The organism is Curtobacterium sp. 320 (genome assembly GCF_031455235.1).
Classification (GTDB): domain Bacteria; phylum Actinomycetota; class Actinomycetes; order Actinomycetales; family Microbacteriaceae; genus Curtobacterium.
The window spans coordinates 1-46,198 of sequence record NZ_JAVDSI010000020.1 but is presented as its reverse complement, the minus strand read 5'-3'; the positions used below and the strand labels follow the sequence as shown (position 1 = coordinate 46,198).

Here is a 46,198-nt window from a genome sequence, read left to right as displayed (position 1 = left end):
CCCCTCCCCCACCCCACTCTACGCGGCGAAGTCGCCCCCACCGCCGCGCGCGCTCACCGGACTGGTGGCGCGGTGCCAGCGGCCCCCGCGCCTCCTGTCTGTCTGCGGGTCGCGTCAGGCGATCCGCTTGAACGCCTTGTCGACGTAGCGGTCGACGGTTGCCCGCGCTTCACGCGCGTAGCGGTCGATCGACGCGGTGCGCTCCGGGTCCGGTGCGTACTCGCGGCCGAGCCGAGCGGTGACCGCGGCGAGGACGCCGTCGGTCAGCTGCGGGTTGAGCGGCAGGATCGGCCCCTGCGTGTGCGTGCCGAAGGAGTTGCCGACGATCGCGCCCTCGACCGGGGCGCCCGCCTGGTTGCCGCCGCCGGAGACGACGTCGGCGAACGGCCGGACACCGGCACCGAGTTCGATCCGCGTCGCGTGGTCCTCGAAGCCGGCGAGGCGCGTCGGGGCTCCGGGGAGCAGCGGGTACGCGGTCTCGAGCACGAAGTAGTTCACCCGACGCTCGGCGCCGCGGACGGCACGTGCGTCGAAGACCCCGAAGCCGGACACGGGAGCACCGTCCGTCGGCACGACCTCGGTCGTGGCGAGGTCGAACCCGCCGCCGACGGCCACCACGGGCACCCCGGTAGCGGCGAACTCGCGGAGCGGCGCACCGATGCGTGCGATGTCGTCACCGAGCGACCGCATCGCGCTGAGCGGTCCGTTGCCGATCACGACGACGTCAGCCGTGGTGGGGAGCTCGTCACCCGGCGCGTACTCGAGCACCTCGGTGGCGATGTCCGCGGCTGCGGCCCGACGGACCAGAGCCGCCACGTTGCCGCGGTCGCCCGAGACGCCCATCTGGCGGGGGTAGACGTGCAGGATGGTCAGCCGGTCGGCCGTCATGCGGTCTTCTCCATGTCCGGGTGGCCGAGGGCCTTGCGGGCGATCATCATGATCTCGTAGTTGACGATGAAGTTCTTCGTCCCGGAGGTCGTCGAACCGAGCTGCTCCATCTGCTTGATCGCGGCCTCGACGTCGGGCTCGACCCGGCCGATGCGAACACCGGCGTGCTCGAGGGCGATCGCGATCTGCCAGGCCTTGTCGCCGGAGACGACGTCGACGTGGTCGAGCTTCGAGAAGTCGATGTCGTAGATCCAGGAGATGTCCGGCGTGCCCTCGTCGATCGCCATGAGCACCTGTTCCGGGTGGTCCGGCAGGGCGTCGAGGTTGAGCTGGAGGCTCGCGGCGTTCTTGAACATCGTGAACTCGGCGGACTCGCCCGCGATGGGGAGTCGCTCACCGCGTCCGTACGCCGGCTTCATCGTGCCGAAGGCCGACGTCACGGCGTCGGCGCGGAACTGCGCACCGAGTGCGGCACTCGCCGTCGCGGTGGCCGCTGCCGCGTCGACGGCGTAGTGCAGCCCGCGAGCCGGCAGGCGGACGGAGATCTCGGCGCCGTCGAAGCGGATGGTCGCACTGTCGCCGGTGTTCACCACGACCTCGGCGTCGGCCACGTTCGGCACGGCGTCCTGCCGGTCGAAGTCGTCGGCGTTCTGCAGGCCGTTCGGTGCAGCGGCGACGACCTCGGCGCTGGCACCGAAGCGCAGCACGCGCTGGCCGTCCGTGCCGACGTACGCGTCGAGGAACTGGTCGTCACGGTTGGTGATGACGTTCGCGGTCGACAGCGCCGCGGTGTCGAGCATCATCGTCGCGACGCGCTCGGTCTCGAAGAACCGGTAGAGCTGGTCGACCTGGACGTTGAGCATCGTCACGGTGGACGGCGACAGGATCCCGGCGAGCTCGACCGCGAAGGCCTCGTCCACCTCGAGGATGCCGATGTCCGCCTTGAGCTTGCCGGTCAGCGACACCTCGGACAGCAGCGCCGAGGCGATGCCCTGCGGCAGGTTCGCCCCGGACGGGTTCGTGAAGACCCGCAGCCCGTGCGCCCGCACGATGTCGGAGATCATGTGGGTCGTCGTCGACTTGCCGTTCGAACCGAGCACGAAGACGACGCCGTTCGGGAACTGCGCGGTGACGTGCTGGAGGAAGTTCGGCACCAGCTTGAGCACGATGTACCCGGGGTAGGCGGATCCCCCGCCCCGCGCACGTGCGAGGGCGCGGAGGATCCGCCCGACGAGGATCGGGATGACGAAGCGCATCGGCCTACTCGAGGTAGTCGCGCAGCGACTGCGACCGCGACGGGTGGCGGAGCTTCGCCATCGTCTTGGACTCGATCTGACGGATGCGCTCACGCGTCACGCCGAACGTGTCACCGATCTGGTCGAGGGTCTTCGGCTGGCCGTCCCCGAGACCGAAGCGCATGCGGATGACGCCCGCCTCACGCTCGGACAGCGAGTCGAGCAGGCTCTCGAGCTGCTTCTGCAGCATCGTGAACCCGACGGCGTCGGCCGGGACGACTGCCTCGGTGTCCTCGATCAGGTCGCCGAACTCTGAGTCGCCGTCCTCACCCAGCGGGGTGTGGAGCGAGATGGGCTCGCGGCCGTACTTCTGCACCTCGACGACCTTCTCCGGGGTCATGTCGAGCTCGCGGGCGAGCTCTTCCGGGGTGGGTTCGCGACCGAGGTCCTGCAGCATCTGGCGCTGGACGCGGGCCAGCTTGTTGATGACCTCGACCATGTGGACCGGGATGCGGATCGTGCGGGCCTGGTCGGCCATGGCACGGGTGATCGCCTGACGGATCCACCAGGTGGCGTAGGTCGAGAACTTGAAGCCCTTGGTGTAGTCGAACTTCTCGACCGCACGGATCAGGCCCAGGTTGCCTTCCTGGATGAGGTCGAGGAACTGCATGCCGCGGCCGGTGTAGCGCTTGGCGAGCGACACGACCAGGCGGAGGTTCGCGCCGAGCAGGTGCGACTTCGCGCGCTGACCGTCACGGGCGACCCAGCGCAGCTCGCGCTCTTCCGGCTTCGAGAGCCCGGTCGAGTGCTGCAGCTTGTCCTCGGCAAACAGGCCGGCCTCGATGCGCATCGCGAGCTCGACCTCCTGCTCGGCGTTGAGGAGGGCGACCTTGCCGATCTGCTTGAGGTAGTCCTTCACCGGGTCGGCGGTGGCACCGGTGATCGTCGTGGAGTAGACCGGCGCCTCGTCGTCGTCGGACTGCGAGATGACCAGCGCACCCGCGGCGACAGCTGCTGCGGCGTCCGGCTTGGTGTCCTTCTCGTCGGTCTCGGTGTCGGCGTCGTCGGTCGCGTCGGCCTCGGCGACCGGGGTCTCCTCGTCGATGTCCTCGTCGTCGTCGGCCTTCTTCTTCGCCTTCGGGGTGGCCTTCTTCGGGGCGGCCTTCTTGGCGGTGGTCTTGGTGGCGCGCTTCTTCGGCGCGGCCGTCCCCTCGGCTTCCGCAGCGCTCTCTGCTGCGGTGCCCTCGGGCTCGGTGTCCTTCGTGGGATCGATCGTCGTGCTCCGGGCAGCCATGCGATCACCTCTCTCGTCGTGCCACGTTCGTGGGGTCGTGGCCTCCCTCGCCGCCCAGGGCCTGCGCCGCGGTCTCCCGCGTCATCAGGTCCTACCGTTCCGGGCAGCACTAGGACCCATGTCAAGTCCCCCGGTTTCTGCGGCGCACTGGAGTGCTCCGAGACACAGGAGGCCCGAACGGGTCCGCGTTCATTATTGCACGCTCCGCTTCCGCAGGCGCGCAACGAGTGCAACCCAGAGCGGCCCCACCCGTATTCCGTCCTGGGCGTGCAGCACCCGGCGCGTGCGACGACGGGCGTGCAGCAGCATCACGACACCGATCCCGACCACGACGTACTGCACGGTGAGGGCCAGCCGGAAGTTCGTCCACGCGAACACGGTCTGCCCCGACGCCGACGACGCGAGGTCGAGGATCGTGCCGATCAGGAACATCATCACGAACGCGGCGAGGAACCCGCCGACGTTGACCACGCCGTTCGCCGACCCGAGGGAGCCGACGGGGTTGAAGGACCGCGCGAAGTCGAACCCGATGAGCGACCCCGGCCCGCCGATCCCCATCACGACGACGAGCACGACGAGCAACCACGTGGGCGGCTGTCCGGGCCACACGAGCACGGCGGTCCACACCACGGCGAGGGCGACGACGATCCCGAGCACCAGGTTCGACCGCCGCAGCGGGAACCGGGCGCAGAGCACGCCGAGCACCGGCCCGGCGACGAACCCGGTGACGACGATCACGGTGAGGAAGCCGGCCGCCTCGGACGGGGAGTACCCCAGCCCGCGCAGCATCGGGACGCCCCAGAGCAGCGAGAAGACCGTTCCGGAGGACTGCGTGACGTAGTGGGACCAGAAGCCGAGCTGGGTACCGGGACGCCGCAGCGCGTGCCCGAAGGTGTGGAACGCGCCCCGCCAGGTGTGCGGCAGCGGGATCGTGTCGGTACGCACCGGCACGGGGCCGTTCCGGACGAAGACGAACGCCAGCACGAGCCCGACGGCACTCGCGGCCGCGGCGACGCCGAACGCCGGCGACCACCCCGCGGTGTGCAGCAGCACGGCGAAGGGGAACGCCGACAGGATCTGCCCGACCTGTCCGAGGTTGCCGGTCCACTGCGAGATCTGCGGCAGGATCGGCCCGCTGAACCACATCGGCACGAGGCGGATCACGGAGATGAAGGTCATCGCGTCCCCGGCGCCGACGAGCACACGCCCCGCGATCGCCGGCCCGATGGTGGGCGACACCGCCACCACGGCCTGGCCGGCGACGAGCAGCGCGGCCCCCAGCAGCACGAGTCGGCGCGGCCCGACGCGGTCGAGGGCGATCCCCACCGGGATCTGGAGTCCGGCGTAGACGGCGATCTGCACGACCGCGAGCGTCGACAGCACCGCCGCCGACACCGCGAAGCGGTCCTGCGCGTCGACCCCGGAGACCCCGAGCGAGGACCGCTGCACGACCGCGAGGACGTACGCGAGCACCGCGACGCCCCACACGAGGAAGGCGCGGCGGGAGTTCACGTCACCAGGCTAGCGGGGGCGGCACCGCCGCCGGGACGGGCTGTGGAGAACGTGACGAGCGGGGCGGACGTGTGTCGCGCCTCCCGTCCGACGGCCCAGGAGGCGCGACCCGCCTCCGCCATGTCGGTGCGGCTGGTCGGTACGGCTAGTCGCCGCTCGCGTCGCCGTCGGTTCGGCGGTCCGCCAGGAAGCGTTCCAGCTCGGCGGCGATCGCGTCTGCAGTGGGGACCTGCCCGTCGACGCCGGTGAGCGGCGACGCGATCGGGTTGCCCTCCATGTAGGTGTCGTGCCGTTCCTCGAGCACCCCGACCAGACGCTGCAGCTCCTCGTTGCCGGCGACCTGCTCGTCGACGCGGGTGCGGAACTCGCGTCCTTCTTCGCGCAGCTCGTCGGAGGGGAAGATGAGGCCGGTGGCAGCGGAGATGCCGGAGAGCGCCGCGACGGCGGCGTCCGGGAACTCGGTGTCGGACAGGTAGTGCGGGACGAGCAGGACGAGTCCGGTGACCTGTTCGCCGAGCTCGGACAGCCGGTGCTCGACGAGGTGCAGGACGTTCGCGGGCGCCTGGGTCTCGGGCTTCCAGACGCTCATCTGCTCGACGAGGTCGGCGCGCGTGCCGGAGACGGTGAGGCTGATCGGGCGCGTGTGCGGGACAGGCATCGGGATCGACTGGACCCACGTGGTGTCGGCGACCCGGAGCTGGGCGGCGAGGTCGGTGACCGCGCGGACGAACCGGTTCCACTGGAAGTCCGGCTCGTACCCGGAGAGGAAGAGGAACGGCTGGCCGATCTCGTCACGCACGAGGTGCAGCCGGAGCCGCGGGGGCTCGACGGCGGCGATGTGGTCGTGCTCGAAGGTGATCACCGGGCGGCGTGCACGCCAGTCGAGCAGGACGTCCGGGTCGAACTCGGCGACGAGCTCCGTCTCGAGGTCGTCCAGGACGGCGGTCGTCACCTGCGCCACGGCCGAGCCGGCGTCGGCGAACCCGGTGAGTCCGGCGACCAGGTGCAGCCCCTCGGGGACGGACGGCGCGTCCTCGGCGAAGGTGTAGAGCTCCTCGGGGTGGTTCACCGTCCCCATGCTAGGCGGGGAGCCGGTGTCCCCCGGTGCCGGGCGACCACGCCGACAGCGAACACCTGCTGGATAGGGTTGGGGCATGGTCCGACCGACGCTCTCCACTGACTCCTCCGCTCCCGCCTCCATCTCCGCCGACGTCCTCGTGCTCGGTGTCCGGCCCGGGTCCGACGGCGCTCCCGCGACCATCGCGCCGCCCGCCACGACGCCGTTCTCCGCGCTGGACGGCATCGACCTCGCCGCCATCGGTGCGACCGGTGCGAAGGACCAGCTCGTGCGTATCCCCGCCGTCGGTGTCGACGCGCATGGCATCGCGCTCATCGGGCTCGGCTCCGGCACCGACGCAGCGGCACTCCGCTCGGCCGCCGGCAGCGCGGTCCGCCAGCTCCCCCTCGCGTCGTCGATCGTCCTCGCGCTGCCGACCGACACGACCGAGCTCATCGACGCCGCACTGGAGGGCGCCGCGCTCGGTGCCTACTCGTTCACCCGGCACAAGGGCGCCGGCACGACCGGTCCCGCCCGCGGGGACCAGCAGGTGACCGTGCTGGCACCCTCCGCCGCGGCCGACGCCACCGTCCGCCCGGCGATCGTCGGCGACGCCGCCACGCTCGTGCGCGACCTCGTCAACACCGCTGCCGGTGACCTCGGCCCGGCGGACGTCGCCGACGTCGCCCGTGCGCAGGCCGAGGGGCTCCCCCTCACCGTCGAGGTCCTCGACGAGACCGCGCTCGAGGAACAGGGCTTCGGCGGCATCCTCGGTGTCGGTCGCGGCTCGGAGCGCCCACCGCGGCTCGTCGTCGTCCGGTACGCGCCGGAGTCCGCGACGAAGCACCTCGCACTCGTCGGCAAGGGCATCACGTTCGACTCGGGTGGTCTCTCGCTCAAGCCGGCCGCCTCCATGCTCGGCATGAAGACCGACATGACGGGTGCCGCCACCGTCCTCGCCGCGACCGTCGCCGCCGCGCATCTCGGACTCGACGTCCGCGTCACCGCGTGGCTGTGCCTGGCGGAGAACATGCCCTCCGGCTCGGCGACGCGCCCCGGCGACGTCCTCACGCTGAAGAACGGCAAGACCGTCGAGGTCACGAACACCGACGCCGAGGGCCGACTCGTGCTGGGTGACGGCATGGCTGCCGCGTCGCTCGAGCAGCCCGACGCCATCGTCGACGTCGCGACGCTGACCGGGGCGCAGGTCGTCGCGCTCGGCGACCGCACCACCGGCCTCATGGGCAGCGACGACCTCGTCGCGCAGGTCCGCGCGGTCGCCGGGGCCGTGGCGGAGCCGATCTGGCCGATGCCGCTCCCCGAGGAGCTCGACGCCCGACTCGCGAGCGAGGTCGCCGACATGGTCAACGCCACCGTCGGCAACCCGGCGGGCGGCATGCTCCTCGCGGGCAAGTTCCTCGAGCGCTTCGTCGGCGAGGGCATCCCGTGGGCGCACCTCGACATCGCCGGTCCGTCGGAGAACAAGGGCGGCGGCTACGGGTGGCTCGGCAAGGGCGCGACCGGCGCCATGGTCCGGACGCTCATCTCGCTCGCAGAAGAGCTCCAGGCCAAGTAGTAGGTTTGACTCCGGCGGGACGGCGCGCTCGACGCGCCCCCGCCGGAAACCAACGGGACGGGACCGGAACCATGCGGTCCGACCGTCGGACGCCGCCGCCGCGGTGTCCAGTGGGGCCCGATCGGTCCCGACACGCACGAGGGAGTTGCACCAGGTGACGGAACAGACTTACGACGTCGTGGTCCTCGGTGGCGGCAGTGGTGGCTACGCCGCTGCGCTCCGGGCCGCCGAGCTCGGCATGAGCGTCGCGCTCATCGAGGGAGACAAGCTCGGGGGGACGTGTCTGCACCGCGGCTGCATCCCGACGAAGGCGCTGCTGCACGCGGCCGAGGTCGCCGACGCGACGCGCGACGCCGAGAAGTACGGCGTCATCGCCGAGTTCGCCGGTGTCGAGGTCCCGAAGGTCATCGAGTACCAGCAGGGCGTCATCTCGTCGAAGTACAAGGGCCTCCAGGGGCTCATCAAGGCACGCGGGATCACCGTCGTCGAGGGCTGGGGCCGCCTCACCTCGCAGAACACCGTGCAGGTCGGCGACCAGACCGTGACCGGCAAGAACATCGTGCTCGCGACCGGCTCCTACTCGAAGTCGCTCCCCGGCCTCGAGATCGGTGGTCGCGTGATCACCTCCGAGACCGCCCTGCGCATGGACTACGTGCCGAACAAGGTCGTCATCCTCGGTGGTGGCGTCATCGGCGTCGAGTTCGCCAGCGTCTGGAAGTCCTTCGGTGCCGAGGTGACGATCGTCGAGGCGCTCCCCCACCTCGTCCCGGCCGAGGACGAGTCGATGTCGAAGCAGCTCGAGCGTGCGTTCCGCAAGCGCGGCATCGAGTTCTCGCTCGGTGTCCGGTTCCAGGGCGTCGAGCAGCACGAGAACGGCGTGGTCGTCACGCTCGAGGACGGCAAGACCTTCGACGGCGACATCCTGCTCGTCGCGGTCGGCCGTGGCCCCGTGACGCAGAACGTCGGCTACGACGAGGTCGGCGTCGCGATGGACCGCGGGTTCGTCACCACGAACGAGCGCCTCGCCACGAACATCCCGAACGTGTACGCCGTCGGCGACATCGTTCCGGGCCTGCAGCTCGCGCACCGCGGCTTCCAGCAGGGCATCTTCGTCGCCGAGGAGATCGCCGGGCTCAACCCGGTCATCATCGAGGACAAGAACATCCCGAAGATCACGTACTCCGACCCCGAGGTCGCATCGGTCGGTCTCTCGCAGGCCAAGGCCGAAGAGCAGTTCGGCGCCGACAAGGTGGACTCGTACGAGTACAACCTCGCCGGCAACGGCAAGAGCCACATCATCGGCACGTCCGGTTCGGTCAAGGTCGTCCGTGTGGTCGACGGCCCCGTCGTCGGCGTCAGCATGATCGGCGCCCGGGTCGGCGAGCTCATCGGCGAGGCACAGCTCGCCGTGAACTGGGAGGCCTACCCCGAGGACGTCGCGCCGCTCGTCCACGCGCACCCGACGCAGAACGAGGCACTCGGCGAGGCGTTCCTGCACCTCGCGGGCAAGCCGCTGCACGCACTGTGAACACCATGACCACCACCACGAACCACCCCTGCGAAGAGGAGTCCACCCGATGAGCGAATCCGTCAACCTCCCGGCGCTCGGCGAGAGCGTCACCGAGGGCACGGTGACCCGATGGCTGAAGAACGTCGGTGACCGGGTCGAGGTCGACGAGCCGCTGCTCGAGGTCTCGACCGACAAGGTCGACACCGAGATCCCGTCGCCGATCGCCGGCGTCGTGGAGGAGATCCTCGTGCAGGAGGACGAGACCGTCGAGGTCGGCACCGCGCTGGTGAAGATCGGCGACGGGTCGTCCGACGGTGGTTCCTCCGACGGCGGCTCCACCGAGTCGGACGAGTCCTCGAACGAGGCCGCCGCCGACGCCGAGGAGCCCGAGGCGGCACCGAGCACCGAGCAGGAGTCCGAGACCCCTGCCCCGGAGCCGACCGAGCCCGAGCCGGCGCCCGCCGGTCAGACGCAGCCCGCTGCGCCGCAGGCCCCGGCAGCACCGCCCGCCGCCGCCCCGGTGCCGCAGGCCGCTCCGGTCCCGCCGCCCGCCGCTGCCCCGCCGGCAGCGGTCCCGGCTCCGGCTGCCGCTCCGGCTCCGGCTGCCGCCTCGGGTGGCTCGGCCGCCAGTGCCTCGGTGCCGAACCCGACGCAGGACGCCTCGGCCTCCGGCTACGTCACCCCGCTCGTGCGCAAGCTCGCGAACGAGCAGGGTGTCGACCTCTCGACCGTCACCGGCTCCGGCGTCGGCGGTCGCATCCGCAAGGAAGACGTCCTCGCCGCCGCCGAAGCCGCTGCCAAGGCCCCGGCCGCCGGTGGTTCCGCCGCTGCGGCTCCGTCCGGGCCGTTCGTCGCCGAGGTGTCGCCGCTGCGTGGCACCCGCGAGAAGATGACCCGCCTCCGCAAGGTCGTCGCCGAGCGCGCCGTGCAGTCGATGACCTCGACCGCGCAGCTCACCAGCGTCGTCGAGGTGGACGTGACGAAGGTCGCGCAGTTCCGTGACGCGCACAAGGCCGAGTTCCTCGAGAAGACCGGTTCGAAGCTCTCCTTCATGCCGTTCTTCGCCCTCGCGGCGTCCGAGGCGCTCAAGGCGCACCCGAAGATCAACTCGACCGTCGAGGGCGAGGAGATCGTCTACCCGGAGACCGAGAACGTCTCCATCGCGGTGGACACCGAGCGCGGCCTGCTCACCCCGGTGATCAAGGACGCGGCGTCGCTCAACCTGGCGCAGTTCTCGCAGTCGATCGCGGACCTCGCCGAGCGCACCCGCAACAACCAGCTCAAGCCGGACGAGCTCGCGGGTGGCACGTTCACGCTGACGAACACCGGTTCGCGTGGCGCGCTGTTCGACACCCCCGTGGTGTTCCTGCCGCAGTCGGCGATCCTCGGCACGGGCATCGTGACGAAGCGTCCGGCGGTCGTGAAGGTCGACGGGCAAGAGGCCATCGCGATCCGTTCGTTCGTCTACCTCGCGCTGTCGTACGACCACCGGATCATCGACGGCGCCGACGCGTCGCGCTACCTCGTCGCGGTGAAGAACCGCCTCGAGGAGGGCAACTTCGGCCCGAACCTCGGGTACTGAGCCCAGCGCTCGTCGTACTCCGGACGGCCCCGATCCCTCCGTGGATCGGGGCCGTTCCCCGTTGCCGGCGTGTTCAGCCGATCGTGAAGACCACCGCCGCGGTCAGGCCCGCCGCGACCACGACCCCCACCAGCGCGCGTCGGAGCGGCAGCCGTCTCCCACCGCCGATGAGGAGGCCGTGCTGGACGACCCCGCGCAGCGCCGTCTCGAGGGAACCAGCCGGCCGCGGTGGCATCGCCGTGCGCTCGGGCAGCCCGACGAGCAGGTCGTCCGACGGCCGTTCCCATCGGACCGGGCGCGGCGCCGCGGCCGCTCGGACCACCGCCAACGCCGCACGCACCGCCGTCGTGTCGCCGTCGAGGGCCTCGGCGAGGGCGCCATCGACGGCCGGACGGTCCGGCGCGCGTGCGTCGATCCGCTCCCACACCAGCCGGGCCGCGAGGACCAGGACCCTCGCGCCGCTCTGGTCGGACCGACGGACGCCGTCCGACCCGGGTGGCCGGTCGCACAGCACGACCGCACCGGCATCGTCCACCAGGACGTCGTCGAGCCCCGCGGAGCCGATCTGCACCGCGCCGGAGCGTTCGGTCACCGCGAGCTCGAGCATCGGGACGGTGAGCGTCACGGCGACACCGGTGGTCGGCGTGCCGAGGGTGTCGAGTGCCGCGGACAGCACCGTCCCCGCGGGACGGAGGACGTCGACGGCGAGCCGTCCGTCCGCCAGCCGGCCGACGTCGACGACCGGGACGAGGTGCCGTGCCGAGGGATCCGGGGCGATGGCGGCGCGGTCGGCGACCCAGGCGAGGAACGGCTGCTCGTCGTCCACCGCGTGCCACCGGACGTGATCGGAGAGCGTCTGCATCCGGACAGCCTGGCCGGGCCCGCCCAGCCTCCGGCGGACGGGACGCCGTCCTGTGGAGAACGCTGTTCGCCCACAGCCAGAGCATCGACGGTCCTCGGAAGTCGGGACAGGCCGTATCCTGGTCGCATGGCACGCAGCAGTTCTCAAGGTACGACGGCGAAGGAGCCGGGTCGTCTCAAGCAGATGTACCAGGTCTTCACGATGACCCGTCGGGCGGACCCGAGCTCCGTCTGGTGGTTCGCCCTGGCGTTCGTCGTCCCGGTGGTGCTGGGCGTTCTGCTCGCCCTGCTGCTGCCCGGGCAGAACTGGCTCGCGGTCATCCTCTGGATCGTGGCCGGCGTGCTGCTGGGTGTGCTGCTCTTCCTGATCGTCCTCGGTCGGCTGGCCGAACGTGCCGCCTACTCGCAGATCGAGGGGCAGCCCGGTGCCGTCGGTGCCGTGCTGTCGAACTCGCTCCGCCGCCAGTGGCGCTCGAGCGAGATGCCGGTCGCGGTGCACGGTCGTTCGCAGGCCGCTGTCTACCGGGCCGTCGGCACCCCGGGCGTCGTGCTCATCACCGAGGGTCAGCGCGGCAACCTCAACCGCCAGGTCGACGAGGAGCGCCGCAAGGTCCAGCGCATCGTCCCGAACGTCCCGGTGCACGTCGTGCACGTGGCCAGCGGCAAGGACGGCGACGGTGACGACTCCGTGACGCTGCACAAGCTCCCCCGTGCCATGAACAAGTTCAAGAAGGCGCTCAACCGCAACGAGGTCCTGGCGGTCGCGAACCGGCTCGACTCCCTCACGCAGAGCCCGGCCGCGGCGATCCCGAAGGGGATGGACCCGATGCGGGCCCGCGCGGGACGTCCGCGCTGACGGACTCCCCAACAGCCGACGAACGCCCCCGACCGTGCCAGGTCGGGGGCGTTCTGCGTCCGCGCGCCGCCTGGCAGGGCGGGCGCTGGCGCGGTGGGGTCGGCGGCGTCGCGCAGTGCGGCGGCGCGCAGTACGGCGTCCGCGCGGCGTCATGCGACGTCGGCGGCCTCGCACGGTGCGGCTCTCGCCAGTCGGTGCGAGGTCGACCAGGCGGTGCGGGCTCGTCGTGCGGCGCCGAGTGGGCAACTCCACGCCCGGCGAAGCACTTCGCACCGTGCAGCGCGGGTCCCGTGCGCTGGCGGTCCGAACGTCGGCGATGGGTCGATCGCGCACCGTGCGAGGTTCGGCGCACCGTGGGACCGGTGCCTGCTCGCACTGACGACGGAACCTCGCACCGTGCTGCGCCGCGCTCTCGCGCCGCCCGCGCCACGCGCTCCGCACGGCCGCGCTCTCGCCCCTCCGCGCCACAGCCCCCTCAGCGCCGCACCAACACCGTCCCCGCGATCCGGTCGTGCGCCCCACGGCTGTCGCGGTCGATGATCAGCGCCGGCACGACGAGGCACAGCAGCACCGTCCGCACCACCGGCCGCCAGACCCCGACGTATCCGCCGCGCATCGGCACCACCCGGAGCCCGACGCACACGTGCCCGAACGACCCCGACAGCAGGCAGATGAACAGGATCTGCAGCACGGCGAAGATCGCGATCTGGATCCACGAGTGTGCGATGTCCCCCGAGCCGTTCACCGGCGACCACACACCGGTCACGTACGCCACAAGGTCGGCCAGCGCGCCGTCGATCAGCAGGGCCACGATCCGGCGGCCGATCCGCCCGACGCTGCGGGGCCCCTCTTCCGGCAGACCGAGGTCCTTGCCCGGCCAGCCGTCGGGATGCCCCGATCCCCCGGAGGACGACGCGGACGACGAACTGGTGCTGCGGGCCATGGTCCCAGCGTAGGCGAACGGGTCGACGTAACACGCACGAAACAATCCAGTCATGTCCGGGAAACTCGGTGTCAATAGCCTCGTCGGAGGGTGCCGAGATGGACCCTCCGACATCACCCAACCCATTGGAGATCGGCCCACATGTTCAGCGATTCCTCCGAGGTCCTGGCCTTCATCAAGGACACCGACGTCAAGTTCCTCGACATCCGGTTCACGGACCTGCCGGGTGTGCAGCAGCACTTCAACATCCCGGCCTCCACCGTCGACGAGGACTTCTTCTCGGTCGGCCAGCTCTTCGACGGCTCCTCGATCCGCGGCTTCGCGTCGATCCACGAGTCCGACATGCAGCTCATCCCCGACGTGACGACGGCGTACATCGACCAGTTCCGCGCCGAGCGCACGCTGATCATGATCTTCGACATCTACAACCCGCGGAACGGCGAGATCTACGGCCGTGACCCGCGTCAGGTCGCCAAGAAGGCGGAGAAGTACCTCGCGTCGACGGGCATCGCGGACACCGCGTTCTTCGCCCCCGAGGCCGAGTTCTACATCTTCGACGACGTCCGCTACTCGGTCACCCAGAACAAGTCGTTCTACTCGGTTGACTCCGAAGAGGGCGCCTGGAACACCGGTCGCGAGGAAGAGGGCGGCAACCTCGCCAACAAGACCCCCTACAAGGGCGGCTACTTCCCCGTGTCGCCGGTCGACAAGACGGCCGACCTCCGCGACGACATCACCCTCAAGCTGATCGAGGCGGGCTTCGAGCTCGAGCGCTCGCACCACGAGGTGGGCACCGGCGGCCAGCAGGAGATCAACTACAAGTTCGACACGATGGTCCACGCCGCGGACGACATCCTGAAGTTCAAGTACATCGTCAAGAACACCGCCGACCAGTGGGGCAAGGTCGCCACGTTCATGCCGAAGCCGCTCTTCGGTGACAACGGTTCGGGCATGCACACCCACCAGTCGCTCTGGAGCGACGGCAAGCCGCTGTTCTACGACGAGAACGGCTACGGCGGCCTGTCCGACCTCGCCCGCTGGTACATCGGTGGCATCCTCAAGCACGCCCCGGCGCTGCTCGCCTTCACGAACCCGTCGATCAACTCGTACCACCGTCTGGTGAAGGGCTTCGAGGCCCCGGTCAACCTGGTCTACTCGGCCGGCAACCGCTCCGCCGCGATCCGCATCCCGATCACGGGCACGAACCCCAAGGCCAAGCGCATCGAGTTCCGCGCGCCGGACGCCTCGGGCAACCCGTACCTCGCGTTCGCCGCGCAGCTGATGGCGGGCCTCGACGGCATCCAGAACCGCATCGAGCCGCACGAGCCGGTCGACAAGGACCTCTACGAGCTCCCGCCGGAAGAGGCGAAGGGCATCCCCCAGGTCCCCGGCTCCCTCGACGAGGCGCTCGAGGCGCTCGAGGCGGACCACGAGTTCCTCACGAAGGGCAACGTCTTCACCGAGGACCTCATCCAGACCTGGATCGACTACAAGCGCGAGAACGAGATCCTCCCGCTCGCGCAGCGCCCGCACCCGTTCGAGTACGAGCTCTACTTCGGCGTCTGACGCGCACCGCACACGAACGCCCCCGCACCGCTTCTCCGGTGCGGGGGCGTTCTCGCTGTGCCGACACTCGCCTGCGGGCCCGGCTACCGGGTGAGAACGTGCCTGCCTGGAGGCGCGGCGCACGCCCGGCGGGCCGGCACCGCGCCTCCAGGCGGTCCCCTCGCACGTTCCTTCCCATCACACGCGCGCTGCCATGACGAATCGGGCGTACCTGGTCGGAAGTTCCGACCAGGTACGCCCGATTCGACCAGGTGCGCCCGAACGCGCCGGGCACACGAGAACGGGGCCCGTGCCGCCCCGGCACAGACCCCGCTTCGCGTCCGGGTGACTACCGCGCGGTGGCCACCGCGTCGTTCGTCCCCGCAGCGACGCTCACGGGTGCACCCGTGACCGGAGTGGGCCGTCCCAGGGAACGGACGGTCCAACCCGCCTTGACCCAGTCGGCGACCGGGAGGCAGTTGCGGGCGTCGATCACCGTGCGACGCCCGACGATCGAGGCGAGCGCCGCGGGGTCGGCAGCGATGACCTCGTCCCACTCGGTGAGGACGAGCACGACGTCGGCGTCCTCGATCGCACCCTCCATCGACGACGAGTAGGTGAGCGTCGGGAAGGAGCGGCGGGCGGTCTCCATCGCCTCCGGGTCCCACAGGGTGACCTGGGCGCCGCGGAGGTGCAGCGCAGCGGCGACGTTGAGTGCCGGCGAGTCGCGGACGTCGTCGGTGAGGGGCTTGAACGCCGCCCCGACGACGGCGACGCGACGGTTCAGCACGGAGCCGCCGAGCGCGTCGATCGTCATGTCGATGACGCGCTCACGCTGGCCCATGTTGATCTCGTCGACCTGCTGCATGAGGCCGACGACACGACCGGCACCGAGCTCGTTCGCGCGGTGCATGAGCGCCCGGATGTCCTTCGGCAGGCAGCCACCGCCGAATCCGAGGCCGGCGTTCAGGAACTTGCGGCCGATGCGGGCGTCGTGCCCGAGAGCGTCGGCCAGGGTCGACACGTCCGCACCGGTGATCGCGCACATCTCGGAGATCGCGTTGATGAACGAGATCTTCGTGGCGAGGAACGCGTTCGCGCTGACCTTGACGAGCTCCGCCGTGGCGAGGTCGGTCGTGATGACCGGGGTGCCCTCGGCGATGGGTGCGGCGTAGACCTCGCGGATCACGGCGTCGGCCGATGCGGAGGCACCGCCCCAGACGAGCCGGTCCGGGTGCAGCGTGTCGTCGACGGCCTTGCCCTCGCGCAGGAACTCCGGGTTCCAGATGAGCTCGGCGTCGATGCCCGACGGGGTGAACTCGCGGACGATGCCGCGGAGCCGCTCGGCCGTACCCACCGGGACCGTCGACTTGCCGACGATGAGGCCGGGGTGCGTGAGGTTCTCGGCGACACCGCGGGTGGCGTTCTCGACGTAGGTGAGGTTCGCGGCGTGCGACCCGGCGCGCTGCGGCGTCCCGACGCAGACGAAGTGGACGTCGGCCGCGGCCACGGCCTCGGGCAGCGACGCCGTGAAGCGGAGCTTGCCGCTGGCGACGTGCTTCGTGATGAGCTCCGGCAGGCCGGGCTCGTAGAACGGGACCTCGCCGGCCGACAGGGCCGCGAGCTTGGCGGGATCGACGTCCACGCCGATGGTCTCGAAGCCCATCTCGGCCATGGCGGCCGCGTGGGTGGCACCGAGGTAGCCGGTGCCGATGACGCTGATGACGGGTGCCGGACGGGAGTCTGCGGTCTTCTTCTGAGCGGTCACTGCTTGACCTCCTGCAGGTCGTAGTCGGTGTCGGTGCGCGAGATGCCGGCCACGAAGGCCTGGAGGCTGTCGGCGCGGGAGTTGAGTCGCCAGTCGTTCGTGGTGCGGACGCCGTCCACGACCGTGGTCGCGGTCTCGCTGAAGTACGAGAAGCCGATGACGTCGTCGTTGGCCGGTTCCGCGAGGCCGTCGAAGAGCGAGGTGATCCACTTCGCCTTCTGCCCGTTGGTCACGCTCGTCCCGGTCTCGGTCGCACCGATCTCGCTGAGGAGGATCTTCTTGTCCGGCGCGATCTGGCGGAGCTGGGCGAGGGTCTTGCCGAACGTGTTGTCGAAGGTCGGCGATTCCGAGGCGGTGCGGTAGTACCCGCTCATCCCGACCCAGTCGACGTACTTCGACTCCGGGTAGTACTCACGCAGGTAGTCGAGCTGCATGTACTTGTCGTTGCCGAGCTTGTCGATGCGGCTCGGTGCCCAGTTCCAGATGACGTACTTGTTCGCGCCGCTGGCCTGGAAGACGTCGTGCACGTGCTGCCACATCGCGACGTAGGACCCGGCTGCGTTCTGCTGTGCCGTCCCCTCGGACCAGTTGTACCAAGAGCCGTTCATCTCGTGGTCGAGCCGGATGACCATCGGCTGCCCGTTCGCCGCGAGGGCCTTCGCGTACTTCGTGAGGTAGGCGTCGAACTTGCCCGAGACGATGTCCTCGTTCGTGTACCCGGGGACGTACTTCGCGTCGTTGCCCGTCTTGGCGGGTGCGGACTCCCAGGTCATGAGCGGCAGGCGGCCGTTCGCCCACGCGCGCTGGACGGCGGTGGCGTTGAAGTCCTGGTCGAAGCCCTGGAAGAAGCCGACCATGTTCGTGGCCTTGCCGACCTGCTGCGAGACCTCGTCGTACTCCGCCCAGTTGAAGGGCGACTGCGCGGTGTAGAGGCCGTACCAGCGAGCCGGCTGCGCCATGATCTGCGCCTTGGTGGGGACGGCGATCGGGGTCGTGCCGGGGTCCTTCGAGGGGCCGCCGTTCGGGTTCGTGACGCCGTGGTTGCCGGAGCCGGAGCCGGAGCCGGAACCGTTGCCGGCGCCGCCGGAACCACCCGAGCCACTGCCCGAACCGTCGCCCGACCCGGAGCCGCCGGAGCCGCCGGAACCGTCGCCCGACCCTCCCGAACCCGACGCGCCGTCACCGGACCGTGCCCCGGCGGCCTTGGCAGCACCGAGGTCCGACTGCAGCGACGCGATCTGCGCCTTGAGCTCGGCGATCTGGTCGGCACGCGAGCCGGACTGCGCGGTCGAGGAGTCGAGCTTGCCCTCGAGCGCCCAGATCTTCTCCTGGGCGGCCGTGAGCTTCGTCTGGAGCTCGGCCGCCGAGATCTTCTTCTTCGGCGGCGTCACACCGAGCGCCTGGTGGACCGCGGTGGACACCGAGCCCGCCGGGGACACCCAGACGTTCCAGGTGATGAGTCCGAGGACGAGGACGATGGCGGTGGTCCCGACCGCGGTGAGTCGTGCGTGCTTGCTGGACTGGGCCCACCAGGCACCTGAGGAGCGGATGAGGTCAGACAATGAGGAAGGCCTCCAGGGCGAAGATCGCGAAGCCGATGCAGTACGGGATCGCGGCGTACGGGTTGTACCGACGGACGCGTGCCGGGGCGGGGGCCGCCGCGGTCGCCGACTGCGACTGCGCTGCAGTGGCTGCCGAGCGGCGGGTCGCGAGCACCGTCGCGGTGGAGTTGGTGGTGGCGTCCGGGCCGAACAGGTCGTCGAACGCCCGGTCCACGGCGCGCTGGTCGTCGCCGTAGCCGGCTCCACCGGCCGGGGCCGGGGCAGCCGCGTCGATCGGGCTCACCGGGGTCTGGGTGGCGACGGCCGAGGGCTGCACCGCGTCCGCGGGGTCCTCCTCCATCGGTCCACCGGCGTACGCACCGGCACGGGTCCCCCAGCCGGACGCGTGCGCCAGGCGGAAGAAACCGATGAGTCGGATCGGCATGAGGAAGAACGTCGACACGATGATGAACATCGGCAGGCGGAAGAAGTCGCTCGGCTTCTCGGCGAGGTGCCGCATCTGCCGGATCGCCATGCTGAGCACCGACGAGACCACCATGAGGGCGGCGACGTAGACGAAGCCGGTCGAGAAGCCGTACTGCTGCAGGATCCCCTGGTAGAGGTTCTCGCCCTGGCCGGTGAAGGCGCGGTAGATCCAGCCGGCGATCACGCCGAACAGCATGAACGGCAGGATGATGTCGGTGAGGAAGAACACCGCGAGGATCGGCGCGTGGCCGAGCATCCACGGGAGCATCCGGAGCGTGTTGTACTGCGAACCACGGGCCCAGCGGAGCTGCTGCTTGAACAGCTTCTTCACCTGCAGCGGAGCGTCCGTGTAGACCAGCGAGGTGTACTGGTAGACGGTCCGGTACCCCTCCTTGAGCGTGAGGTTCGTCAGGGTCCGGTCGTCGGACACCTCGAGGAACACGCCCATGAACTTCTCGTGCATGAAGCGGTCCATGACGCGCACGAGGATGTCGCGGCGGAAGGCGATCGTGCGCCCGGGCAGGCAACCGATCTGGCCGAGGACGCTCTGCGCGGGCATCGAGTACAGCGCGCGGGAGTTCTCCAGCCAGTCCGCCCAGCGGGTGATCCAGCTGCGGGTCGGCTCGAGGATGCGCTGGCGCGTCGTCACGCCACCGACCGAGGCGTCCGCGAACGGCTTGAGCAGCTCGTCGAGGGTGCCGGGCGTCCACACCGTGTCCGAGTCGACGAGCACGGTGATGTCGCCGTTGGACATCTCGGTGCCGACCTTGACGGCGTTGCGCTTGCCCGGGATGGGCGTGTGCGTCCAGCGGACGAGTGGGGCGAACTCGTCACAGACCGCTTCGAGGGCCTCGTTGCGGGCGCCGTTGATGACGACGATGATCTCGCCGGGACGCTGCTCGACCATGCGGCCGATGACGTCGCGGAAGAGGTCGAGCGGTTCGTCCACGACGGGGACGATGACGCTCGTGGTGCCGGTGTAGGTGCCGGTGTAGGGGCGGTAGCGGGCGGACAGGATGACCTTGAGCAACCAGAGCAACCAGATCACCGCGGAGTACACGGCGAACAGGTAGAACTCGGGGTGCCCTTCGACCATCTGCCTGATCTGCAGAATGAAGGTGAACATCGATCCCTGCTTCAACGTTCGAGGTGGAGATTCCGCTTCGTTGGGGAATCAGGGCCGGTTCGGGTGACCCCATTGATGCAGAACCGTGACCCGGTGCGCAACGCGACCCCCGACCGGGGGCGTTACGGGCACGTTACGGGGTACACCACGGTCCCCCTCCGCGTGTGGTCATCGTGTCCGCACTGGTGCTGACAGCACTCCGGTGGACCACGTTCACTGCGCAACGCGCGTTCTGCAGACCTCCCGGGCCCGGGAGGCGCGACTCACCTCTGCAGGAAACCCCCGGTCAGCGGATGGTCACCTCGGACCGCGTTGCCTCGCCTGCCGGGCACGTTCCAGTCACCCCGGATGCTCGGTAACGACCAGGTAACGAGCGCTCATCAGTGCGCTGCCGGGGTACAGGCAGATGTCGAACGGGGGACGCTGCACGTTACGGGGAATTCACTTCCGAGGACGTGTCAACTCGCTGCGAAACACGTCGGTCCGGGCGTGTCGCGACGGGCGTCAGGCGCCGTAGAACTCGCGCTCGAAGACCTGACGTGCCCGGCGGGTGACCCCGAGGTAGTCCTCCTCGAGCTCCGAGGCGGACCCTGGCGGGTACTCCATCAGACGTGCGATGCCCTCGAGCTGCACCCGGTCGACGGGCAGCACGTCCGTGGTCTTGCCCGACCAGAGCACGAGCGCGCTCCGGGTCCGCGAGGCGAAGCGCCAGGCGGCACCGAGACGCTCGGCGTCGTCGGGGGCGACGAGGCCGGCGTCGCGGGCGGCGTCGAGCGCCTCGAGCGTGGACGTCGTCCGGAGGCCCGGGATCGTCAGCGCGTGCTGCAGCTGGAGGAGCTGGACGAACCACTCGACGTCGCTCAGGGAACCGCGGCCGAGCTTGAGGTGCCGGGCGGGGTCCGCACCGCGCGGGAGGCGTTCGGACTCGACACGGGCCTTGATGCGTCGGACCTCGCGCACCTGCTGGTCGTCGATGTGCTCCGGGTAGCGCGTGCGGTCGGCGAGGTGCTCGAAGTCACGCAGGAGCTGCGCGTCCCCGACCGCCCCGCGGGCCCGGAGCAGCGCCTGGGCCTCCCACGTGAGCGACCAGCGGGCGTAGTACGCCCCGTAGGAGTCGAGCGTGCGCACCACGGGGCCGTTCTTGCCCTCGGGGCGGAGGTCGATGTCGAGGTCGAACGGGTGGATCGCGTCGTCGGTCAACCGGGCGAGCTCCCGCACGATGGTCTGCGCCGCGCGCGAAGCCTGTTCGGACGGGACGTCCTCGGTCGCCCGGTACACGTAGAGGACGTCGGCGTCCGAGCCGAAGCCGAGCTCGCGGCCGCCGTACCGCCCCATCGCGATGACGCCGAACTCCAGGCCGGCCGGGGCGTCCCGTCGCGCGAGCGTGAGGGCACCGGCCAGGGTTGACTCCGTGACGTCGCTCAACGCCGGGCCGAGGGCATCGACGTCGAGGTGTCCGAGCACGGCGGCCATGCCGAGCCGGAGCGTCTCACGCCGTCGGGCGGACCGGACCAGGGCGGCCGCGCCGTCCACGTCGTCCCCGTGCCGTGCCGTCGTCGCCGTGACCTCGGCGAGCAGCGACTCGATCGGCCGGGGGCGCAGCAGCGCCTCCGGTTCGTCGAGCCAGGCCACGGCCTCGGGGAATCGTTCGAGCAGCCCGGACAGGAACGCCGACTCGGAGAGCACGGTGGTGAGCGAATGTGCTGCGCCGGAGGAGTCCCGGAGCATGCGGAGGAACCAGCTCGACTCCCCCAGGGTGTCGCTCAGCCGACGGAAGGCCAGGAGCGCCCGGTCCGGTGCCGGTCCCTCGGCCATCCAGCGCAGGAGTACCGGCAGGAGGTTCCGCTGGATCGCCGCACGGCGGCTCGTGCCCTGCGTCAGTGCCCGGATGTGGCCGAGTGCCCCGGCGGGGTCCGCGAAGCCGATCGCGCCGAGCCGGTCGACCGCCTGGTCGCTGGTGAGCACGATGTCGCCGTCGCTCGCGGCCACCGCGGACAGGAGCGGTCGGTAGAACAGGCGCTCGTGCAGGCCGCGGACCTCGAGCTTCACGGCACGCCACCGTGTCTCGAGCGCGGCAGCGGACCGTGCGAGACCGCTCGACCGCGCGAGGACCCGGAGCTCGTCCTCGTCGGAGGGCATGAGGTGGGTGCGCTGCAGGCGGCGGAGCTGGATGCGGTGTTCGAGCAGGCGGAGCAGGGCGTAGTCCGGACCGAAGCGGGCGGCCTCGGCACGGCCGACGTAGCCGGCGTCGGTGAGCGCGTCCATCGCCTCGAGCGTGGACCGGACCCGGACGGTCTCGTCGTCGCGGCCGTGCACGAGCTGCAGCAGCTGCACGGTGAACTCGACGTCGCGCAGACCGCCCGGCCCGAGCTTGAGCTGCCGGTCGACCTCGTCGTCGGGGATGTTGTCGGTGACCCGCTGCCGCATGCGCTGCACGGACTCGACGAACCCCGGTCGCTGCGCGGACGTCCACACGAAGCCGGCGACCGCGGTGGCGTAGCGCTCCCCCAGGTCGACCGAACCCGCGATCGGCCGCGCCTTGAGCAGGGCCTGGAACTCCCACTCCTTCGCCCAGCGCTCGTAGTACGCCACGTGGGAGTCGAGCGTCCGGACGAGTGCGCCGTCCTTGCCCTCCGGCCGGAGGTTCGCATCGACCTCCCACAGCGCCGGTTCGGCCGCGAGGTCGGTGATGGCGTGCGTGGCCGCGATCGCCAGCCGCGTGGCGATGAGCACGGCACGGTCGGTCCCCACGCCCGTGCCCGCCTCGTCGTCGTGGGTCGGTTCGGTGACGAAGATGACGTCGACGTCGCTGACGTAGTTGAGTTCGCGGGCCCCGGCCTTGCCCATCGCGATGACGGCGAGCGGCGTCGCCTCGACGTCGGCCGCGGGGAACGGGACCTCGCGCCGGGCGACGTCCACCGCGGCCTCGAGCGCGGCACCGGCGAGGTCGGCCAGCCCGGCCGCGACGGCGGGGAACGCCTCGGTCGGCGCGGCGTTCAGGACGTCGAACAGCGCGATCTGGGCCAGGTGCCGGCGGTAGCGCACCCGGAGCCGGAGCCGGGCGTCCTCGCCCGTGGCACCATCGATCGCGGCGAGCAACGAGTCGGTGTACTCCTGCTGCGACCACGGCGCCGTCACGGGCGCCAGGAGCAGGTCGATCTCCGCCGGACGGCGGTGCAGGAACTCGCCGAGCCCGACCGACGCCCCGAGGAGCCGCACGAGCCGTTCGGTGGCGGCGTCGTCCGCGAGGACCGGACGCAGTTCGTCCGGCGCGCGCTCGAGCAGCCGCTCGAGCGCGCGGAGTGCGCCGTCGGGATCGGCCGTGGACTCCCACAGTGCCGGGGACCCGCTCACCGGCACCTGCAGGTCGGGGCCGAACCGCGCCTCCAGGTCGGCGATGCGTTCCAGGCTCTCCGACAGCTCCGCGAAGCCCAGGCGGGCCAACTCGGAACGCGACGTCGTCGTCCGACCGGTCATGTGGTGCGTGCCCCCGGTGCCGTCAGAGCGCGCCGAGGTTCGTGTCGAGCTCGAACGGCGTGACCTGGTCGCGGTAGGCCTTCCACTCCTGGCGCTTGTTCAGCAGCACGAAGTTGAAGACCTGCTCGCCGAGCGTCTCCGCCACGAGCTCCGAGTCCTCCATGAGGCTCAGCGCGTGGTCGAGGCTCGCCGGCAGCTGGCTGTACCCGAGGGCACGGCGCTCGGAGTCGGACAGGCTCCAGACGTTGTCCTCGGCCTCCGGCGGGAGCTCGTAGCCCTCGTCGATGCCCTTGAGCCCCGCGGCCAGCAGCAGCGAGTACGCGAGGTAGGGGTTCGCCGCCGAGTCGATGCCGCGGTACTCGATACGGGCGGACTGGCCCTTGTTCGGCTTGTACAGCGGGACGCGCACGAGGGCCGAGCGGTTGTTGTGGCCCCAGGTCACGAACGACGGGGCCTCGTCACCGCCCCAGAGGCGCTTGTACGAGTTCACGAACTGGTTCGTGACGGCGGTGATCTCCGGCGCGTGCTTGAGGACGCCGGCGATGAAGTGCTTCGCGGTGTCGGACAGCTGGTACTGACCGCCCGCCTCGTAGAAGGCGTTCTGGTCGCCCTCGAACAGCGACACGTGCGTGTGCATGCCCGAGCCCGGCTGGCCGGAGATCGGCTTCGGCATGAACGTCGCGTAGACGCCCTGCTCGATCGCGACCTCCTTCACGACGGTGCGGAACGTCATGATGTTGTCCGCCATCGTCAGTGCGTCGGCGTAGCGGAGGTCGATCTCGTTCTGGCCGGGGCCGGCCTCGTGGTGGGAGAACTCCACCGAGATGCCGAGGTCCTCGAGCATCCGGACGGACCGGCGACGGAAGTCGTGCGCGCTGCCGCCGGGGACGTTGTCGAAGTAGCCGGCGCGGTCGACGGGCTGCGGGCCGCCGTCCTTCCAGTCGCGGCTCTTCAGCAGGTAGAACTCGATCTCGGGGTGCGTGTAGAACGTGAAGCCGCGTTCGCTCGCCTTCGCCAGCGTGCGCTTGAGCACGTTGCGCGGGTCGGCGACGGCGGGCTGGCCGTCCGGCGTCGTGATGTCGCAGAACATCCGCGCGGTCGGGTCGATCTCGCCGCGCCACGGGAGGATCTGGAACGTCGACGGGTCCGGGTGGGCCAGGACGTCCGCCTCGTACGAGCGCGTGAGTCCCTCGATCGCGGAGCCGTCGAACCCGATGCCCTCGGCGAACGCGCCCTCGACCTCGGCCGGGGCGATCGCCACGGACTTCAGGGTCCCGATGACGTCCGTGAACCAGAGTCGGATGAACTTGATGCCCCGCTCCTCGATGGTGCGGAGCACGAAGTCCGTCTGCTTGTCCATTGACGCCCTTTCCGTGGTGCAGCTGGTCCAGCTGGGAATCTCAGCCTATTGGTCTTCGTCGTCCCAACGCTCGTTGTTCGCCTTGATCCGGTCCAGGGCGTGTTGCGCTTCCTCACGCGAGGCGAACGGGCCGATCCGGTCGCGCTGCGGCGACTGCGGGCCCTGCTCGACGGTGTGCGTCTTCTCGTTGAACCACCACTGGGACTCGATGCGTTCGTCACTCATGCCGCCACCGTACCCAGGTGGGGCGGCGGCGGTGCGGGCGGGCCGCGCCCCGCGCGCTGGGTGACCGCCTGGAGGCGCAGCTGGCGTCCGTCGGGCCGGCACCGCGCCTCCAGGCGGCCGCGTCCGCGCGACACGCGGCCCCGGCTAGAGTGGTCCGCATGCCCCGGGACGAACACGGACACCTGACCGCCGGCCGCATCTCCCCGTTGCGGTCCGTCCCGAAGGAGATCGAGCGCCCGGAGTACGTCGGCAAGGCCGAGCCGCACGAGCACGGACTCGGCGACACGTACACCCCGGACGAGGTCGAGCGGATCCGGACCGCCGGGCGCATCGCCTCCCAGGCCGTCGACGCCGTGGGCGCGGCGATCCGCCCCGGTGTCACGACGGACGAGCTCGACCGGATCGGCCACGAGTTCGTCGTCGCGCACGGCGCCTACCCCTCGACGCTCGGCTACCGCGGCTACCCGAAGTCGCTCTGCTCGAGCCTCAACGAGGTCATCTGCCACGGCATCCCCGACGACACCGTCCTGCAGGAGGGCGACCTCGTCAACATCGACATCACCGCCTACAAGGACGGGATGCACGGCGACACGAACCGCACCTTCATCGTCGGGCAGGCGTCGCAGGAGGTCGAGGACCTCGTGACCCGCACGCGACTCGCCCTCGAGCGCGGGATCAAGGCCGTCGCCCCTGGTCGGCAGGTGAACGTCATCGGCCGTGCCATCGAGGCGTACGCGAAGCGCTTCGGCTACGGCGTCGTCCGCGACTACACCGGCCACGGCGTCGGGCGGGCGTTCCACTCCGGGCTGATCATCCCCCACTACGACGCCCCGCGCTTCGACGACGTCATGGTGCCCGGCATGGTCTTCACGATCGAGCCGATGCTCACGCTCGGCGGCATCGACGCCGACATCTGGGCCGACGACTGGACCGTCTCCACCCGGGACAAGTCGTGGACCGCACAGTTCGAACACACCCTCGTCGTCACCGAGCGCGGCGCGGAACTCCTCACGGTCTCCTGACCTCCACACCGAAAGGCTCCTCATGACCACCCTCGCAGTCGGCGTCGACATCGGCGGTACGGGCATCAAGGGCGCGATCGTCGACGTCTCCACCGGCGAACTCACCACCGACCGGATCAAGAAGGCGACGCCGGAGGGCGGGAAGCCGCACGACATCGTCGCCGTGGCCGCGTCCATCCTCGACGAGCTCGCTCCGGCGTCGGACGTGCCCGTCGGGGTCTGCTTCCCGGCGATCGTGCGCGACGGCAAGACCATGTCCGCGGCGAACGTGTCGAAGAAGTGGATCGGCTTCGAGGCCGAGGCGCTCTTCGAGAAGGAGCTCGGCCGCTCCATCCACTTCGTCAACGACGCCGACGCCGCCGGGTACGCCGAGCAGCAGTTCGGTGCGGCGAAGGGCAAGGACGGCCTGGTCGTCGTCACGACGCTCGGCACCGGCATCGGCACGGCGCTCATCAACGACGGCGTGCTCATCGTGAACTCGGAGCTCGGGCACCTCGAGATCGACGGGCACGACGCCGAGTCCCGCGCCTCGTTCGCCGCGAAGGAGCGCGACGACCTGTCGTGGAAGCACTGGGCGAAGCGGCTGCAGAAGTACTACTCCACGCTCGAGGCCCTGCTCTCCCCGGAGCTCTTCGTCGTCGGCGGCGGGGTGTCGAAGCAGTACGAGGAGTTCCTGCCGCTGCTCGACCTGCAGGCGGACATCATCCCGGCGACGCTCCGGAACAACGCGGGCATCATCGGCGCCGCGACCCTGGCCGCGCGGAGCGCCTGACGCGTCGGACGCGCCTGCGTGGGCTCGCCCGGACGCCGAGGTCGCACAACACGCCGCGCGCGTCCTGCCGAGGTCGCACAAGGTGCCGCGCGCGTCTCGTCGGGACGGCACTTCGCGCGACCTCGGCGTCCGCGCCCGGTAGACTCGTGCTCGCGAATGGGTCGGTGAGACGGTCGCGTCACTCCCCCGGGAGTGCCGAGGAACGTCCGGGCTCCACAGAGCAGGGCGGTGGGTAACACCCACCCGGAGCAATCCGCGAGACAGTGCCACAGAAAGCAGACCGCCGGCGGCGACGTCGGTAAGGGTGAAACGGTGGTGTAAGAGACCACCAGGGGTCCGGGTGACCGGATCCGCTCGGTAAACCTCGCCCGGAGCAAGGTCAGACAGAGGACGCTGAGGCTGCTCGCCGAGTCCTCGGGTAGACCGCTGGAGGCCGACGGCAACGTCGGTCCGAGAGAGATGGCCGTCACCGCCGCGCGAGCGGCGGGACAGAACCCGGCGTACGGCCGGCCCATTCGCACCCCACGCTCCGTGCGCAAGCGCGGCGCGGGCGCCGACCGCGGCACTGTGCGAGGGCGCACGGTGCGCGGAGCGCGAACCCGTGCCGGGTTGCGCACTCGGTGCGCCGCTTCAGCGCGCCACGGCGTGACCGACACCGCACCAGGTCGTGTGCGCCGCACCGTGCGCCCGGCCCGCGCCGGGTCGCGCGGTGCGGCCGGCCCGCCCCCGTTAGCGCGCGCACACGACGGACGGGAGGCGCGGTGCCAGCCGGCACCGCGCCTCCCGTTCGTCGTCTGGTCGCGTCTAGAGCCCGGACTCCGCCGTCCGCACCAGGATCGCGTCGCTGTCGGGGCAGAGCACGACGTCGTCGGGCGCTGCCCGCCGGATGGTCTGCAGGTCAGAGTTCGTGAGCGTCACGCCGGACGCCGTGGACACCCCGCCCTGCAGCAGCGAGGCACCGAAGCCGTACCGCGCCCGCTGCCGGTCGTACAGCGCGAGGAGGTCCGCCGGCACCTTCGCGGCGACGGCGGCACGGCTCTGCGTGGCCGATTCACGGTCGGACTCGAGCCGGGCGATCTCGGCGTCGCGCTCGGCCACGAGCCCGGCACGTGCGGCTTCGACGTCGGCGAGCTGCGCCTCGATGTCGCCGACGCGGGCGCGGAAGCCGTCAAGGTTCTCCATGACCTCGAGTTCGGCCGTCTCGAGGTCCCCGATGCGGCGCTGCAGCGACTCGAGCTCGTTCTGGAGACCGGCGGCGTCCTTCGCGCTGGACACGTTCTGGAGCATCGTGGTGTCACGCTCCACACGGGCCTGCGCCGTGGCGGTGTCGGACTCGAGGCGGGCGAGTTCGCGCTCGGCGTCCTCGACCTCGCCGGTGGCCGCCGCGAGCTGGGCGCGCAGCCCCGCCGCCGTGGTGCCGAGCTCGGTGAGCCGGTCCCCCTTCTGCAGCGACGTGATGCGGTGCGCGATCCGGGTGACGTCGTTGTCGAGACGCTGGACGTCGAGGAGGATGACCTGGTCCTCGGGTGCTGCCTTCATGGTCAGACTCCTTGTGTGTCGGTGGTGGGTTCGGCGGCCGGCAGGACGGCGAAGTCCCACGGGTCGGTGCGGAGGTCGCTCACGGTGACGCGGACGCCCGCGGCGCGGCGGAGTTGCTCGGCGGCGACGTCGAGCCAGAGCCACTCGGTGGCCCAGTGCGAGGTGTCGATGAGGGCGGGCCCGCCGACGAGCATCGCCTGCTCGCGGAACTCGGACGCCGGGTGGTGCCGGAGGTCGCTCGTGAGGTAGACGTCGGCCCCGAGCACGTCGGGGTGCCCGAGGTACGCGTCGCCGGCTCCGGCGCAGAGTGCGACGGAGCGGACGGGCCGGTCGAACTCCCCCGAGACCCGGACGCCGGTCGCGGTGCCGGGCAGGAGGTCCACCAGCGCCCGGGCGAGCGCGCCGAGCGTGGTCGGTTCGGCGAGCACCCCGACGCGGCCGATGCCCGTCGACGGGTCCGCACCGGGTTCGAGCGGGCGCTGGTCGGTCAGGCCGAGCCGGTCGGCGAGCACGGCCGAGGTACCCGTCGTCACGACGTCGGCGTTGGTGTGCGCTGCGACGAGGGCTGCCCCGCCGCGCACCAGGTTGGCGAGCACGCTGCCCTTGTAGGTCGACTCGGCGATCGTGGTGACGCCGCGGAGCAGCAGCGGGTGGTGGGTGAGCAGCAGGTCAGCGCCGAGCTCGACCGTCTCGCGGGCGGTGGCCGGGACGGCGTCGACTGCGAGGTGCACGTGCTCGATCGTCTGGTCGGGGTCCCCCACCACGAGCCCGACGGAGTCCCAGGACTCGGCGCCGGCGGCGGGCCACAGGTCTTCGATCACGGCCTGGAGTTCGCGGAGCGTCGGCATCCCGTCAGTCTACCGAGCCGCCCGGGTCGGTCCGGGCGCCCTGTGGACGACGACGGCACCGAGCAGCACTGTGGACGACGGGTGATGCGCCGCTGCCCGGTGGATCAGCGGCGACCGAACGCGCGCAGGACGACGGCGACGAAGCGCGTCCACCACCCGGCGGAGGCACGGTCCTCGGACGCGACGTCGGCTGCGTGGGCCGGGTGCCCGGCGGGCGTGTGCGCGGCGGGCGCGTGGGCGGCGGTTTCGGCGGTCGTCGGGACGACGGCCTCCGGGAGCACGACGGGCGTGCTCGCGGTCGCGCCGGCGTGCGCCGTCAGCGCGGCGGCGAACGCGGCACGGTCGATCACGGTCGGCCCGGTCGCGGGCTGGACGAGCGGCGTGGGTCGCGTGTTCGCGGACACCGGTGAGACGACCGGGAGGGACAGCACCGGACGAGCGGGCTCGTCGCGTCCCGGCGTGGTCGCCTCGGGGGCGTCGATCGCGTCCACGACCTCGGTCGCGTCCACGAGCGCGGGAGCGGGCGCGGAGCCCGTCGGGGCGACGACAGCGGTGACGACGGCGGGTGCCGGGACGGCGGCCGACGCGGGCACGCCGGCGACCGGCACGCTGCCCGTCGCCGCACGCCGCGCCGCGGCACGGTCACGACGATCGGCCTCGAGCGCGGCATCGGCCAGCAGGTCCGCGAACACGGAGTGGGCGAACGCCCGAGCGGCCTCGACCTCGGGGTCGCGCTGTCCGGCGACGGTGGCCTCCCACGCGGCGAGGCGAGCGAGGTCCTCGTCACGACGACGGACCTCGTCCTCGAGGATCACGATGCGCTCGATCGTGCTGCGGCCGCTGGACGAGGACACCTCGACGGCGAGGTCCTCGATGCGGAGGGCGAGGCGCTCCGGCGGTTCAGGGAAGGACGGCGCGCAGACCGCGGCGTGCCGAGCACGGTCGCGGGGGCGACGGAAGGCGGAGTCGTCGGCCGGCACACCGGCGTCGACGACGGCCGCGGCGCCGCTGGTCGTGGCGGGCTCGACGGGGGCGTCCGACGCTGCGTCCGGACGCTGCACGGGCCCGGTGACCGGCGGGACCACGAGGTCCGACAGGTACGGGGCGCGCGTCGCCGGGGCGTCACGGAGCCACTCCTCGAGCTCGCGACCGAACGGGTCGACGAGGGGGGTGCGTGCACCGGACTGCGTTTCCATGATCGAAGGATAAATATCGCAACGCTCATCTCGGCGGACATCCCCGGTGTGTCGCCGGAGTCCCTGCCATATCGCCTCGAAGGTGAACGGCGTGTCGCGGGCGGGGGTCAGAGCGTGCGCTCGAGGTCGTCCACGAGTGCACGGCCGGCCGACCAGGCACCGAGACCACTGGCGACGTTCACGTGGCCGAGTGCGCCGACCCGGACGGCTCCGGCACCGAGGACGTCCGCGAACGCCAGGGCCCGGTCGAGCGTGCAGTACGGGTCGTCGTCGCTGACCACCAGACGCGTCGGGACCGCAGGGGCCGCCTGGGCCACCGGCTCGACGAACCCGGCCGCTGCGGCGGGGAACCCCGGCGCGAGGGGGTCCGGCGGCGCCACGAGGAAGGCACCCGCGACCTCGGCGTGTCCGCGCTGCCCGAGCCACGCGGCGACGGCGAGGACGCCCAGGCTGTGCGCGATGAGCACCGGCGGTTCGTCGACGGCGGCCACGGCGCTGGTGATCGCGCGGGACCAGTCGTCCGGGTCGGGCTCGCTCCACGACGCCGGTGCGATCCGGACGACCGCGCCCGGGTCGTCGGCCGACCGGTCGTCCTGCCACAGCGACTGCCAGTGGTCGGGGTCGGAGTTCCAGATCCCGGGGACGATCACCCACGGTCGAGGTCTGCGCACCCTCGAAGCGTAGTGGGGGTCCGATCAGCCGTGCAGCGAGTCGCGCGGGTACTCGCCGAACCGGGCGGCGTACGCCCCCGAGAACCGTCCGAGGTGGGCGAAGCCCCACCGCACGGCGATCGCGGCGACCGTGACGTCACCCGGCGACGAGCGGCGGAGTTCCTCGCGGACGCGGTCGAGTCGGATGCCGCGCAGCATCGCGTTGGGCGCCGTACCGACCTGCCGCTGGAACGCCTGCTGGAGCCCGCGCACGCTGAGCCCGACGTGCTCGGCCACGTCGGTCGTGCTGATCGGTGTGTGGGCGAACGCGTGCATGTACTCGACGGCCTCGCGGACCCGGCCGGTGGCGCCCTGCGGCAGGGTGATGTCCGGCGCGAGCACGGTGTGCGGGAAGGTGCGGAGGAGCGCGAGGGCGGTGTCCCGGGCGGTCTCCGCGAGAACCAACCGTGACACCGGTGCCTCACCGAGCACGGTCTCGGCGGCCCGGCGGACCTGGGCGTTCCACCCGCGGAGGTCCTCGCGCCGCGGCGGCTGGGTGTGGTCGAACACGAGCGGGGCCGGCTGCGTGCCGTGCTCCTCGGCCGCCACGCCCTCGAGGAACGTGCGATCGAACTGCACGAGGCTCTGCCGGACGTCCTGCAGGTCGAAGGCGAACGGTCGACCGGTCGGGAACATCATCGGCGTGCCGGGCGTGAAGGCGACCTCCTGCCGCCCGACGTCGACGGTGCCCCCACCGTCGGCGAGCCACATCACGACGTACTCGTCACCGGACTCGAGCTCGCCCTGCATCCGGGCGTCGAACCGGGTGGAGCGGAAGGACATCGTCTCGTCACCGGTGACCCGGAAGCGGTAGCTGAACGGGCGTTCCGTGCGCTCCGCCTGGAAGCCCACGCTCTCGTACGCGTCCTCGTACATCTGGATCGCCGCCTCGAGGTCGGCCCCGGACGTCTCGAAGCTGATCCTGGGGTCGGGCTCGACGTTCATCGACTGGATCGTGACACGGCGGCACGGAACCCACGGGATGTATGCGCACGCATTGCGGATACCGGCCCACGGGCTGCGCGAAGCGGACGAACCGTTCCGTCAGACACGAGCGCCTCTCAGTGGCGCCCGCGCCGGACGGTCCACAGGTTCCGGTCCGCGACCCGTTCGTAGCGCAGGTCGTCGACCACCATCTGGACGAGCGCCAGCCCTCGCCCGCTCTCGGCCAGCGCGTCGGGGAGCTGCGCGGCGGACGGGTCGACCGGCACCGGCACACCGTCGTCGGTCAGCTGCGCCTCGACCGCGTCGGAACCGACGTCGAGGTGGAGCGAGCACGAGACGCCGCGACCGGCCGCGCCGTGCTCGATCACGTTCGAGGTGAGTTCGACCAGCGCGAGCTCGAGGGCCATCCGGTCCTCGGCCGAGACGGTGGGCTCGGTGTCCCACACCGTCGCGAGGAACGTGTGCACCGCCGTGACGTCGTCCGGCGGGCACGCCAGGTCAAGGCTGTGCCCACCCACGGCGGCGTTCATGCCCAGTCGGTCACCGCGGCGTCCCCGTCCGGGTACGTGCGGAGGATCTTGTCCATGTTGGAGAGCTTCAGCACCATCTCGACCTGGTCGGACGGCGCCGCGATGCGGAGGTCTCCGCCGGCCTGTCGCGCGGCCTTGAGCGACCCGACGAGCGCGCCGAGACCGGAGGAGTCCATGAACTCCACCCCGGACAACTCGACGACCACGCGGGGTCGCCCGTCGCCGACGACCTTCGCGACGGTCTCGCGGAACGTCGGGGCCGACACCATGTTGAGTCGGCCGCTGCACTCGAGCACGGCGGCGCCGGCGTCCGCTTCGTGTACGACGATGTCCATGTCGGTGCCTCCTGGGATCGGTGCGGGGTGCACCCTGCAACCTACCGGGTCCGGGTCACGAACCCGTCGAGGCGCGTCCGGTCCGTCGCGTCGCCAGCAGCTGCACGACCACGGCGGCCGCCATGAGCACCGCCATCACCGACCCCATCGCGACGGCCGTCCCGCCGAGCGCTCCCGCGAGCGGCGTGCCGAGGCCGCCGAGCCCGAACGTCAGCCCGCCCTGCAGTGCCGCGGCGGTCCCCGGGTGCGCGGCACCGACGTGCTGCGTGCGGGTCATCGCCGCCGGCAGGACGAACCCCCACGCCGCGGTCACGACGGCGAGCGAGACCCAGACCGGCACCGCGCCGGCCCCGAGCAGCGCGGACACGAGGACGCCCGTCGCGCCGAGGGTCCCGAGCGCCAGGCCGAACGACAGCAGCGCGTCCTCCGAGAACCGACCGACCACGCGGCGGAACACGAGCGTCGTGACGATCATCATCGAGGCGTTCGTGGCGAACACGAGGGTGTACATCCCCTCGGAGAACCCGAAACCGGTCTGGAACACGAACGAGCTCGTGGCGATGTACGCGAAGAAGCCGATGGTCGAGAGCACCCCGGTCAGCACGTACGCACGGAACCTCGGGATGCCCATGAGCTCGCGGATGCGTCCCCAGTTCGCACCGAGGCCCACCCCGCCGCGGAACGCCCGCGGCAGGGTCTCGTGGAACCGGACGACCACGGCGACGAAGAACGCCGCACCGAGCACCGCGAGGACGACGAACATGAGTCGCCAGGTGCCGATCGTCAGCACCGCTCCCCCGGCCAGCGGGGCGACGACGGGGCCGATCGCGTTGATCGCCGCGAGGGTCCCGAACACCTTCGCCATCCGTGGCCCGTCGACCACGTCCGAGACCATCGCCCGCCCGGCGACCGCCCCGGCAGCACCCGCCAGCCCCTGGAACACCCGCGCCACGACGAGCGTCACGACGTCCGGCGCGAGCGCGCACCCGACGGAGGCGACGGCGAAGACCGCCGTGCCGACGAGCATCAGCGGACGCCGCCCGATGCCGTCGCTCACCGGTCCGGCGAGCAGCTGCCCGACGGCGAACGCGACGAGGAACGCCGTCAGGGACAGCTGCACGGCACCGGGCGTCGTGCCGAGGTCGTGCGCGATCGCCGGCAGGGCCGGGATGTACATGTCGGTCGCGAACGGCGAGACGCCGACGATCAGGGCGAGCGGCAGGATCGGTGGGAGGGCGGTCGTCCGGCTGGTCGGTCCTGTGCGCTCCGTCGTCACGTCGGCCACGCTACGCGCCCCCGAATCGATTCGACAAGGGCGGTGGTGTCGCGCTGCCGACACCGAGACGGCCAGGAGGCGGGCCCCACCAGCCGGTACCGGCGCACCGCGCCAGCGGGACGACGGCCGTGCCTGGAGGGACGGTGCCAGCTGGCACCGCGCCTCCTGGGCCCGAGGCGGTCGCGTCGACGACCGACGGCCGGTCCGCGTGGATCAGCCCGTGTTCTGCAGGCCGGCCGCGATGCCGTTCACGGTGAGGAGGAGCAGCCGGTGGTCACCGTCCGTCGGGTCCGTGCTGCCCGAGGTGCGGATCGCGCGGAGCGCCCGGAGCTGCAGGTGCGAGAGCGCGTCGACGTACGGGCTGCGGAGCCGCACGGCGCGTGCGAGGACGGGACGGTCCTCGAGGACGTCGCTCCCGCCCGAGACGCGCAGCACCCACTCGCGCGTGCGGAGCATCTCGTCGAGGACCTTCGCGGCGAGGTCGTCGCGGTCCGCGAGCTCGAGGTACCGGCGTGCGATGTGCTCGTCGGTCTTCGCGAGCGACATCTCGACGTTCTTGATCATCGCGCCGAAGAGGGGCCACTCGGCGTACGCGGTGCGGAGGAGCTCCACGTCGCCGACGGCCTCGAGCGCGGAACCGAGGCCGTACCACCCGGCGAGGTTGATGCGCGCCTGCGTCCACGAGAACACCCACGGGATCGCCCGGAGGTCCTCGAGCGACTCGACGCTCAGACCGCGGCGGGCCGGACGGGAGCCGAGCGGGAGCAGACCGATCTCCTCCATCGGGGTCACGCGCGCGAACCACGGCGCGAAGCCGTCCGCCTTCACGAGGCCGTAGAACGCCTCGCGCGAGACGTCGTCGAGCTGCTGCGCGAGGTCGGCGAAGCGCGTGGCGGCGACGGCCGTGCGGTCCTCGTTCGACGGCGAGGACGCGAACAGCGTGGCCGAGGCCATCTGCTCGAGGTGCCGCGCGGCGATGTCCTTGTCGCCGTACTGGGCGAAGATGACCTCGCCCTGCTCGGTGAGCTTGAGGCGTCCGTCGATGGAACCGCGGGGCTGCGCCAGGACGGCCTCGTTCGCCGGGCCACCACCGCGGCCGAGCGAGCCGCCGCGGCCGTGGAACAGCGTGAGCTCGACGTCGTTGTGCTTCGCCCAGTCGGCGATCCGGGCCTGTGCGTCGTAGAGCGCGAGGTTCGCCGACACCGGACCGACGTCCTTCGAGGAGTCGGAGTAGCCGAGCATGACCTCGAGGCGGCGACCGGTCGCTGCGAGGCGACGCTGGAACGGCTCGGTGCGGACGGCCTCGTCGAGGATGTCGACACTGGCGTGCAGGTCCGCGAAGGTCTCGAACAGCGGGATGACGTCGAGCACCGGGGCGGCCTCGGGTGACCCGAGTGCGGCGACCGCGAGCTCGTGGACGTTCGCGAGGTCGGCTGCCGACTGCGTGAACGACACGATGTAACGACTGGCGGCGCGGACGCCGTACCGGGCCTGCAGCGCGGCGATCGTGCGGAAGACGGCGAGGACCTCTTCCGTGGTCTCGCTCAGCTCTCCACCGGCGCGGATCTCGGCGAGGGCGTTCCGGTGCACCTGCGAGTGCTGCCGGACCTCGAGCTCGGCGAGGTGGAACCCGAAGGTCTCGACCTGCCAGACGAGGTTCTGCAGCTCGCCGTTCGCGGGACGGGTGGCCCCGGCCGCGACGAGCGAGGTCTGGATGGTGCGGAGGTCGGCCAGGAGCGCGTCCGGCCCGGGGTAGGCGAGCTCGGCCTCGCCCCGGCGTGTGGCGTCGATGCGGGCGGCGACGAACAGCAGCGCTCGACGGTGCGTCTCGTTCGGTGCACGGACCCCGATGCGCTCGGCGATTCCGGGGTCGAGGGACTCCTGCGCGGCGACGAGCGCGGTGAGACCAGCGTCCGCCGGGGTCTCGCTCGCGTCGAGGGTCAGGGTGCTGCCGATGCGGGTGGCGGCACGGGAGAGCCCGAGCAGGATGTGCTCGGCCGCGATCTCCGCCGCCTGGCGGGTGACGTCCGCGGTCACGTGCGGGTTGCCGTCGCGGTCGCCGCCGATCCAGGTGCCGAAGCGCACGAAGGCCGGTGCGGTGACCGGCACGCGGCCGGCGTCGTCGCCGAGCAGCCGGTCGTCGAGCAGGCGGTAGACCTGCGGGACGATCTCGAACAGCGTCTGGTCGAACACGCTCATCGCCGTGCGGACCTCGTCGAGCGGGGTCGGGCGGGTCGTGCGGAGCGGCGAGGTGCGCAGGAGGGTCGTGATCTCCTCGAGCAGCCGGCGCTCGTTCTCGGCGAGCCCCGTGGCGTTCGTCGTCCGGTCGCGCTCGTCGATGAGGTCGGTGATGCGCCGCACGGCCGTGGTCACCGCGCGTCGGCGGGCCTCGGTCGGGTGCGCCGTGAGGACCGGGTGGAACCGGAGTTCGCGCAGCCGGGCCGCAGCGGCCTCGTCGCCGACCTGCTCGACGAGCGAGGCGTAGGTCGCCGGGAAGGAGTCCCCCGCGAGTCCGCCGTCGTCGCCGCGGTGCCGGAGCACGCGGACGCGGTGGTGCTCCTCGGCGAGGTTCGTGAGGTGGAAGTACGTGGTGAACGCCTGGGCCACGGCCTCGGCCCGCTCCGCGGACAGGTCCGCGACGATGGCCTCGGCACGCGCGGCGCCCTCGGCCTCGCCGCCCTCGTACGCGTCGATGACCGCGGCACGGAGGCTCTCCACGTCGTGCAGGAGGTCCTCGCCGCCGGTCTCCCGCAGGACGCGTCCGAGCAGCTTGCCGAGGTACCGCACGTCGGAGCGCAGGTCGCTGTCGACCGCGCCACTGACGTCGTCCCGCGCGCGTCCGTGGCGCGTCTGACCGTCGATCGTCATGTGGTCCTCTCCGGGTCTCGGCCGGGAAGGTCGTCCCGGTATCCCAGCAGCGTATCGGCCCGTCGGGACCGGTGACGACAACCGTCCGGACGGACCGCGGCGGGCGGGTGCGCGGCCTCGCCCGTTCCCATCGCACCCGGACGGACCACGGCGAGCGTTCGTAGAATCCGGCCAGGGATGCTCCGCATCCGTGGGTGGAGGGACGCCATGGACGAGACGGTCGGGCCGGCAGACCACGAACCCGCCACGGGGCGGGCGCAGGACGACGTGAGGACGGGATCCGCGCCTCCTGGCCCGCCGGCCGACGCGGCGGTCCGGAAGCCGCCCGTCGAGCGCTGGGTCTTCTGGCCGGCCGCGGGGATCGTGCTCGCGTTCGTCGCCGTCGCGCTCGCCGCGCCGCGTGCCACCGAGGACGTCTTCTCGGCCGTCCAGGGGTGGATCGTGCGGGACTTCGGCTGGTACTACGTGATCGCCGCGGCCGCCTTCGTCGTCTTCGCGATCTGGATCGGGTTCAGCCGGTTCGGCGACATCGTGCTCGGCCAGGACGACGAGGCGCCGGAGTTCTCGACGCTCTCGTGGCTCTCGCTGCTGTTCGCCGCCGGCATGGGCATCGGGCTCGTGTTCTACGGAGTCGCCGAGCCGCTCAGTCACTTCGCCGCACCACGGCCGGGGGTGACGGGCGACGACGACGCCCTCGCGCAGCAGGCGCTCACGCAGACGTTCCTGCACTGGGGCCTGCACGCGTGGGCGATCTACGTCGTGGTCGGGCTCGCCCTGGCGTACGCGATCCACCGGCGGTCGCGCCCGGTGTCGATCCGCTGGGCGCTCGAGCCGCTGCTGGGCAAGCGCGTGGTGGGCGGGTGGGGCAACCTCATCGACGTCCTCGCGCTGATCGGCACGCTGTTCGGCGTCGCGACGTCGCTCGGGCTCGGCGTGCTCCAGATCGGGTCGGGGCTCGAGTACACCGGCGCGGCGGAGAACACCCGGGGCCTGCAGATCGGGTTGATCGTCGTCGTCACGCTGATCGCCGTCGGGTCGCTGCTGAGCGGTGTCGGCAAGGGCATGAAGATCCTGTCGAACATCAACCTCGTGCTGGCGGCCGTGCTGCTCGTCTTCGTCCTCTTCGTCGGGCCGACGCAGTTCCTGCTCGGCGAGTTCGTGCAGTCGATCGGGCAGTACGTGCAGGGGTTCGTCGGGCTGGCGTTCGACACGAGCGCCTTCGCGGGTCAGGCCGGGCAGGAGTGGCAGGGCGCGTGGACGACGTTCTACTGGGGCTGGTGGATGTCGTGGGCGCCGTTCGTCGGCATCTTCATCGCGCGGATCTCCCGCGGACGGACCGTCCGGCAGTTCGTGCTCGGCGTGCTGTTCGTCCCGACGCTGCTGACCTTCCTCTGGTTCGCGATCATGGGCGGCACCGCGCTGTACGACCAGCTGCACGGCACCGGCGACCTCGTCGGGGCGGACGGCAGCGTGTCCGTCGAGCAGGTCCTGTTCCAGCTGCTCGGCGGGATGCCCGCCGGATCGGTGCTCGTGATCGGGGCGATCATCCTGATCGGGGTGTTCTTCGTGACCTCGGCGGACTCGGGTGCGCTCGTGATGGGCATGATCGCGACCGGCGGGCAGATCGAGCCGAAGAACTGGATCCGGGTGTTCTTCGCCGGGGTCACGGCCCTCGTCGCGGTGGCGCTCCTGCTCGCGGGCGGGCTGAACGCGCTGAAGACCGCGGCGATCACGACGGCGCTCCCGTTCAGCGTGGTGATGGTGCTGATGTGCTGGTCGACGGTGATCGCCTTCACGCGGGAGCGTCGGGCGTACGCGCGGGCGGAGCGTCGGGCGCTGATGGCGGACCTCGCGGACTTCTACCAGCAGGAGGTCGTCGAACCCGCGGAGCGCGCGCCGAAGACCGGCCCGATCCAGAAGCTCGCGCGCCGCATGCGGCACTGAGGCGGGGGGCGGGCGGTGGGGGTGGCGGGCGGCGCCGGCGAGGGAGCGCCGGGATCGCGGCGCGTGGCGGAAGCACCCCTGCGAAGCGACGCGCTCCGCGATCCCGGCGGGTCTGGTGGGCGGCACGTGGCCGCTCGGGTCAACCCGGCTCGGTCACGCGATCACGGCCACGTCGTCGCCCGCGCCGTGCGGCCCGTCGTCGTCGGACCACGCCCCGGGACGTCCGAGCACCGGCCCCCGCGTCGCGTCGAGCCCCGCGAGCAGCCCGCTGTCGAGCCGGTGCGCCAGCTCGACCTCGGCGATCACGCGTTCGCGTTCCTCGGCCGACCACGGAGCCGCATCGAGCTGCGCCCGGTAGGTCTGCTCGAACGCGCTCGGGTCGGCGACCTGGTCGAAGATGTAGAACAGGACGCCGTTCGTCTCGAAGCCGAACTGCTCCGCGAGCAGCCGTCCGATGAGTCGCCCCCCGGACAGGTCGCCGAGGGACCGCGTGTAGTGGTGGGCGACGAACCCGCCGGGCCACGTCGCCGCGACCTCGTTCAGTCGTCGGACGTACGCGGTGGTCTCGGGCAGCGGGCACACGAGCTCGGACCAGTCCGGACCGATGAGGTACTCGAGGTCCGCCCGGATCGCCGGCATCCGCGTCAACTGCGACGTGACGAAGGGGGCAGCCACGGGGTGGTCCGCCATCCGCTCGGCCGCGCGCTCGAGGGCGTCGTACACGAACGCGTACTGTCCGAGCAGGGCCGCGTACTCGCCGACGTCGCACCGCCCGGCGAGCAGGTCCTGCATGAACCCGTCGCCACCCGACGACCCCTGCGAGCGACGCGTGCGCCGACGCAGCAGCTCGGAGAACGGGATGACGGCGTCCATGGAGGTAAGGCTAACCTTACTGAGCGGCACGTCAAGCACAGCGCACCCAGAAGTCGAGAGAGGAAGCTCGCACCGATGAGCTCGAAACCCAAACGCCCCCAGCACGTCTTCGTCGTCGACCGCACGGAGCGTCTCTCGCCGCACATGGTCCGCGTCCACCTCGGCGGTCCCGCCTTCGACGAGTTCGTCGCGGCGGCGGACCCGGAGCGGCTCGCCACCACGGACAAGTACGTCAAGCTCCTGCTCGCGAAGCCGTCGCTCGGGCTCACGCCGCCGTACGACCTCGAGTCGCTGCGCGAGTCGCTCCCGAAGCAGGACCGGCCGGCGCGCCGCACCTACACCGTGCGCGCCGTCGACCACGAGGCGAAGGCCATCGCCGTCGACTTCGTCGTGCACGGCGACGACGGCCTCGCGGGTCCCTGGGCGGCCTCGGCGCAGCCCGGCGACCTCCTCGCCCTCTCGGGTCCCGGCGGCGGGTACACCCCGTCCACCGACCCCGCCGTCACCCACGTGCTGCTCGGCGACGACAGCGCGCTCCCCGCGATCTCCGCCGCCCTCGAGGGCATGGCCGACACCGCCACGGGCGTCGCCCTCGTCGAGGTGGCGGGTCCGGCCGACGAGCAGGACGTCGCGCACCCGGCCGGGGTCGACCTGCGGTGGCTGCACCGCGACGCCACCGGCGCCGAGCCGGGCACGCTGCTGCTGGAGGCGGCTCGCTCGCTGGAGCGCGCCTCCAGGCCGGTGCAGGTGTTCGCGCACGGCGAGCGGACCGCGATGAAGGCGATCCGTCGACTGCTGCAGGACGACTGGGGACTCGAGAAGTCCGAGATGTCGCTGTCCGCGTACTGGGCGCTCGGGCGCGCCGAGGACCGGTTCCAGGAGGAGAAGCGCGAACCGATCGGCGTCATCTTCACCGAGTAGCGCCGGCCTGGAGGCGCGGCTGGCGTCGGTGGGTCGGGCTAGCGTTCCCGGCATGGTCGCCCTCTCGTCGTGCTGCGCGCCCGGTTGCGACGCCGGTGCGGTCGCCGGGTCGGCCGTGCCCGCGGTGCCGCTGTGCGCCGGACACGTCGCCCTCGTGGTCGACGCCGCCGCCGAGCACGTCGGCGTCGAGGACGTGCTGCCCGGCCCGTGCCCGGTGTGCGGGTCGCGGGTCGGCGTGCGCTTCCCGTCCGGTGCGGTGTGTGCGACGTGCGAGTGGCGCTGGGGTGACGTGCCGGACGGGGACCTCGCTCCCCCGCGGGTCGACGTCGTGTACTACCTGCGGATGCGGGACGACTTCGGCGACCGGATCAAGATCGGGACGACGGCGAACCCGCGGCAGCGGCTCGCGGCGATCCCGCACCAGGACCTCCTCGGGTTCGAGCGCGGCGACCGGGCCCTCGAGCGGCGGCGGCACGCGCAGTTCGCCGGGTCGCGGTACCCCGGTACGGAGTGGTTCCGGGTGACGCCGGAGTTGCTCGAGCACGTCGCGGTCGTGGCCGCGGGCGTGAGCGACCCGTGGGAGCTGCACGCCCGGTGGCGGAGCGAGGCGCTGGCGCTGCGCGGGTGACGCGCGGCGCGGTGGCCGCGGCCGGCGGCGGGCGCCCGTGCGCGTCGAACCACGAAAGCGACGTCGCACCAGCCATCGCGGCCGGTTCGACGTCGTTTCCGTGGTTCGACACGGCGCCGCCGGCGGCGCGCCGGTGCTGCGCACAACGCAAAGCACGTCGAACCGCGGGGAACCGCGGTTCGGGCGCACTTCGGTTGTGCGGCGCCGACGCCCGGGCGCCCGCAGATCAGCGCGCGTACGCGTCGACGAAGAGGGCGCCGCGGACCTCGCGCAGCGTGTCGGCCAGGCGGGCGATCGTCCGGCCTGAGATCCCGGAGACCTCGAGGTCGTACGGCCCCAGCGCCTGCAGCCGCCCGGTCCGGATGCGGACGACCTCCCACCCGACACCGCGCACGGCACGGTCCTTCCGGCGGTCCGTCTCCTGCCGGGGTCCGACGTGCTCGAGACCGTGACGTCCGGTGGAGTCGTACTCGATCGCGACGCGGAGCTCCGGCAGGATGATGTCCGGCCAGACCTCGACGTGGTCGAAGAACGGTCGGTCGAGGCGGATCGCGGAGTGGTCGAACGTGAAGGCGAACCGCTCGGCGAGGGCGGCCCGGAGCTCGGCCTCGACCGCGGAGGCCGTCGCCGGGGCGCACACGCTCGTGAACGACTCCCCCGAGGGCAGCCGCGGCGTCTTCGGGCAGATCGACCGCGGGACGGCCGGAGGCCGGGGCCGGCGGGGTGCACCGGGTTCCGGGCGACGAGGACGGGACCGCGTCGACGCCACAGCACCGGCCGGGGTCCCTCGAGCCGGAGCCGCGGGCAGGGTCTGCCGACCGGTGACCCGCACGGCCCGCTGCGGGACCGGCACCGCGGCCGGCCAGTCGGAGGGCAGCACGGGCCAGCGCTGCGGCTGGGCCTGGACGGCGCACTCGGGGCACCACACCGACCGGCGTCGTTCCCGACCCGGACGGGAGCGCTGCTCACCAGGGGTCGCGACGAAGACGTGCCCGACGTCGCACTCCCATGTCAGCAGGACCTCGGCAGCTGGTGGCACCTGGCTGAGGACGACGCCGTGGTTCCACTCCGGGTGGTACTGCCGGACGAGCACCGGGTACGAGGACCACTCGGCACGGAACTCCCCCACGGCGTACGGAACCGCCACGCCGCGCGACCACTGTCGGCGGCGCCACCACGCGTCGACGGGTTCGGCCACGCTGTCACACTAGGCAGCACCACCGACAACCGCGACGGCGAGGGGGCTCAGTCCGCGAGGGCGTTCCGCACGTAGCCGACGAGGGCGTTCGCGTGCCCGTGTCCCATGCCGTGCTCGGTCTTGAGCCAGGCGACGACCTCCATGTGCTTCTGGCCGTCGAGCCGGTCCGCGACGAGGTCCAGCCACTCCTGCACGGGGCACCCGTAGGTCTTCTCGATGCTCGGGAAGTACGACGCCGGCCCCTTCGGCTTGCTGCCGTCGGCCGGGGGCTCCGGTGCGGTCACGCGGTGTGCGGTCATGGGGGTCACGATAGCCGCCGTCCCGCGTCACAGAGCGTCATCCGATCCCCGCGTGTGACGCCGGGTTCCCTCCCGTGCCGATGTGTTTCGCGCGGCGTTGTCGCGCCTCGGCGCACCTCCTACGGTCGCGACATGACCCAGACCACCGACACGGAGCGCCCGACCGGAAGCCCCGCCGGAACTCCGACCGGAAGCCTGACCGACGCGACCATCGACGCCGCCGGCCGCGCCGCGCTCGACCGCCCCGTCGTCCCGCTGCGCCACCCGCTGCGCTGGATCGCCGCGGCGGTCGTCCTCGTGGTCCTCCTGAACTTCGTCGAGACGCTCTTCACCAACGAGCAGTGGGGCTGGCCGGCGGTCGGCAAGTGGCTGTTCAGCCCGGCGATCCTGACCGGCCTGCAGCTCACCCTCGTCGCGACGGCACTGAGCGCGGTGATCAGCTTCGCCGGCGGCATCGTCGTGGCGATCGGTCGGCTCTCGCGCAACCCGGTGCTGTCCGGGCTCGCCTGGGGCTACGTGTGGCTGTTCCGTTCGGTGCCGCTCATCCTGGTGCTCGTCTTCCTCTACAACCTCGGGTCGCTGTACCCGACCATCGGCATCGGCGTCCCGTTCGGACCGCAGTTCGAGGTCCCGACCGCGAACGTCCTCAGCGACCTGGCGATCGGCGTCATCGGGCTGAGCCTCAGCGAGATCGCCTACGCGTCCGAGATCGTCCGCGCCGGTGTGCTCGCCGTCGACCACGGCCAGCACGAGGCCGCGCAGGCCCTCGGGCTCCCCCGCCGCCGCCAGTTCGTGCGGGTGATCCTGCCGCAGGCGCTCCGCTCGATCGTGCCGGCCTTCGTCAACCAGATCGTCGGCCTGCTCAAGGCGTCCTCGCTGCTGTTCTACGTGTCGCTCCTCGACCTGTTCGGCGTGGTGCAGAACCTGTCGAGCACGTACCCGACGGACATCATCCCGCTGCTCGTCGTCGCGACGATCTGGTACCTCGCCCTCACGAGTGCGGTGTCGATCGTCCAGTACTACGTCGAGCGATGGACGGCGCGCGGCTCGGTCCGCGCCCTCCCGCCGACGCCGTTCCAGCGGCTCCGGTCCGCGGTGCGCCGCGGTGCCGGGCGCGGCCGGGGAGGCCCAGGAGGCGCGGATCGCCCCTCCTCGTCGGCACGCGCTGCACAGGTGCTCGCCGCCAACCGCGTGGTCGCGTCCGGCCAGAACGACGGGAAGGCCATCTGATGAGCGCCACCATCGGCATCCACGGCGCCGTGAAGGCGTTCGGCGAGAACGTCGTCATCGACGGGGTCGACCTGTCGCTGCCGTCCGGGAGCGTCACCGTGATCCTCGGCCCGTCCGGGTCCGGCAAGTCCACGCTGCTGCGGGCGATCAACCACCTCGAACCCCTCGACCGCGGTGTCGTCACCGTCGGCGGCGAGACCATCGGCGTCCGGGTGCGGACCGGCCGCGACGGGGTCCCGCGTTACAAGGAGCTGCCCGAGCGCCTGATCCTGCGGCAGCGCTCCCGGATCGGGTTCGTGTTCCAGCACTTCAACCTGTTCCCGCACCTCACCGCGCTCGAGAACGTGGCCGAGGGCCCGGTCGCCGCCGGTGTCCCCGCCGCCACCGCGAGGGCCCGGGCCCAGACGCTGCTCGAACGCGTCGGCCTCGGCGACCGCGGTGCCACCCGCCCGCGCCAGCTCTCCGGCGGGCAGCAGCAGCGCGTGGCGATCGCCCGGGCGCTGGCGCTCGAGCCCTCGGTGGTCCTGCTGGACGAACCGACTTCGGCGCTCGACCCGGAACTGGTCGGCGAGGTGCTCGGCGTGATCGCGGACCTCGCCGAGTCCGGTACGACGCTCGTCATCGTCACGCACGAGGTCGCCTTCGCCCGCGAGGTCGCCGACCACGTCGTCTTCCTCGACCACGGCCGCATCGTCGAGCAGGGCCCGCCCGCACAGCTCATCGACGATCCGCAGCACCCCCGCACGCGCGACTTCCTGTCCCGCGTCCGCTGAACTCCCCACCCGTTCCGACCCGACCCGACCCCTGGAGAACCATGTCCGCGATCACCCCCTCCCGCTGGCGGCACCGCGCCGGCGCCCTCGTCCTCGCCGCCGGCGTCGTCGTCGCCCTCGCCGGCTGCGCCGCCAACGCCAGCGCCGGCACCGGCTCGGACGACGGCACCGTCACGATCGGCGCCGCCTCGAACGGCGCCGCGACCGAGACGAAGGTCTCCGTGCAGGAGGACTCGAAGCTCCACGACGAGCTCCCCGCCGACGTCAAGCAGTCCGGCAAGCTCGTCATCGGCATCGGGGCCCTGCCGTCCGGGTACCCGCCCCTCGCCTTCACCGGCGACGACCAGAAGACGCTGACCGGCTCCGAGCCCGACCTCGGCCGTCTCGTCGCGGCGAAGCTCGGCCTCGAGCCCCAGGTGAAGAACGCCACGTGGGACAACCTGTTCGTCGGCATCGACGGCGGGTCGGTCGACGTCGGCCTGTCGAACATCACCGTGACGGAGCAGCGCAAGGAGAAGTACGACTTCGCCTCGTACCGCCAGGACAACCTCGCGCTGCAGGTGAAGGAGGGTAGCTCCCTGCGGTTCGACGGTGATCCGTCCGTGCTCGCCGGCAAGACGATCGCCACCGACTCCGGCACGAACCAGGAGAAGATCCTGCTCGGGTGGAAGGCCGACCTCGCGGAGCAGGGCAAGACCATCACGGTGAAGTACTACCCGGACGCGAACGCGAAGCTCCTCGCCGTGCAGTCCGGCAAGGTCGACGGCTACCTCGGCCCGAACCCGACGATCGCCTACCAGAACAAGCAGAACGCGGGGACGGCGAAGGCGACGACGACCGCGGGCACGTACTCGGGTGCCGGCGCTGACCTGCAGGGGCTCATCGCGGCGACCACCAAGAAGGGCGACGGGCTCGCGAAGCCGGTCCAGGAGGCCATCAACGAGCTCATCGACGACGGCACGTACGCCAAGTGGCTCACGGCCTACAACCTGTCGAACGAGGCTGTGAAGCAGTCCGAGCTCAATCCGGAGGGCCTGCCGCTCGACGCCAGCTGATCCGGCACGCGCTGTCCGACACCCCCGTGGCCGATCTGGCCGCGGGGGTGTCGTCGCGCGTGCCCTCGGGGCGCGGTGCGGTGCGGTGCGATGCCGTGCCGTGCCGTGCCGTGCGACAAGGTCGACGTCGTACGACAGCAGTCACGTCGCTCGTTGCGCACGCGGGCATCCGCGGACGCACGACAGCGACACGGTCGACGTCGTACGACAACGACGATGTCGCGTCGGGCCGAGTCGGCAACCGACCAGCCGTGCGCGTGACGCGCGCACACGACGGACGGGAGGCGCGGGGCCAGCTGGCCCCCCGCCACCCCGCCCGCCGCCCGCCCCCCCGGAGCGCCCCAGCACCCCGCCCCCCGCCCCCCCACCCGCGTCGTCCCCCCCCGCCCGCGCG

At 71.5% G+C, this 46,198-nt stretch carries 38 protein-coding genes and 1 other RNA gene; 14 read left to right on the top strand and 25 right to left on the bottom strand.

Annotated elements, in window-relative coordinates; genetic code table 11:
- Positions 1–114: 114 nt before the first annotated feature.
- From J2X60_RS17915 to J2X60_RS17895, 5 genes are all read right to left on the bottom strand, one after another.
- Positions 115–888 carry a hypothetical protein gene (locus tag J2X60_RS17915; protein ID WP_309779445.1) on the bottom strand — a complete coding sequence of 258 codons (774 nt, stop codon included), beginning with the start codon at positions 886–888 and terminating at the stop codon, positions 115–117.
- The gene (locus tag J2X60_RS17910; protein WP_309889444.1) at positions 885–2,144 is read right to left on the bottom strand and encodes a MurT ligase domain-containing protein; all 1,260 of its coding nucleotides are present in this window, start codon (positions 2,142–2,144) and stop codon (positions 885–887) included. Before J2X60_RS17910 ends, J2X60_RS17915 begins: the two co-directional genes overlap by 4 nt.
- A 4-nt stretch (positions 2,145–2,148) precedes the next feature.
- The gene (locus J2X60_RS17905; protein ID WP_309779443.1) at positions 2,149–3,417 is read right to left on the bottom strand and encodes an RNA polymerase sigma factor; all 1,269 of its coding nucleotides are present in this window, start codon (positions 3,415–3,417) and stop codon (positions 2,149–2,151) included.
- Between the two features lie 192 nt (positions 3,418–3,609).
- Positions 3,610–4,929 carry an MFS transporter gene (locus tag J2X60_RS17900; RefSeq protein WP_309889441.1) on the bottom strand — a complete coding sequence of 440 codons (1,320 nt, stop codon included), beginning with the start codon at positions 4,927–4,929 and terminating at the stop codon, positions 3,610–3,612.
- Positions 4,930–5,074: 145 nt separating this feature from the next.
- The gene (locus J2X60_RS17895; protein WP_070418794.1) at positions 5,075–6,007 is read right to left on the bottom strand and encodes a proteasome assembly chaperone family protein; all 933 of its coding nucleotides are present in this window, start codon (positions 6,005–6,007) and stop codon (positions 5,075–5,077) included.
- Between the two features lie 76 nt (positions 6,008–6,083).
- Here J2X60_RS17895 and J2X60_RS17890 point away from each other — a divergent pair, with 76 nt between their 5' ends.
- From J2X60_RS17890 to sucB, 3 genes are all read left to right on the top strand, one after another.
- Positions 6,084–7,562 (top strand): leucyl aminopeptidase, encoded by a 1,479-nt coding sequence (locus J2X60_RS17890; protein ID WP_309889439.1) that lies wholly within the window; start codon positions 6,084–6,086, stop codon positions 7,560–7,562.
- Positions 7,563–7,716: 154 nt separating this feature from the next.
- Entirely contained in the window at positions 7,717–9,090 is a 1,374-nt protein-coding gene (gene lpdA / locus J2X60_RS17885) for a dihydrolipoyl dehydrogenase (protein ID WP_309889437.1), read from the top strand.
- Between the two features lie 49 nt (positions 9,091–9,139).
- Positions 9,140–10,654: a 2-oxoglutarate dehydrogenase, E2 component, dihydrolipoamide succinyltransferase gene (gene sucB, locus J2X60_RS17880; RefSeq protein WP_071295246.1), complete on the top strand. Its 1,515-nt coding sequence runs from the start codon at positions 9,140–9,142 to the stop codon at positions 10,652–10,654.
- 73 nt (positions 10,655–10,727) lie between these two features.
- Here the strand turns inward: sucB and J2X60_RS17875 are convergent, their stop codons facing one another.
- The gene (locus tag J2X60_RS17875; protein ID WP_309889430.1) at positions 10,728–11,516 is read right to left on the bottom strand and encodes a hypothetical protein; all 789 of its coding nucleotides are present in this window, start codon (positions 11,514–11,516) and stop codon (positions 10,728–10,730) included.
- A gap of 126 nt (positions 11,517–11,642) precedes the next feature.
- On the opposite strand from J2X60_RS17875, the gene J2X60_RS17870 reads away from it, so the two are divergent.
- Positions 11,643–12,371, top strand: coding sequence for a DUF4191 family protein (locus J2X60_RS17870; protein ID WP_309779440.1), 729 nt, complete (start codon positions 11,643–11,645; stop codon positions 12,369–12,371).
- Positions 12,372–12,846: 475 nt separating this feature from the next.
- On the opposite strand, the gene J2X60_RS17865 is transcribed toward J2X60_RS17870, so the two are convergent.
- A complete protein-coding gene (locus tag J2X60_RS17865) occupies positions 12,847–13,314 on the bottom strand; it encodes an RDD family protein (protein WP_070418788.1) in 468 nt (155 codons plus the stop codon).
- A gap of 141 nt (positions 13,315–13,455) precedes the next feature.
- Between J2X60_RS17865 and glnA (J2X60_RS17860) the strand changes: the two genes are divergently transcribed.
- Positions 13,456–14,880: a type I glutamate--ammonia ligase gene (glnA, locus tag J2X60_RS17860; RefSeq protein WP_070418787.1), complete on the top strand. Its 1,425-nt coding sequence runs from the start codon at positions 13,456–13,458 to the stop codon at positions 14,878–14,880.
- A gap of 328 nt (positions 14,881–15,208) precedes the next feature.
- Here the strand turns inward: glnA (J2X60_RS17860) and J2X60_RS17855 are convergent, their stop codons facing one another.
- The 6 genes from J2X60_RS17855 to J2X60_RS17830 form a co-directional block, all read right to left on the bottom strand.
- Complete coding sequence (locus J2X60_RS17855; protein ID WP_070418786.1) at positions 15,209–16,627, bottom strand: UDP-glucose/GDP-mannose dehydrogenase family protein; 1,419 nt, start codon at positions 16,625–16,627, stop codon at positions 15,209–15,211.
- Positions 16,624–18,189, bottom strand: a complete 1,566-nt coding sequence (locus tag J2X60_RS17850) for a glycosyl hydrolase (protein ID WP_309889428.1) — start codon at positions 18,187–18,189, stop codon at positions 16,624–16,626. Before J2X60_RS17850 ends, J2X60_RS17855 begins: the two co-directional genes overlap by 4 nt.
- Positions 18,182–19,780 (bottom strand): glycosyltransferase family 2 protein, encoded by a 1,599-nt coding sequence (locus J2X60_RS17845; RefSeq protein ID WP_309889426.1) that lies wholly within the window; start codon positions 19,778–19,780, stop codon positions 18,182–18,184. Before J2X60_RS17845 ends, J2X60_RS17850 begins: the two co-directional genes overlap by 8 nt.
- A gap of 504 nt (positions 19,781–20,284) precedes the next feature.
- Positions 20,285–23,257 (bottom strand): bifunctional [glutamine synthetase] adenylyltransferase/[glutamine synthetase]-adenylyl-L-tyrosine phosphorylase, encoded by a 2,973-nt coding sequence (locus J2X60_RS17840; protein ID WP_309889424.1) that lies wholly within the window; start codon positions 23,255–23,257, stop codon positions 20,285–20,287.
- 22 nt (positions 23,258–23,279) lie between these two features.
- Complete coding sequence (gene glnA / locus J2X60_RS17835) at positions 23,280–24,617, bottom strand: type I glutamate--ammonia ligase (protein ID WP_070418782.1); 1,338 nt, start codon at positions 24,615–24,617, stop codon at positions 23,280–23,282.
- A gap of 45 nt (positions 24,618–24,662) precedes the next feature.
- On the bottom strand, positions 24,663–24,842 hold the full coding sequence (locus J2X60_RS17830) for an SPOR domain-containing protein (RefSeq protein WP_309889422.1): 180 nt from the start codon (positions 24,840–24,842) through the stop codon (positions 24,663–24,665).
- A 158-nt stretch (positions 24,843–25,000) separates the two neighbouring features.
- Here J2X60_RS17830 and map point away from each other — a divergent pair, with 158 nt between their 5' ends.
- From map to rnpB, 3 genes are all read left to right on the top strand, one after another.
- Complete coding sequence (gene map, locus J2X60_RS17825) at positions 25,001–25,864, top strand: type I methionyl aminopeptidase (protein ID WP_309889419.1); 864 nt, start codon at positions 25,001–25,003, stop codon at positions 25,862–25,864.
- 22 nt (positions 25,865–25,886) lie between these two features.
- Entirely contained in the window at positions 25,887–26,636 is a 750-nt protein-coding gene (gene ppgK / locus J2X60_RS17820; RefSeq protein ID WP_309779436.1) for a polyphosphate--glucose phosphotransferase, read from the top strand.
- 157 nt (positions 26,637–26,793) lie between these two features.
- Positions 26,794–27,154, top strand: an RNA gene (rnpB, locus tag J2X60_RS17815) — RNase P RNA component class A.
- Positions 27,155–27,440: 286 nt separating this feature from the next.
- On the opposite strand, the gene J2X60_RS17810 is transcribed toward rnpB, so the two are convergent.
- The 9 genes from J2X60_RS17810 to J2X60_RS17770 all read right to left on the bottom strand — a co-directional run bounded on the left by J2X60_RS17810 (position 27,441) and on the right by J2X60_RS17770 (position 36,883).
- Entirely contained in the window at positions 27,441–28,175 is a 735-nt protein-coding gene (locus tag J2X60_RS17810) for a hypothetical protein (RefSeq protein WP_309889417.1), read from the bottom strand.
- A 2-nt stretch (positions 28,176–28,177) separates the two neighbouring features.
- Positions 28,178–29,023 carry a Nif3-like dinuclear metal center hexameric protein gene (locus J2X60_RS17805; protein ID WP_309889415.1) on the bottom strand — a complete coding sequence of 282 codons (846 nt, stop codon included), beginning with the start codon at positions 29,021–29,023 and terminating at the stop codon, positions 28,178–28,180.
- Between the two features lie 104 nt (positions 29,024–29,127).
- On the bottom strand, positions 29,128–30,219 hold the full coding sequence (locus J2X60_RS17800) for a hypothetical protein (RefSeq protein ID WP_309889413.1): 1,092 nt from the start codon (positions 30,217–30,219) through the stop codon (positions 29,128–29,130).
- Positions 30,220–30,326: 107 nt separating this feature from the next.
- Positions 30,327–30,890 carry an alpha/beta hydrolase gene (locus J2X60_RS17795; RefSeq protein WP_309889411.1) on the bottom strand — a complete coding sequence of 188 codons (564 nt, stop codon included), beginning with the start codon at positions 30,888–30,890 and terminating at the stop codon, positions 30,327–30,329.
- 24 nt (positions 30,891–30,914) lie between these two features.
- Entirely contained in the window at positions 30,915–31,874 is a 960-nt protein-coding gene (locus J2X60_RS17790) for an AraC family transcriptional regulator (RefSeq protein WP_309889409.1), read from the bottom strand.
- 116 nt (positions 31,875–31,990) lie between these two features.
- Positions 31,991–32,404 (bottom strand): ATP-binding protein, encoded by a 414-nt coding sequence (locus J2X60_RS17785; RefSeq protein WP_309779430.1) that lies wholly within the window; start codon positions 32,402–32,404, stop codon positions 31,991–31,993.
- A complete protein-coding gene (locus tag J2X60_RS17780) occupies positions 32,401–32,739 on the bottom strand; it encodes an STAS domain-containing protein (protein WP_070418772.1) in 339 nt (112 codons plus the stop codon). The genes J2X60_RS17785 and J2X60_RS17780 overlap by 4 nt, the downstream gene beginning before the upstream one ends.
- 55 nt (positions 32,740–32,794) lie before the next feature.
- Positions 32,795–34,015 carry a multidrug effflux MFS transporter gene (locus J2X60_RS17775; protein WP_309889407.1) on the bottom strand — a complete coding sequence of 407 codons (1,221 nt, stop codon included), beginning with the start codon at positions 34,013–34,015 and terminating at the stop codon, positions 32,795–32,797.
- Positions 34,016–34,228: 213 nt separating this feature from the next.
- On the bottom strand, positions 34,229–36,883 hold the full coding sequence (locus J2X60_RS17770) for a phosphoenolpyruvate carboxylase (protein WP_309889405.1): 2,655 nt from the start codon (positions 36,881–36,883) through the stop codon (positions 34,229–34,231).
- A 207-nt stretch (positions 36,884–37,090) separates the two neighbouring features.
- Here J2X60_RS17770 and J2X60_RS17765 point away from each other — a divergent pair, with 207 nt between their 5' ends.
- Positions 37,091–38,827, top strand: coding sequence for a BCCT family transporter (locus J2X60_RS17765; RefSeq protein ID WP_309889403.1), 1,737 nt, complete (start codon positions 37,091–37,093; stop codon positions 38,825–38,827).
- Between the two features lie 153 nt (positions 38,828–38,980).
- Here the strand turns inward: J2X60_RS17765 and J2X60_RS17760 are convergent, their stop codons facing one another.
- Positions 38,981–39,700: a biliverdin-producing heme oxygenase gene (locus J2X60_RS17760; protein ID WP_309889401.1), complete on the bottom strand. Its 720-nt coding sequence runs from the start codon at positions 39,698–39,700 to the stop codon at positions 38,981–38,983.
- Positions 39,701–39,775: 75 nt separating this feature from the next.
- On the opposite strand from J2X60_RS17760, the gene J2X60_RS17755 reads away from it, so the two are divergent.
- Together J2X60_RS17755 and J2X60_RS17750 are read left to right on the top strand one after the other, a co-directional pair.
- Positions 39,776–40,621, top strand: coding sequence for a siderophore-interacting protein (locus tag J2X60_RS17755; protein WP_309889399.1), 846 nt, complete (start codon positions 39,776–39,778; stop codon positions 40,619–40,621).
- A gap of 52 nt (positions 40,622–40,673) precedes the next feature.
- Positions 40,674–41,249 carry a GIY-YIG nuclease family protein gene (locus J2X60_RS17750; protein WP_309889397.1) on the top strand — a complete coding sequence of 192 codons (576 nt, stop codon included), beginning with the start codon at positions 40,674–40,676 and terminating at the stop codon, positions 41,247–41,249.
- Between the two features lie 226 nt (positions 41,250–41,475).
- Here the strand turns inward: J2X60_RS17750 and J2X60_RS17745 are convergent, their stop codons facing one another.
- Together J2X60_RS17745 and J2X60_RS17740 are read right to left on the bottom strand one after the other, a co-directional pair.
- Positions 41,476–42,447 (bottom strand): hypothetical protein, encoded by a 972-nt coding sequence (locus tag J2X60_RS17745; RefSeq protein WP_309889395.1) that lies wholly within the window; start codon positions 42,445–42,447, stop codon positions 41,476–41,478.
- Between the two features lie 47 nt (positions 42,448–42,494).
- A complete protein-coding gene (locus J2X60_RS17740; RefSeq protein ID WP_309889393.1) occupies positions 42,495–42,746 on the bottom strand; it encodes a DUF4287 domain-containing protein in 252 nt (83 codons plus the stop codon).
- 132 nt (positions 42,747–42,878) lie between these two features.
- On the opposite strand from J2X60_RS17740, the gene J2X60_RS17735 reads away from it, so the two are divergent.
- The 3 genes from J2X60_RS17735 to J2X60_RS17725 are packed head-to-tail and all read left to right on the top strand — an operon-like array spanning position 42,879 to position 45,804.
- A complete protein-coding gene (locus J2X60_RS17735; protein WP_309889391.1) occupies positions 42,879–43,976 on the top strand; it encodes an amino acid ABC transporter permease in 1,098 nt (365 codons plus the stop codon).
- On the top strand, positions 43,976–44,749 hold the full coding sequence (locus J2X60_RS17730) for an amino acid ABC transporter ATP-binding protein (RefSeq protein WP_309889389.1): 774 nt from the start codon (positions 43,976–43,978) through the stop codon (positions 44,747–44,749). Before J2X60_RS17735 ends, J2X60_RS17730 begins: the two co-directional genes overlap by 1 nt.
- Positions 44,750–44,790: 41 nt before the next feature.
- Positions 44,791–45,804, top strand: a complete 1,014-nt coding sequence (locus J2X60_RS17725; protein ID WP_309889387.1) for a transporter substrate-binding domain-containing protein — start codon at positions 44,791–44,793, stop codon at positions 45,802–45,804.
- Positions 45,805–46,198 lie beyond the last annotated feature (394 nt).

Coding starts and splice junctions, on each gene's coding strand:
- J2X60_RS17905 (WP_309779443.1), bottom strand. CDS start 3,417: ATGGCTGCCCGGAGCACGACGATCGATCCCACGAAGGACACCGAGCCC.
- J2X60_RS17865 (WP_070418788.1), bottom strand. CDS start 13,314: ATGGCCCGCAGCACCAGTTCGTCGTCCGCGTCGTCCTCCGGGGGATCG.
- J2X60_RS17840 (WP_309889424.1), bottom strand. CDS start 23,257: ATGACCGGTCGGACGACGACGTCGCGTTCCGAGTTGGCCCGCCTGGGC.
- J2X60_RS17740 (WP_309889393.1), bottom strand. CDS start 42,746: ATGACCGCACACCGCGTGACCGCACCGGAGCCCCCGGCCGACGGCAGC.
- J2X60_RS17875 (WP_309889430.1), bottom strand. CDS start 11,516: ATGCAGACGCTCTCCGATCACGTCCGGTGGCACGCGGTGGACGACGAG.
- J2X60_RS17915 (WP_309779445.1), bottom strand. CDS start 888: ATGACGGCCGACCGGCTGACCATCCTGCACGTCTACCCCCGCCAGATG.
- J2X60_RS17770 (WP_309889405.1), bottom strand. CDS start 36,883: ATGACGATCGACGGTCAGACGCGCCACGGACGCGCGCGGGACGACGTC.
- J2X60_RS17845 (WP_309889426.1), bottom strand. CDS start 19,780: ATGTTCACCTTCATTCTGCAGATCAGGCAGATGGTCGAAGGGCACCCC.
- J2X60_RS17910 (WP_309889444.1), bottom strand. CDS start 2,144: ATGCGCTTCGTCATCCCGATCCTCGTCGGGCGGATCCTCCGCGCCCTC.
- J2X60_RS17805 (WP_309889415.1), bottom strand. CDS start 29,023: ATGCCGACGCTCCGCGAACTCCAGGCCGTGATCGAAGACCTGTGGCCC.
- glnA (WP_070418787.1), top strand. CDS start 13,456: ATGTTCAGCGATTCCTCCGAGGTCCTGGCCTTCATCAAGGACACCGAC.
- J2X60_RS17765 (WP_309889403.1), top strand. CDS start 37,091: ATGGACGAGACGGTCGGGCCGGCAGACCACGAACCCGCCACGGGGCGG.
- map (WP_309889419.1), top strand. CDS start 25,001: ATGCCCCGGGACGAACACGGACACCTGACCGCCGGCCGCATCTCCCCG.
- J2X60_RS17895 (WP_070418794.1), bottom strand. CDS start 6,007: ATGGGGACGGTGAACCACCCCGAGGAGCTCTACACCTTCGCCGAGGAC.
- J2X60_RS17785 (WP_309779430.1), bottom strand. CDS start 32,404: ATGAACGCCGCCGTGGGTGGGCACAGCCTTGACCTGGCGTGCCCGCCG.
- ppgK (WP_309779436.1), top strand. CDS start 25,887: ATGACCACCCTCGCAGTCGGCGTCGACATCGGCGGTACGGGCATCAAG.
- J2X60_RS17760 (WP_309889401.1), bottom strand. CDS start 39,700: ATGGACGCCGTCATCCCGTTCTCCGAGCTGCTGCGTCGGCGCACGCGT.
- J2X60_RS17755 (WP_309889399.1), top strand. CDS start 39,776: ATGAGCTCGAAACCCAAACGCCCCCAGCACGTCTTCGTCGTCGACCGC.
- J2X60_RS17810 (WP_309889417.1), bottom strand. CDS start 28,175: ATGAAGGCAGCACCCGAGGACCAGGTCATCCTCCTCGACGTCCAGCGT.
- J2X60_RS17735 (WP_309889391.1), top strand. CDS start 42,879: ATGACCCAGACCACCGACACGGAGCGCCCGACCGGAAGCCCCGCCGGA.
- J2X60_RS17725 (WP_309889387.1), top strand. CDS start 44,791: ATGTCCGCGATCACCCCCTCCCGCTGGCGGCACCGCGCCGGCGCCCTC.
- J2X60_RS17800 (WP_309889413.1), bottom strand. CDS start 30,219: ATGGAAACGCAGTCCGGTGCACGCACCCCCCTCGTCGACCCGTTCGGT.
- sucB (WP_071295246.1), top strand. CDS start 9,140: ATGAGCGAATCCGTCAACCTCCCGGCGCTCGGCGAGAGCGTCACCGAG.
- J2X60_RS17780 (WP_070418772.1), bottom strand. CDS start 32,739: ATGGACATCGTCGTACACGAAGCGGACGCCGGCGCCGCCGTGCTCGAG.
- J2X60_RS17750 (WP_309889397.1), top strand. CDS start 40,674: ATGGTCGCCCTCTCGTCGTGCTGCGCGCCCGGTTGCGACGCCGGTGCG.
- J2X60_RS17870 (WP_309779440.1), top strand. CDS start 11,643: ATGGCACGCAGCAGTTCTCAAGGTACGACGGCGAAGGAGCCGGGTCGT.
- glnA (WP_070418782.1), bottom strand. CDS start 24,617: ATGGACAAGCAGACGGACTTCGTGCTCCGCACCATCGAGGAGCGGGGC.
- J2X60_RS17890 (WP_309889439.1), top strand. CDS start 6,084: ATGGTCCGACCGACGCTCTCCACTGACTCCTCCGCTCCCGCCTCCATC.
- J2X60_RS17730 (WP_309889389.1), top strand. CDS start 43,976: ATGAGCGCCACCATCGGCATCCACGGCGCCGTGAAGGCGTTCGGCGAG.
- J2X60_RS17830 (WP_309889422.1), bottom strand. CDS start 24,842: ATGAGTGACGAACGCATCGAGTCCCAGTGGTGGTTCAACGAGAAGACG.
- J2X60_RS17790 (WP_309889409.1), bottom strand. CDS start 31,874: ATGAACGTCGAGCCCGACCCCAGGATCAGCTTCGAGACGTCCGGGGCC.